General features: G+C 34.2%; 63 protein-coding genes and 1 pseudogene (1 of these 64 cut by a window edge). 19 read left to right on the forward strand and 45 right to left on the reverse strand.

Going from position 1 to position 57,430, the window contains the following annotated elements:
- Positions 1 to 295 precede the first annotated feature (295 nt).
- Genes C6H18_RS04960 through C6H18_RS04970 form a run of 3 tightly spaced genes read left to right on the forward strand, consistent with a single transcriptional unit; the run spans position 296 to position 2,033 of the window.
- Positions 296 to 610, forward strand: coding sequence for a hypothetical protein (locus C6H18_RS04960; RefSeq protein ID WP_104722006.1), 315 nt, complete (start codon positions 296 to 298; stop codon positions 608 to 610).
- The gene (locus C6H18_RS04965; RefSeq protein ID WP_104722007.1) at positions 607 to 1,146 is read left to right on the forward strand and encodes a hypothetical protein; all 540 of its coding nucleotides are present in this window, start codon (positions 607 to 609) and stop codon (positions 1,144 to 1,146) included. Before C6H18_RS04960 ends, C6H18_RS04965 begins: the two co-directional genes overlap by 4 nt.
- Entirely contained in the window at positions 1,143 to 2,033 is an 891-nt protein-coding gene (locus C6H18_RS04970) for a DNA-methyltransferase (RefSeq protein ID WP_104722008.1), read from the forward strand. Before C6H18_RS04965 ends, C6H18_RS04970 begins: the two co-directional genes overlap by 4 nt.
- A 284-nt stretch (positions 2,034 to 2,317) precedes the next feature.
- On the opposite strand, the gene C6H18_RS04975 is transcribed toward C6H18_RS04970, so the two are convergent.
- The 6 genes from C6H18_RS04975 to C6H18_RS04995 all read right to left on the reverse strand — a co-directional run bounded on the left by C6H18_RS04975 (position 2,318) and on the right by C6H18_RS04995 (position 5,234).
- The gene (locus C6H18_RS04975; RefSeq protein ID WP_104722009.1) at positions 2,318 to 2,512 is read right to left on the reverse strand and encodes a hypothetical protein; all 195 of its coding nucleotides are present in this window, start codon (positions 2,510 to 2,512) and stop codon (positions 2,318 to 2,320) included.
- Between the two features lie 144 nt (positions 2,513 to 2,656).
- Positions 2,657 to 2,932, reverse strand: a complete 276-nt coding sequence (locus C6H18_RS09430; RefSeq protein WP_158654871.1) for a LeoA/HP0731 family dynamin-like GTPase — start codon at positions 2,930 to 2,932, stop codon at positions 2,657 to 2,659.
- Positions 2,890 to 4,035, reverse strand: a complete 1,146-nt coding sequence (locus tag C6H18_RS04980) for a LeoA/HP0731 family dynamin-like GTPase (protein WP_104722010.1) — start codon at positions 4,033 to 4,035, stop codon at positions 2,890 to 2,892. The genes C6H18_RS09430 and C6H18_RS04980 overlap by 43 nt, the downstream gene beginning before the upstream one ends.
- Before the next feature lie 141 nt (positions 4,036 to 4,176).
- Positions 4,177 to 4,590, reverse strand: a complete 414-nt coding sequence (locus tag C6H18_RS04985) for a hypothetical protein (protein WP_104722011.1) — start codon at positions 4,588 to 4,590, stop codon at positions 4,177 to 4,179.
- Complete coding sequence (locus tag C6H18_RS04990) at positions 4,527 to 4,859, reverse strand: hypothetical protein (protein ID WP_104722012.1); 333 nt, start codon at positions 4,857 to 4,859, stop codon at positions 4,527 to 4,529. The genes C6H18_RS04985 and C6H18_RS04990 overlap by 64 nt, the downstream gene beginning before the upstream one ends.
- 102 nt (positions 4,860 to 4,961) lie before the next feature.
- Positions 4,962 to 5,234: a hypothetical protein gene (locus tag C6H18_RS04995; RefSeq protein ID WP_104722013.1), complete on the reverse strand. Its 273-nt coding sequence runs from the start codon at positions 5,232 to 5,234 to the stop codon at positions 4,962 to 4,964.
- 212 nt (positions 5,235 to 5,446) lie between these two features.
- On the opposite strand from C6H18_RS04995, the gene C6H18_RS05000 reads away from it, so the two are divergent.
- Both C6H18_RS05000 and C6H18_RS05005 read left to right on the forward strand, forming a co-directional pair.
- Positions 5,447 to 6,082 (forward strand): HAD family hydrolase, encoded by a 636-nt coding sequence (locus C6H18_RS05000; RefSeq protein WP_104722014.1) that lies wholly within the window; start codon positions 5,447 to 5,449, stop codon positions 6,080 to 6,082.
- Positions 6,083 to 6,165: 83 nt separating this feature from the next.
- Entirely contained in the window at positions 6,166 to 7,671 is a 1,506-nt protein-coding gene (locus C6H18_RS05005) for a peptide MFS transporter (protein ID WP_104722015.1), read from the forward strand.
- 85 nt (positions 7,672 to 7,756) lie between these two features.
- On the opposite strand, the gene C6H18_RS05010 is transcribed toward C6H18_RS05005, so the two are convergent.
- Positions 7,757 to 9,688 (reverse strand): heavy metal translocating P-type ATPase, encoded by a 1,932-nt coding sequence (locus tag C6H18_RS05010; protein ID WP_233704067.1) that lies wholly within the window; start codon positions 9,686 to 9,688, stop codon positions 7,757 to 7,759.
- A gap of 8 nt (positions 9,689 to 9,696) precedes the next feature.
- Positions 9,697 to 10,041, reverse strand: a complete 345-nt coding sequence (locus C6H18_RS05015) for an ArsR/SmtB family transcription factor (protein ID WP_104722016.1) — start codon at positions 10,039 to 10,041, stop codon at positions 9,697 to 9,699.
- A 232-nt stretch (positions 10,042 to 10,273) separates the two neighbouring features.
- On the opposite strand from C6H18_RS05015, the gene C6H18_RS05020 reads away from it, so the two are divergent.
- From C6H18_RS05020 to C6H18_RS05035, 4 genes are all read left to right on the forward strand, one after another.
- Complete coding sequence (locus C6H18_RS05020; protein ID WP_104722017.1) at positions 10,274 to 10,708, forward strand: DUF302 domain-containing protein; 435 nt, start codon at positions 10,274 to 10,276, stop codon at positions 10,706 to 10,708.
- Positions 10,709 to 10,908: 200 nt separating this feature from the next.
- Positions 10,909 to 12,102 carry a potassium/proton antiporter gene (locus tag C6H18_RS05025; protein WP_233704068.1) on the forward strand — a complete coding sequence of 398 codons (1,194 nt, stop codon included), beginning with the start codon at positions 10,909 to 10,911 and terminating at the stop codon, positions 12,100 to 12,102.
- A gap of 50 nt (positions 12,103 to 12,152) precedes the next feature.
- Positions 12,153 to 12,827 (forward strand): DUF1934 domain-containing protein, encoded by a 675-nt coding sequence (locus C6H18_RS05030; protein ID WP_104722019.1) that lies wholly within the window; start codon positions 12,153 to 12,155, stop codon positions 12,825 to 12,827.
- A gap of 2 nt (positions 12,828 to 12,829) precedes the next feature.
- Positions 12,830 to 13,591 carry a TIGR02757 family protein gene (locus tag C6H18_RS05035; protein ID WP_104722020.1) on the forward strand — a complete coding sequence of 254 codons (762 nt, stop codon included), beginning with the start codon at positions 12,830 to 12,832 and terminating at the stop codon, positions 13,589 to 13,591.
- Here the strand turns inward: C6H18_RS05035 and flgK are convergent.
- The 28 genes from flgK to bamA all read right to left on the reverse strand — a co-directional run bounded on the left by flgK (position 13,581) and on the right by bamA (position 40,813).
- A complete protein-coding gene (flgK, locus tag C6H18_RS05040; RefSeq protein ID WP_104722021.1) occupies positions 13,581 to 15,413 on the reverse strand; it encodes a flagellar hook-associated protein FlgK in 1,833 nt (610 codons plus the stop codon). The two genes, C6H18_RS05035 and flgK, sit on opposite strands and share 11 nt — an antisense overlap.
- Before the next feature lie 15 nt (positions 15,414 to 15,428).
- Positions 15,429 to 15,884 (reverse strand): hypothetical protein, encoded by a 456-nt coding sequence (locus tag C6H18_RS05045; RefSeq protein WP_199770134.1) that lies wholly within the window; start codon positions 15,882 to 15,884, stop codon positions 15,429 to 15,431.
- A 29-nt stretch (positions 15,885 to 15,913) separates the two neighbouring features.
- A complete protein-coding gene (locus C6H18_RS05050) occupies positions 15,914 to 16,153 on the reverse strand; it encodes a flagellar biosynthesis anti-sigma factor FlgM (RefSeq protein ID WP_104722022.1) in 240 nt (79 codons plus the stop codon).
- 57 nt (positions 16,154 to 16,210) lie between these two features.
- Positions 16,211 to 16,405 carry a hypothetical protein gene (locus C6H18_RS05055; protein ID WP_104722023.1) on the reverse strand — a complete coding sequence of 65 codons (195 nt, stop codon included), beginning with the start codon at positions 16,403 to 16,405 and terminating at the stop codon, positions 16,211 to 16,213.
- Positions 16,406 to 16,451: 46 nt separating this feature from the next.
- The gene (locus tag C6H18_RS05060; protein WP_104722024.1) at positions 16,452 to 17,006 is read right to left on the reverse strand and encodes a thiamine phosphate synthase; all 555 of its coding nucleotides are present in this window, start codon (positions 17,004 to 17,006) and stop codon (positions 16,452 to 16,454) included.
- Entirely contained in the window at positions 17,002 to 17,685 is a 684-nt protein-coding gene (locus C6H18_RS05065; RefSeq protein ID WP_104722025.1) for a F0F1 ATP synthase subunit A, read from the reverse strand. The genes C6H18_RS05060 and C6H18_RS05065 overlap by 5 nt, the downstream gene beginning before the upstream one ends.
- 56 nt (positions 17,686 to 17,741) lie before the next feature.
- On the reverse strand, positions 17,742 to 18,233 hold the full coding sequence (locus tag C6H18_RS05070) for an RDD family protein (RefSeq protein ID WP_104722026.1): 492 nt from the start codon (positions 18,231 to 18,233) through the stop codon (positions 17,742 to 17,744).
- Positions 18,234 to 18,845 carry an orotate phosphoribosyltransferase gene (gene pyrE / locus C6H18_RS05075; RefSeq protein ID WP_104722027.1) on the reverse strand — a complete coding sequence of 204 codons (612 nt, stop codon included), beginning with the start codon at positions 18,843 to 18,845 and terminating at the stop codon, positions 18,234 to 18,236. It abuts the gene before it with no gap.
- A 305-nt stretch (positions 18,846 to 19,150) separates the two neighbouring features.
- Entirely contained in the window at positions 19,151 to 19,711 is a 561-nt protein-coding gene (gene frr, locus C6H18_RS05080) for a ribosome recycling factor (protein ID WP_104722028.1), read from the reverse strand.
- An 18-nt stretch (positions 19,712 to 19,729) separates the two neighbouring features.
- Positions 19,730 to 20,053, reverse strand: coding sequence for a preprotein translocase subunit SecG (secG, locus tag C6H18_RS05085; protein WP_104722029.1), 324 nt, complete (start codon positions 20,051 to 20,053; stop codon positions 19,730 to 19,732).
- Positions 20,054 to 20,115: 62 nt separating this feature from the next.
- Positions 20,116 to 20,655 carry a cytochrome b family protein gene (locus C6H18_RS05090; protein WP_104722030.1) on the reverse strand — a complete coding sequence of 180 codons (540 nt, stop codon included), beginning with the start codon at positions 20,653 to 20,655 and terminating at the stop codon, positions 20,116 to 20,118.
- An 8-nt stretch (positions 20,656 to 20,663) separates the two neighbouring features.
- Positions 20,664 to 21,665 carry a protein-methionine-sulfoxide reductase catalytic subunit MsrP gene (msrP, locus tag C6H18_RS05095; protein ID WP_104722031.1) on the reverse strand — a complete coding sequence of 334 codons (1,002 nt, stop codon included), beginning with the start codon at positions 21,663 to 21,665 and terminating at the stop codon, positions 20,664 to 20,666.
- A 29-nt stretch (positions 21,666 to 21,694) separates the two neighbouring features.
- Positions 21,695 to 23,356 (reverse strand): protein hydE, encoded by a 1,662-nt coding sequence (locus tag C6H18_RS05100; RefSeq protein WP_104722032.1) that lies wholly within the window; start codon positions 23,354 to 23,356, stop codon positions 21,695 to 21,697.
- A 1-nt stretch (position 23,357) separates the two neighbouring features.
- On the reverse strand, positions 23,358 to 23,894 hold the full coding sequence (locus tag C6H18_RS05105) for a HyaD/HybD family hydrogenase maturation endopeptidase (protein ID WP_104722033.1): 537 nt from the start codon (positions 23,892 to 23,894) through the stop codon (positions 23,358 to 23,360).
- Positions 23,895 to 23,902: 8 nt separating this feature from the next.
- Positions 23,903 to 24,580 (reverse strand): Ni/Fe-hydrogenase, b-type cytochrome subunit, encoded by a 678-nt coding sequence (gene cybH / locus C6H18_RS05110; RefSeq protein WP_104722034.1) that lies wholly within the window; start codon positions 24,578 to 24,580, stop codon positions 23,903 to 23,905.
- 13 nt (positions 24,581 to 24,593) lie between these two features.
- Complete coding sequence (locus tag C6H18_RS05115; protein WP_104722035.1) at positions 24,594 to 26,330, reverse strand: nickel-dependent hydrogenase large subunit; 1,737 nt, start codon at positions 26,328 to 26,330, stop codon at positions 24,594 to 24,596.
- 12 nt (positions 26,331 to 26,342) lie between these two features.
- Positions 26,343 to 27,494: a hydrogenase small subunit gene (locus tag C6H18_RS05120; RefSeq protein ID WP_104722075.1), complete on the reverse strand. Its 1,152-nt coding sequence runs from the start codon at positions 27,492 to 27,494 to the stop codon at positions 26,343 to 26,345.
- A 134-nt stretch (positions 27,495 to 27,628) separates the two neighbouring features.
- Positions 27,629 to 28,423, reverse strand: a complete 795-nt coding sequence (locus C6H18_RS05125) for a rod shape-determining protein MreC (RefSeq protein WP_104722036.1) — start codon at positions 28,421 to 28,423, stop codon at positions 27,629 to 27,631.
- Between the two features lie 3 nt (positions 28,424 to 28,426).
- The gene (locus C6H18_RS05130) at positions 28,427 to 29,461 is read right to left on the reverse strand and encodes a rod shape-determining protein (RefSeq protein ID WP_104722037.1); all 1,035 of its coding nucleotides are present in this window, start codon (positions 29,459 to 29,461) and stop codon (positions 28,427 to 28,429) included.
- A 22-nt stretch (positions 29,462 to 29,483) separates the two neighbouring features.
- Positions 29,484 to 30,734: an ATP-dependent Clp protease ATP-binding subunit ClpX gene (clpX, locus tag C6H18_RS05135; protein ID WP_104722038.1), complete on the reverse strand. Its 1,251-nt coding sequence runs from the start codon at positions 30,732 to 30,734 to the stop codon at positions 29,484 to 29,486.
- Positions 30,727 to 31,530, reverse strand: a complete 804-nt coding sequence (lpxA, locus tag C6H18_RS05140; protein ID WP_104722039.1) for an acyl-ACP--UDP-N-acetylglucosamine O-acyltransferase — start codon at positions 31,528 to 31,530, stop codon at positions 30,727 to 30,729. The genes clpX and lpxA overlap by 8 nt, the downstream gene beginning before the upstream one ends.
- Positions 31,527 to 32,009: a 3-hydroxyacyl-ACP dehydratase FabZ gene (gene fabZ / locus C6H18_RS05145; protein WP_104722040.1), complete on the reverse strand. Its 483-nt coding sequence runs from the start codon at positions 32,007 to 32,009 to the stop codon at positions 31,527 to 31,529. Before fabZ ends, lpxA begins: the two co-directional genes overlap by 4 nt.
- Positions 32,010 to 32,053: 44 nt before the next feature.
- Positions 32,054 to 33,433 carry a glycolate oxidase subunit GlcD gene (gene glcD / locus C6H18_RS05150; RefSeq protein WP_104722041.1) on the reverse strand — a complete coding sequence of 460 codons (1,380 nt, stop codon included), beginning with the start codon at positions 33,431 to 33,433 and terminating at the stop codon, positions 32,054 to 32,056.
- Between the two features lie 8 nt (positions 33,434 to 33,441).
- Positions 33,442 to 34,257 carry a plasminogen-binding N-terminal domain-containing protein gene (locus C6H18_RS05155; RefSeq protein WP_104722042.1) on the reverse strand — a complete coding sequence of 272 codons (816 nt, stop codon included), beginning with the start codon at positions 34,255 to 34,257 and terminating at the stop codon, positions 33,442 to 33,444.
- 141 nt (positions 34,258 to 34,398) lie between these two features.
- The gene (gene recG / locus C6H18_RS05160; protein ID WP_104722043.1) at positions 34,399 to 36,201 is read right to left on the reverse strand and encodes an ATP-dependent DNA helicase RecG; all 1,803 of its coding nucleotides are present in this window, start codon (positions 36,199 to 36,201) and stop codon (positions 34,399 to 34,401) included.
- A complete protein-coding gene (locus C6H18_RS05165; protein WP_104722044.1) occupies positions 36,202 to 37,443 on the reverse strand; it encodes a M16 family metallopeptidase in 1,242 nt (413 codons plus the stop codon). It lies immediately after the preceding gene.
- 50 nt (positions 37,444 to 37,493) lie between these two features.
- Positions 37,494 to 38,579 carry a dehypoxanthine futalosine cyclase gene (locus C6H18_RS05170; RefSeq protein ID WP_104722045.1) on the reverse strand — a complete coding sequence of 362 codons (1,086 nt, stop codon included), beginning with the start codon at positions 38,577 to 38,579 and terminating at the stop codon, positions 37,494 to 37,496.
- A gap of 2 nt (positions 38,580 to 38,581) precedes the next feature.
- Complete coding sequence (bamA, locus tag C6H18_RS05175) at positions 38,582 to 40,813, reverse strand: outer membrane protein assembly factor BamA (protein WP_104722046.1); 2,232 nt, start codon at positions 40,811 to 40,813, stop codon at positions 38,582 to 38,584.
- A gap of 135 nt (positions 40,814 to 40,948) precedes the next feature.
- Between bamA and C6H18_RS05180 the strand changes: the two genes are divergently transcribed.
- A complete protein-coding gene (locus tag C6H18_RS05180) occupies positions 40,949 to 41,776 on the forward strand; it encodes a prephenate dehydrogenase (protein WP_104722047.1) in 828 nt (275 codons plus the stop codon).
- Here the strand turns inward: C6H18_RS05180 and ribD are convergent.
- Genes ribD through mqnP form a run of 9 tightly spaced genes read right to left on the reverse strand, consistent with a single transcriptional unit; the run spans position 41,773 to position 49,341 of the window.
- A complete protein-coding gene (ribD, locus tag C6H18_RS05185; RefSeq protein WP_104722048.1) occupies positions 41,773 to 42,810 on the reverse strand; it encodes a bifunctional diaminohydroxyphosphoribosylaminopyrimidine deaminase/5-amino-6-(5-phosphoribosylamino)uracil reductase RibD in 1,038 nt (345 codons plus the stop codon). The genes C6H18_RS05180 and ribD overlap by 4 nt on opposite strands.
- Positions 42,804 to 43,232, reverse strand: coding sequence for a ribosome maturation factor RimP (gene rimP, locus C6H18_RS05190; RefSeq protein WP_233704069.1), 429 nt, complete (start codon positions 43,230 to 43,232; stop codon positions 42,804 to 42,806). Before rimP ends, ribD begins: the two co-directional genes overlap by 7 nt.
- Positions 43,232 to 43,615, reverse strand: coding sequence for a 30S ribosome-binding factor RbfA (gene rbfA, locus C6H18_RS05195; protein ID WP_104722050.1), 384 nt, complete (start codon positions 43,613 to 43,615; stop codon positions 43,232 to 43,234). The genes rimP and rbfA overlap by 1 nt, the downstream gene beginning before the upstream one ends.
- Positions 43,616 to 46,219 carry a translation initiation factor IF-2 gene (gene infB, locus C6H18_RS05200; protein WP_104722076.1) on the reverse strand — a complete coding sequence of 868 codons (2,604 nt, stop codon included), beginning with the start codon at positions 46,217 to 46,219 and terminating at the stop codon, positions 43,616 to 43,618. It abuts the gene before it with no gap.
- Positions 46,212 to 46,469, reverse strand: a complete 258-nt coding sequence (locus C6H18_RS05205) for a YlxR family protein (RefSeq protein WP_104722051.1) — start codon at positions 46,467 to 46,469, stop codon at positions 46,212 to 46,214. Before C6H18_RS05205 ends, infB begins: the two co-directional genes overlap by 8 nt.
- A gap of 22 nt (positions 46,470 to 46,491) precedes the next feature.
- Positions 46,492 to 47,385: a homoserine kinase gene (thrB, locus tag C6H18_RS05210; RefSeq protein ID WP_104722052.1), complete on the reverse strand. Its 894-nt coding sequence runs from the start codon at positions 47,383 to 47,385 to the stop codon at positions 46,492 to 46,494.
- 9 nt (positions 47,386 to 47,394) lie between these two features.
- Positions 47,395 to 47,940: a hypothetical protein gene (locus C6H18_RS05215; protein WP_199770135.1), complete on the reverse strand. Its 546-nt coding sequence runs from the start codon at positions 47,938 to 47,940 to the stop codon at positions 47,395 to 47,397.
- Positions 47,930 to 48,469, reverse strand: a complete 540-nt coding sequence (locus C6H18_RS05220; protein ID WP_104722053.1) for a hypothetical protein — start codon at positions 48,467 to 48,469, stop codon at positions 47,930 to 47,932. Before C6H18_RS05220 ends, C6H18_RS05215 begins: the two co-directional genes overlap by 11 nt.
- A gap of 5 nt (positions 48,470 to 48,474) precedes the next feature.
- Positions 48,475 to 49,341 carry a menaquinone biosynthesis prenyltransferase MqnP gene (mqnP, locus tag C6H18_RS05225; protein ID WP_267891868.1) on the reverse strand — a complete coding sequence of 289 codons (867 nt, stop codon included), beginning with the start codon at positions 49,339 to 49,341 and terminating at the stop codon, positions 48,475 to 48,477.
- 246 nt (positions 49,342 to 49,587) lie between these two features.
- Between mqnP and aroQ the strand changes: the two genes are divergently transcribed.
- From aroQ to C6H18_RS05270, 9 genes and pseudogenes are all read left to right on the forward strand, one after another.
- Positions 49,588 to 50,079, forward strand: coding sequence for a type II 3-dehydroquinate dehydratase (gene aroQ, locus C6H18_RS05230; RefSeq protein ID WP_104722054.1), 492 nt, complete (start codon positions 49,588 to 49,590; stop codon positions 50,077 to 50,079).
- 68 nt (positions 50,080 to 50,147) lie between these two features.
- Complete coding sequence (gene folK / locus C6H18_RS05235) at positions 50,148 to 50,765, forward strand: 2-amino-4-hydroxy-6-hydroxymethyldihydropteridine diphosphokinase (protein ID WP_104722055.1); 618 nt, start codon at positions 50,148 to 50,150, stop codon at positions 50,763 to 50,765.
- Positions 50,762 to 52,138, forward strand: coding sequence for a flagellar biosynthesis protein FlhF (flhF, locus tag C6H18_RS05240; protein WP_104722056.1), 1,377 nt, complete (start codon positions 50,762 to 50,764; stop codon positions 52,136 to 52,138). The genes folK and flhF overlap by 4 nt, the downstream gene beginning before the upstream one ends.
- A gap of 1 nt (position 52,139) precedes the next feature.
- Positions 52,140 to 52,997: a P-loop NTPase gene (locus C6H18_RS05245; RefSeq protein ID WP_104722057.1), complete on the forward strand. Its 858-nt coding sequence runs from the start codon at positions 52,140 to 52,142 to the stop codon at positions 52,995 to 52,997.
- Positions 52,998 to 53,013: 16 nt separating this feature from the next.
- Positions 53,014 to 53,400, forward strand: a complete 387-nt coding sequence (locus C6H18_RS05250; protein ID WP_104722058.1) for a hypothetical protein — start codon at positions 53,014 to 53,016, stop codon at positions 53,398 to 53,400.
- Entirely contained in the window at positions 53,384 to 54,091 is a 708-nt protein-coding gene (gene fliA, locus C6H18_RS05255; protein ID WP_104722059.1) for an RNA polymerase sigma factor FliA, read from the forward strand. Before C6H18_RS05250 ends, fliA begins: the two co-directional genes overlap by 17 nt.
- Positions 54,084 to 55,145, forward strand: a complete 1,062-nt coding sequence (gene fliM, locus C6H18_RS05260; RefSeq protein WP_104722060.1) for a flagellar motor switch protein FliM — start codon at positions 54,084 to 54,086, stop codon at positions 55,143 to 55,145. The genes fliA and fliM overlap by 8 nt, the downstream gene beginning before the upstream one ends.
- 12 nt (positions 55,146 to 55,157) lie before the next feature.
- Positions 55,158 to 55,991: a flagellar motor switch protein FliY gene (gene fliY / locus C6H18_RS05265; protein ID WP_104722061.1), complete on the forward strand. Its 834-nt coding sequence runs from the start codon at positions 55,158 to 55,160 to the stop codon at positions 55,989 to 55,991.
- A 9-nt stretch (positions 55,992 to 56,000) separates the two neighbouring features.
- Positions 56,001 to 57,430, forward strand: a pseudogene (locus C6H18_RS05270) (MBOAT family O-acyltransferase); it runs 45 nt beyond the window's last position.

Genomic DNA, 57,430 nt, shown 5'->3' on the forward strand with positions numbered 1-57,430 from the left:
AGGCAAACTCAATATGACAAGTCTTGTCATTCTGAACCCGCTTTAGCAGGTGAAGAATCTCATGAGATGTTTCGCTTCGCCCAACATGACAAGGGGGGACTCAATGACAAGAGGAGATTCGACATGACAAAATAGAATTATCATGTCGTAGCCTTTGGGGATACAGAATCTTTTAAATCTTATATTATCATTATATTTTTCTTGCCCCTCAACAAGCCCTGCCAATGCTGGATATAGCATGGAATATTAAGCTATAAGGGGTTATTTGATATAATCACATGTGTAAGGATAGATAATGTGGGAAATAAAAGATGAATTAAATTTTTTTAGAAATGCATTAAGTGGTGGTTTTGCTACAAAAAAAGATTTATTCTATAACATTAACAATAAATATTTAGCTTATATACCTAAAGCAATAAAACAAAATATTCCAACCTTGCAAAGTAGGAACTCCCTTATTGGTAGCTATACAGAAACTTGGTGTCAAAGATTATTAGAGCCAATAGCTAAGAAATTTAATCTTTTTGCCCTTAATGGTGTCATTTGTGATGAATTAGGCTTAATTAAAGTTCTAGGGCTGATTTGGCTTTTTGCTCCACAAACGAAATGAATCAGCAAGCAAAAAATATTAAGCTCATTTTTGAAATTAAAATGAGTATCGTTAATAATTATGAACTTAATGGTAATCTCGTTTCTCTCATAGGAGATTATAAGACACATAAAGCACAGCCATCTTTGATGAGAAACGATAGTATGCTAAAGGCTATTGGTAAGGCTATTAACATTAGGGTAAGCTCAGAATCTGCTAGAAGTATTCCTATCATTATCTTAGGTAATACACATATTAGCGATAACTATTTAGGTAAAGTCGATCATTTGGGACAATACGGTGTTTTGCAAAAAATTATTTCCTTAAACCCGTCTCTTCGTTCTATTAAAAACTCTCCTTTAGGCTATTTTCAAACTCCACAAAACCCTAAGGAATTAGAAAATATTTTAGAAAATGTTTTAAAACAAGATTTTTGTTATTTTTCTGCGATGTTAGATAAAAATAAATTAGGAGAGATTATCCAAAAATCAGTTGTTTCTGAAGACAAAATACAAATTGCAGAACATTTTTTGGCAATATTAAAGGAAATAAGATGACCAAACATACCAAAACCTCTTCTTTTGGTGTAAGTGCTAGAATTGGACATGATTCTTCAGAGTTCTATCATTCAAAGCTTTATGGTAATTTACAAACAAAAAAAGAAAAAGCACAAAACGAAAATGAAATTTTGCCACAAAATTTAAATACAATTTTTAACCACAGTAGCGAAAATATGCCAGAGCTCCCCGATAATAGTGTGCATTTAATGGTAACCTCGCCTCCTTATAATGTGAGAAAAGATTATGATGATGACTTAAGCCTAGAGGAATATTTACAGCTTTTAAAAAATGTCCTTGCAGAAACCTATAGAGTTTTAGTCAATGGTGGTAGGGCTTGTATTAATATCGCGAATATTGGTAGAAAACCCTATATCCCCCTTACAATGTATATTAATCAAATAATGCTAGAGCTTGGTTTTTTAATGCGAGGTGAAATTATTTGGGATAAAAGCGCAAGCAGTGGAGTTAGCCTTGCTTGGGGGAGCTTTAAGAGCGCTAGTAATCCTGTGCTAAGAGATACACACGAATATATTTTAGTTTTTTCCAAAGGCGATTTTAAACGCGAGAAAAAGAAAAACGATAAACAAGATTCCATTTCCAAAGAAAATTTTATGGAATGGAGCAAGTCTATTTGGCGGTTTCCAGCTGTTAGCGCAAAAAAAATCGGGCATCCAGCCCCTTTTCCGCTGGAATTGCCCAAAAGGCTAATAGAATTTTATAGTTTTGAACAGGATATTATCCTAGACCCTTTTATGGGGAGTGGCACAAGCGCACTTGCTGCTTTGGAGCTCAAAAGAAATTTTGTGGGCTATGAAGTTAGCAAGGAATACATAGAGCTTGCAAACCATAGAATAAAAAGAGAAGCAACAAGACTCATTTATTGATTCCTTTGCAAAAGACTGCCCCTATGTTTTTGGCTTGTTTTTGAGTGCTTCCTTGATTTTTGCTATCGGATTTTTGCTATCGCTCAATATAGCAAAAAAATCCTTGTCATTCTAAAGAATCCTCCTATCGTCATTCTGAGGTAGCGAAGAATCTCTTAAAGATTCTAAGAGAGATTCTCCACCTTGCAAACAAAGTTAAAATAACAAGAAAAAGCCCAATACAATAAGAAAGATTCCAATAAGATATTTAGATTGCCCCAAAACATAGCAAAATAGCTAACGATCTATTTGGGGTAAAAAGTGCGAAAAATATCAAACCAGAATTTTTTATACTTTGATAAGGGTTGCCTTTCCATAGGCTTCTTGCATTTTGGGCATTTAGCAAAGATATCCTCGTGTTGTAGCGCATCACTTTTTGGCTGATGGATTTTGCTAAAACCACAGATGCAAGTAAATTGTATAGGGTTAGGTCGTATCATATTACTCCTTTTGTTGGCAAATTGACTTAGAATCCTGTATCCAATGAGTATCTCCTTTTAGTCTATGGGTTTTTGCCCTATAAGTAATTGTTGAAATTGTGATTCAATCATCTTAGATTCATTTTCCCATTGCTCAAATGCTTGTTACTTGGATTTGATAGCCACCATTTCATCATTTGTCCTTACATATATATCCTTTAGCTCTAGGTATTGTGGAAAAAATGTTTCTATAAAGCTTTCACTATTGATAAGCCCTAAGATTTCTTTTCTCTGCCCCTCAAAATTCTCTTTCATCGTATTTTTTGCCTTTTGGAATTCTTGTTCTTTTTCATATTGTTTGTAGCTATCCCACAGCTCAAACGCTACTCCTGCTACGGCTACGGCGACTTCACTCCTTTGGCAAGCTTGATAGCCCCCCAAGGTTTGAATTTTAGCACTAAATCCACACCTATCATTTTCCCAGCAGCAACAAGCCCATCTCTTGCTAATTTTATATTATTAGCATTGATGACTCCTGACTTTTGCAGATAGCCTAGCCCTTCCTTTCCGACGCTGTTTAAAGTTGTAGAAAATAGGTCGATTTCGGATTCAAAATGCGCAGTGATTTTTTGAATCTCAAGTTTCGCATATCCGGTTTGTTTGTCAAATTCATTTTTAATTTTTGCATCAAGGTTAATCCCCTCGCTTCCTATTTCTCGCTCAAAAAATTCTCCGAAATTCTCTAAGCTTACGCCTTGTAGTTGCAAAATCAAGTCTGTAAAATAGTTTGTTACAAAATTGCGCAGGTTTTGCCTTGCTTCTTTTATGCTTGTCTCTAGCCTATTCATATCATTTTGGATAGATTGTGTGCCACTCCTAAACTTCTCCATTGCTTCATTGAGTTCTATATTTTCTTGCCTAATGATGGATAATTGTTTGTCTAACACATCTGCGACTACGCTTTTTGTGCTTTCACGGACAATACACTCAAAACCGCCATTGGTTTTAATTTTGTCTTGAGTGGCATTTTGTAGGCTTTCTATATGCGAGAGGGTTTTGAATTTTTCAAGATTTTGCCGCCAATGCTCAAACCCCATATCAAAAGGATTTGCCGCAACAGCAACGATAGAAATATCTTGGCTCTCTGCTTCATTTAGCTCTATCAAATCGCCCAATCTCTTGAGGACATTATCTTTTTTGATTTTTAAATCATCTTGGTAAGAATCTTGCTCCTCAACATCTGTAACTTCATCAAATTTACTTAAGACAAAAATGGTTCTTGGCAATAGTTTGAGTGTCCTAAAGAGCCAATTTAAATCGCCCCTATGGCTTTCTTTGATTGGACTTGCTGAATTCATAATGTAAAGAATTAAATGCGCTTGGCTAATGTATTTGCGCGTGAAGTCTTTGTATTTTTCAGCATTTGCTGTGCCGCCATACTTTTCTTTGAAACCAAATAACCCGGGGGTATCAATGAGTTCAATATCATCCTCTAATTCATAGGTTTTTACCTCATCTGAAGATTCTTCGTGGCTAATTTTCATACTCAAATCAAGTCTTTCAAGCCAAGCTGCTGCAATGGAGGTTTTGAATCACGCGTGATATAAAACACACAATGCGCCTTTTTGGTTACCGAATCTATGCTTGTCATCACTTGCGATTCATCACCCTCAATACCGGGAATATCAAGGATTTGGCAGTCTTGGTTGTTGATATAAGGTATAGGAAGTTATTTCGCGTGTAAAGTCCGAGCGTCCATCGCCAATGGTTTTGCCATCACTCAAACTTAATAACTTATTGCTATCTTGATTGTTTAAAAATGTTTGTAGAGATTCTTTTGCTTGATTATGGATTAATTCCTTATCTTGAAGCTCTTTTTTAAGATTTTTAATCTCTCTTGCTAAAGAATTGAGATGAAAAAATACAAGAATGCGATACCAAAGCGAGTTTTTCTTTTGCTTCTCTAAGGCTTCTTGCTCTGCAATATGGTTTGATAATCTCTCAATATCCTCATATTGTTTAAGGATATTTTGCTCTAAACTTTCTTTTTGTTTTGTGTAGGATTCATAGATATTTTTAAACTCACTCCAAGAATCCATTTTGGTTTTTTCTTTAAAGCAAATCCGCAAGGCTTCAATGAGGGTGGATTTACCCGCATTTGTTTCGCCATAAAACGCAATGGTGAGTGTATCCCATTCGGCATTTTATGTAGAGAATCTAGCTTAGAATCAATGTCTTTTTGAATATGCTCTAAAATCCGAATCTCTTTTTGCGAATCTCCCCTTTCTTGGTTAAGATGTGTAACAATTTCATTAAGCTTTGTTTGGATTGTATGGTAGATTTGATTAAGGTTTTGCGCCTTTAGCATACGCATCCTCCTTTTTGCTTAGAGGATGCGACCTTATCTAAATCTTTTTTAAAGGAGGGGATTCCAAGCATTGCTTGGGAGTATTGAATTTGCCCATCACAATCAATTAAATAGGCAATTTGCCCCCCCCCCGATATTTGCTGCTGCACTTAGGATTTGCTGGAAGTCAAGGAGGTTTTTGTCGCTACAATCGCGTTCGCGTTCATAAGAGAGGTGTGAAATTTGGATAAAGTCAAAGTCGCCTGAATCAACGCTTTGCATTTCAGAAAGTGGAAAACTCTCTTGGTTTCTGCGCTCTAAAAAGGCAAGCATTGCTTGTTCGAGTTTTATAGGTGGTTGTGATTGCTCAAATTGTGATACTGCTTTATCTTGCATTGATACCCTCCTACTATTTAAAGTCTGAAGTATAGTGAAAAAAAATATAAATTTATTTTTAACCAAACTGCTATTCTTTTTAACATAGCCATTACAAATTAGAAGCATTTAGACGCAAAGATAAATTAATAGCTTAATGGATAAGAATAGCAGTCTCTAAGCCTATTCTTACTCAATCTAACTTATAATTTTGCACCCACAAAGGAGGATAAATGATAAATGTAATTTTTGATATGGATGGGACTTTGCTTGATAGTGAAGATTCTATTTGTGCTGCAGTCGCTGAAATTCGCCAAGATAGACAACTTCCAGAGATTCCAAAATCCATCATACAACATGCTATACACACGCCCGGCATTGATTGTGCGAAGGTTTTTTATGGTATTGATAATTTTCCACATAGGAGTTACAAAGTAGGTTTTGAATCCTATTTTACCAAACATTACGAACAAAGTGCAGTGCTATTTGAAGGAGTGGATGAAATGCTACAAACCTGCAAAGCAAAAAAATATTTTCTAGCCCTTGCTTCTAATGCACCCCAAGAGAAGCTAGAGCCGATTTTACAAAGGCATAATATCGCAGAGTATTTTGATATTATCATTGGTACAAATCCCAATATAGAATCCAAACCTAGCCCGATGATGATTTATTATGTCTTGCAAAATGCCCCTTTTACACAAAGTGTTTTTGTAGGGAATTGTCGTAAAGATGAGGAGGCAGCAGCTAATGCAAAAATTCCCTATCTCCAAGCTAAATGGGGAGTAAATGATAAAAAGCAGATTCTTCAAGCCAATGAATTTTGCACAAAAGATGAGCTTTTAGCAATACTACAAAGATATGAAGCATAATGGCAAAAGCCTATATTTTAATAAAACTATGCTATACTAAAAGGATTAATTCCATAATGCTATTTTTCACATAAGGAGGACTTATGCGTAAGATTGATATAGATAGTGCCTTTATAGGGCATCCCAAACCCTTGCTTAATCTAGCTTTGACAGAAATGTGGGAGAGGTTCTCCTTTTATGGTATCCGCTCCTTGCTTATATTATTTATGATAGCTACCATTAATGAAGGTGGTTTAAATCTTGATAGACCAACTGCTAGTGCTATTGTTGGGATATTTGCTGGAAGTTTATACCTTGCTACATTACCAGGGGGTTATTTAGCGGATAATTGGCTGGGGCAAAAAAATGCCACATTAATTGGTGCATTACTTATTGCATTGGGTCATTTAAGTATAGCTTTATCCATATTTTCTCCCTTTATGTTTTTTCTAGGACTTATTTTTATCGTTTTAGGCACAGGTTTATTTAAAACCTGTTCCTCTGTAATGGTTGGCTTACTCTATAAACAAAAAGACAAAAGAAGAGACTCTGGCTTTACCATATTTTATATGGGTATTAATCTAGGTGCATTTATAGCTCCTATTATTTGCGGACTTGTAGCCAAAGAATATGGTTGGCATTTAGGTTTAGGGGTTGGCGGAGTTGGTATGCTAATATCATTAGTTATTTTTTATTTTAAAACCATTCCTGATTTTAAAGAATTTGAAGAAAAAGTAGGCATTGACTCTACTTGGGCTAAACCTACTAGATACAAGAAAAATATAGCCATTTATACTTTTATTGCCTTAGGCTTATTGTCAGTCTTTGTCTTATTGTGTGGAATTGGCATAATACAACTTAATGCGGTGAATATTTCTAAAAATATGATAGCAATTATTAGTATAGCTGCTCTACTTTATTTTGGGTATTTATTCTTTTTTGCTGGACTTCAATCTGATGAGAGAAAAAACCTCATAGTCTTTCTTGTTTTGTTTATAACAGCAACCTTTTTTTGGTCTACTTTTGAACAACAACCCACCTCTTTTAATCTATTCGCACAAGATTATACCGATAGAATAATCTTTGGCTGGGAGATTCCCACCGCTTGGTTCCAATCCATTAACTCCTTATTTGTTATCACACTAGCCCCTATTATGAGTGCAATATGGATAGCCTTATCAAAAAGAAATAAAGAAGTTAGCAGTATTGCCAAATTTAATTTAGGTATTATTTTTACCGCTATATCTTTTGCTGTTATGATGTTTGCCTCTTATGCTGTATTAAGTAACGAGGGGTTGCAAGTCTCACCTCTATGGCTTATTGTAAGCTATTTCTTCTTAACTATTGGAGAACTTGCCTTAAGTCCTATTGGTCTATCCCTAATGACTAGTATTGCACCAAAAATGATTAGAGGACAAGTTATGGGACTTTGGTTTATTTCAATATCACTTGGAAGTGTAGTAGCAGGGCTTATTGGTGGAGAGGTTGAAGCTGATAAATTAGAATCTTTACCAAATCTTTTTGGAAATGCTGTTGTATGCTTATTGATTATAGCAGTTATCCTTTTTTTCTTAAAAAATCCTCTCAAAAAAATGTTAAAAACAGATTGAAAAATAATTTCGCCACTATAGTGGCTATAAATATTAGCCATTACTAAAAAATGGGCGATTTTTCTTATAGCATTTTATGCTTTTACTAACGAATTGCCCTTGTGGCATTTAATAATGCTAGTAATGCAACACCTACATCGCCAAATAACGCTATCCACAAATTCGCAAATCCAAAAGCAGCAAAAACTATAATAGCAGCTTTTACCCCCAAGGCAAGAATAATGTTTTGCCATAAAATTTTACGCGTTTTTTGGGCGATACTGAAACTTTGGGGTATCTTTCTTAAATCATCATTAAGTATTACAACATCTGCCCCTTCTAAGGCTAAATCACTTCCCATTTTGCCCATAGCAATACCAACATCACAAAGTATCAAAGAAGGAGCATCATTGATTCCATCTCCGACGAAAGCGACTTTGTTTTTACCTCTTTTTTGTAAAATCTTTTTTAAAAACTCTACCTTACCAGCAGGAAGTAAATTAGCAACAAAAGCATTAATCCCAACTTGCTTCGCAACTTCTTTTACAACAGATTCTTTGTCTCCGCTTAAAATATGAAGTTTATAGCCTTGATTTTTTAACCAAGTAATAGCTTCTTGTGCTTCCTCCTTAATATAATCTTCTAAAAGAATACTTCCAATAACTTCATTTTCTAAGGCAAGAAAAACTTGGCACTTACTTGTTGTATCATCTTTAATGAATTGTTGCGTAAGATTCCCTATAAATCGTCCATTACCTAATGCGACTTTTTTACCCTCCCATATAGCACTAATTCCCCCTCCAGCACTCTCTTGTAGATTTTCAACCTCCAAAATCTCTCCATTAAGCTTTGCAATAGCCTTAGCAATAGGATGATTAGAATGGGATTCCAAAGTTTTTGCCAAGGAAATAATCCACTGCTTATCATAGGGAGCATAGTTTTGTATTTCTTTAACGATTAATACCCCCTTAGTAAGTGTGCCTGTTTTATCAAAGATAATGGTTTTGGTATCAAAGAGTGTTTCAAGGTAGCTTGAACCTTTGATTAAAATCCCCTCTTTAGAAGCTCTACCAAGTGAAGCAAAGAAAGTAAGCGGTATAGAAATAACCAAAGCACAAGGACAAGAAACTACCAAAAAAACAATTCCTCGATACAACCAAGTATAGAAAGTCTCACTAAATCCCTCTATAAAACCATTGGGAGCAATAATGCCAAAGTAAAGAGGGGGAAATACACTAATGCTAATTGCCAATAAAGCAACAATTGGGGTATAAAACCTCGCAAATTTAGTAATAAACTCCTCACTCCTGCTTTTTTGCGCATTACCCTCTTCTATGAGTTTAATAATTTTACTAAAAGCAGAATTTTCATAATTTTGTGTAGCTTGTATATGCAAAACACCATAAAGGTTAATCCCTCCAGAGAGAAGACTATCCCCAACACCTACATTCTGCGGAATAGATTCTCCACTTAAGCTAGAATTATCAATACTGCTCTCTCCTTGAATAATAATTCCATCAACAGGAATCCTATCTCCTGCTAAAAGCACTAAAATATCGCCTTTTTGAATGTTTTTTGGATCAATGCTCACAACTTTATCATCTTGTAAAATCCTCGCATTCTCCACTTTGATAGAAGCAAGTGTTTGGATAGATTTTTTAGATTTCTCCACGACAAGACTTTCTAAAAATTCTCCCACCCTATAAAACAATAAAATCGCTACGGCTTCAGCCCCATCCCCTATAATCCAAGCCCCAATAGAGGCAAAAGCCATAAGGGTATTTTCATTAAAAAATTTCTTTTTTAAAAATCCTTTGAATGCCTCTTTTAAAATCCCATAACCTAAGACAAAATAACAAAACACATAAAGAAAAAATAAAAAGGTTTTATCAATAGAGTAAGCGAATATTTGAACTTCAAAAATCAATCCAACAAGATAAAGCAACCCACTAAAAATTAAAAGCATTTTTGCAAAATTATTCTTTAATCCATAGGTGTCTTTAGAGCAAAAATTACAGCAACAGAGCATATTTTCCATTTTTGTCCTTAATTTATTTCACTAATATGCTCTAAACCTTGTTCAAATATTTTCTGAATATGATCATCATCAAGCTCATAAAAGACTTCCTTTCCTTGCTTTTGATAGCGAACAAGTCTAGCGTGTCTTAGGATTCTTAGCTGGTGGGATACAGCAGATTGCGAAAGATTGAGTGTAGAAGCAATCTCATTAACACAAAGCTTTTCGCGCTGTAAAAGCGATAAAATACGAATGCGTGAAGAATCCCCAAATATCTTAAAAAGTTCAGCAAGTTCATAGAGTAATTCTTCTTGCGGTAGAGTATCAACTATTTTCTGTAAAATCTTTTGTCTATCTGCGCTAATCTCTGGCATAACTTTTGTCCTTTTATATATGATTATATATTCATATATTATTTAAGTGTGGAAGTGTAAAGTTATTTTTATAAAAATACTCTTAAGCCCTAGCTCTTTGCTAACAATGCGTATTTAAGGCAAATATTAAACTAAATTTTTAAAAAATCTCTCAATACCCTTTAAGCATAAAATCCAATTTAAAAAGATATACTAGCGACTTAAATTTTGATATTTAAGGAGAAAACACAAGATGAAAATCACGAAAGTATTACTTTCTTTTTTTATACTTGCTAGTTTAGTGAAGGCAATGGAACCCATCAAAAGCAAATATGATTTTAACACCACTTATGAGAATACTAAAAAACTTCTAACGCAAAAGAATATACCCATTTTTGCAGAATTTGATCATAGTAAAAACGCTAAAGATGTTGGATTAGAACTCAATGCCACAAAAGTAATAGTCTTTGGCAATCCAAAAGTTGGCACATTTTTAATGCAAGAAAATCCAAAAATCTCTATGGAATTACCACTTAGAATCTCTATTTGGGAAGATACTCAACACAATACTTATATAGCCTATACCGATATTAAAGAGCTTGCCAAAAAATATGCTATTAAAAACAATCAAATCGTTGAAAATATCCATAAACTCTTAGAAGAAATTATCAAAACCTCTGCAAAATAAATTATCTTCTGTTTCTTAGGATGTGGAATAACTCCGCATCATCTCTTAGGGTTAAGTTTTAGAAATAAAGCTTAGTGCAAAAGCTATTTTTATACTTGAACGCATTCTATTTTCTTTTATTCTTAATATTAAAGTGAAATATGGTATCTTAAAGGCAATAAAATATTAGATTATAGATTATGAGGTTATAGATTTAAATTATGGAAATCATTAATAATATAAATTTCACTATCATTGTGGTAGGAATTATTCTTTTTATAAGTGTTTATGCAAGCAAGCTTTCAGAAAAAATAGGAATCCCCTTGTTGCTAGTCTTTTTAGGCATTGGTATGCTACTTGGAAGTGAAGGAATTGTAGGAATTGAATTTGACAATGTCTTCTTGGCGCAAATAATTGGTATGATAGCACTTATTTTTATTCTCTATAGTGGAGGACTTGACACTTTTTGGGAAGAAATTAAACCTGTAATGATAAGCGGAGTAATCCTTGCAACACTTGGTGTTCTATTAACTGCCCTCATTATGGCGTGCTTTATCTATTTAGTGTTGGATTTTACTTTCTTAGAATCTATGCTTTTAGGTTCCATCATCTCCTCTACCGATGCCGCAGCAGTATTTATGATATTGCGCTCACAAAAAATAAAACTTAAAAACAATATAGGACCTCTTTTAGAGCTTGAATCGGGAAGCAATGATCCTATGGCGATTTTCTTAACAATTACCATTTTACAACTTATTTTTATGCCCCAAACACATTCCATAGGAGAGTGGATTTTACAATTTATTGCTCAATTTGCCGTTGGGGGAGTTTTAGGCATATTATGTGGTTATCTCTTTCCTAAAATCTGCCAACACATCAATATTTCACAAGCGGGTTTATACCCACTTATTAGTGTAGCTTGGCTTTTTATGATCTTTGGAGTTTCATCATTTTTAAATGGGAATGGCTATTTAAGTATTTATTTAGCTGGTATCATTACTAATAAATACGCTTTTCCCAACAAATCCAATATTATTGCTTTTCACGATGCCATTGCTTGGATGATGCAAATTGTCGTTTTCTTAGTATTGGGATTGCTTGTATTCCCTTCTCAATTACCTGATGTTGCCATTCAAGCTTTTGTTTTAGCTTTTATTTTAATCTTCTTGGCGCGCCCTCTTAGTGTATTTATCTCACTTTATAAAAGTAAATATAACAAAAAAGAAAAAATCTATATTTCTTGGGTAGGTTTAAGAGGGGCTGTTCCTATCATCCTTGCAACCTATCCTTATGTTTATAAATTTGAATCTTCTTCAACAATCTTTAATATTGTCTTTTTTATGGTTATCATTTCCGTGCTTCTACAAGGAGTAACTATAAGTTTTATGGCGAAAAAACTAGATCTTATAGAATAGTGGAATCTTTTTTGCTTTAGGATTCTATAATCCACAAGAAAGGTTTCCCTATGAGACTCTTGCTTTTATTTGTTTTTCTATCAGGCTTTACACTAAGCTATCAAAGCTATCAATCCTCTAATACAATTTCTCCGCAAGCTTCTTATCATCCTTTATATGAACAAAGGCGCAATCGCTTGCTTGGTATTTATGGAATGAATAATAGGGTAAATTCTGATGCAACTTTAAGCATTGCAGGGAATCCTCAAGACCATAGCCTTAGCGAAAAACTCTCTGGAATTGGACTTACTACTGGATATTTACTAAATCCAAACCATAGAATCTTATTAAACTTTGAAAGCTTTTTTAAGAAAAATGGCTTTTCTTACCAAACTTTTGCCCTAAACTATGCTTTTACTCCACAAATCCCAAATACTATAAATTGGCGTTTATTATTAAGCGCAAATGCAGGAATAGCATTCGCTCAATTCAATGAAGGTAGCTTTGTAATTAATGATAGTGCTATGGGAAAACTTAAATATACAGGATTTACCTATGGAGCAAAAACAGGAGTTATTTATCAAATCCCCTATGGAGAATTAGAATTGGGTATCCAAACAAGGCGACTAAACTTTGGTTCAGAAAGTAGTAGTGTCTTTATAAATAATGCCCCTGCTGCTACTGCCCTTGATTTAAGCCAAACTTCAAGCACAGGATTATTCTTAGGCTATAATTTTCTCTTTTAAGAATGCCTACTATATCTTCCCTTAAAATCCCTAAAAAACCTTCTAAAAAATTTATTGCTAATCTTTTAGAAGAACATTATCATCTTTTTAACACTTCTTATAGTATTTCAGAATCCCTGCCTGATCCCTTAGGGATAGCAAGAGATTTTAGGGATGATAAAGTAGCCCTTTTTTGTGCATTATTTTCTTATGGTAATGTAAAGGCGATTATTAATTTTTTACAATCTTGCAATCTACACTCCCTAAAAAGCTCTCAAATTGCACAATGCACAATGAAATCTTACCGCTTTCAAACAAACCAAGAGATTCAAGATTTTTTTGAATCCCTTATAAATTGTAATAATCTCTACCGCACTTTCTATAAAAATTATAAAAATGGTTCCATAATTGAAGGTATTTATTCCCTACAACATCTCCTTTATGAAAAACTATCGCTTAACACACAGGGCTTAAGATTTTTAATCGGTAACCCCCATTGTAGCTCTCCAATGAAGCGATGGAATATGTTTTTACGTTGGATGGTAAGAGAGGATTGTTTAGATTTAGGCTTATGGGGAGATATTAAAAAAAGTGATTTAATCCTTCCATTGGATACCCATACTTTTAGAGTCTCCCAAAGACTTGGAATCTTGAAACGAAAAACTTACGATTTACAAGCTGCACTAGAAGTAAGCAATTTCTTGAAAACCCTTGATAAACACGATCCTATTAAATATGATTTTGCACTTTATAGAATCGGGCAATTAAAGCTTATTAATTCTTAATCCCCAAAAGTGTAGTTATCATTTCATCAATAGTTGAAACCACTTTAGCATTAGCACTATATCCACTTTGAAATCGTATAAGATTTACTAGTTCATCATCCACAGAAACTTCTGAAGACTTTTTATACTCTTGTTTAATAGCTATATAAACAGCCTCTTTAGTGTCTTGTGTAGTTTTCGTTGCTTCTGTTTGAGAGGCGACTTTACTGGCAATAAGACGAAAGTATTCACTTATAGTTTCAGAATGCTTATTTCCCTCATAATCTGTAAAAGTAATTTTGTCATATTGGAGTTGCTGCATCATATTAGCCACTTCAAAATTCCCAGATACCGGCTCACGATAAGCACGAATCAAAGTAGGATCCTCTCTGTATTCAAGAGCCAATCTCATATCCCTTGCATTACTGCCTTCAAAAAATCTATTTACTCCAAATGCTCCTGCGAAATTTGTCCCATTATCTTGTATGGAAATATAAATCTCTTCAGAAGGATTCTTAGGAGTGATAGCAAAAGTTCTATTATCATTCGTAAAAGTTGCTGTAAATCTGTCATCAAAGTCATCACTAGCATTATTATTGCTATTGTCATCGGCATTAGCATTAAGTTGTTGTAATATACTTTGCATATTCGTAAGATTATCAATAGTTATCGTTCTTTTCCCTAATGTCTTACCTTGTTTATCATACATTATCACATCAAAACTTCCTTCATTAATGTTATATCCACTTGTTGTAAGAGCATCTTGAAAATTAATCCTTAAAACATCACTAGAAACATTTAGTCTAGCACTTTGTGTATATAAATTATTAGTAGTTTCTATAATTCCATTAGCAAGACTATCTAAATCATTAATATAAACCTGAAGCTTTCCTATTCCTCCTGTGCTACCATCCTCTAGCATATCTTCTGTGCGAATTAAATCTAATATCGCCCCAACTTTACCTTGATTTAAAGAATTAGAAAGATTATATTCTTTATGATCCGTCCTTAGATATTTAATTGTATAAAGTCCATCAGGATTATCAAAGTTATCTAAAGTTAAAGGTTGAAAAGAAGCACCATCAACAATGACTCTTCCACCAATATTTAGTGTATATCTCTCTTCAAAATCAGCAATATCTTTATTTACAATAGCACTTCCTTGTAAGCCATTTTTAAAAACATCTGCACCAATAAGATTATTAATTTCAAACTCATATTGATCCCTTAAATCCCTTAAATCATTAGCTTTTTTATTGAGATGTTTGCTTTCATATTCTCCGATTTGTTTATTCAAAATAGCAATCTGCTTCCCTAAACGATTCACTTCTTCAACCGCAGTTTTTAACTCTTGATTAAGGCTTTTTTGGAGATTTACCAAACGTTCTCTTGTTGTTGTAATATTATTAATAAGTGTTTGGGATTGTTCTGCTAAAGAGACTTTTTGGGCAGAATCTCCAGCCTTAATGGATAAATTCTTCCAGGCATCAAAATATTTTTGCAAATCATTATAAATTCCAACCTTATCCACTTCTGGATAATAAGAGGAGGCTTCCTTAAGTCCTTTAAAACTAGTATCATAAAAAGTTTTTTCCGAACTTGCTCTTTTATAACGAGAAAAGGTATATTCATCATGCACTCTCTCGATGCTTAAAACAGAAAGCCCTTGCCCTAAAGCATAGTTTTGTCTCCAAAGTGGAATTTCAGCCGCTGTTCGAACAACTTGTCTGGAGTAAAATTCATTATTAGCATTAGCAATATTATTTCCCACAGTATCCACCATTACTTGGTGACCTATTAGTCCTGTATAAGGAGTGTTAAGAGATGAAAGTATCCCACCCATAAGAATCCTCCTCTCTTATATTTCAGCTTTTAAAAATGTAGAGTTACCTAAAGTGCTTTTCTTATATCCTCCATCTTCGACAGGAAGAATATTTTTAAGAAGTGAATTATAAAATTCAGAAACCGCTAAAGACATCTTTCCAAAATGAGAGTTCAGCTCTTTGAGCTTTTCAAGATTATCGTGAAGTTCCGCAGTAACTTCATTGGCACCCTCACCTAATAATTTTTGTTTATCTTCATAAGTCAAATCAGTAATTGTGGCATTGGGATAATTTTCCTTAAGTTTAGCTTCTATTCCTTGAGCATAAGCTTCTTTCTTTTTGATAAATGAAGCTATCAATTCTTCTTTTTGTGAAACTCTAGCAAAGATTGCATCATTTTTAGCAATTTTAATATCAATAATATCCTGCTCTGTAATAGCTATTAAAGCTTTTACATCCTCTAAAGCATCTTTTAAAAATTGCAACGACATAAGATAACTCCTAAATATAGACTTATCTTCTATCTAAGCAACTCTTGTGCCATTTTTTCGGCACTACTCCTTAAATCAATTTTATAATTACCATCTAAGATTGCTTGTTTAATGGTTTCTACACGCGAAGTAGAAGCTTTTGTGTTTTGTGTTTTGTGTTTATCATCAACAGATTCATTTCTAGCATTATTCACAGGCGAAGCATTTTTATTATTCACCTGATTAATCGCATTAGAAAAATTAGAGTTATTCATCAAATGATTAATCATTCTTCCTCCTTTTAAAATTATCTCAACCTATAACTAAATCGGTTTTTTTCAAAAAAACTAAAATGAATTTTTTATACTTTTTGAAACATCCTGCAAAAACTTTTCTGTATCGGTCTTTGGAGGGACAATAATCTGTTGCGAATCAAATAAAGGCACATTCGCTCCACCAATCTTAATAGCATAAAGTATCACAAATAACATAAAATAAATAAACATTCCAAAACCAATAGAAGGTATAAACCAATCTTTCATTTCAATCCTTTGCCTTTAATATAGCAAGTTTTTACAAAATATTTTATTAATTAAGAAAATATCGGATTGAGGCAAAAGCTTTTATAGAAGTTGTCGCAATTTTAAGGAGAGCTTGTGAATCTATAATACCTCCCAAAGCAAAAATTTCCGCCCTATAATCTTCTAAATGCAAATTATTTAAAAACTCTAACCCAAGAGGCTCTCCTTTATTGGGGATTGCAAAGATAGGGCTAATAGTAATTCCATTGACACCTAATAAATCCACTTTTTGCAAAATTTCTTCTGTGTGTGCGCTAAAAAAAACCAGAGAAAATTTTCTTTTCGCTTCTAAAATTAAATCCATTTGTGAAGCATTGCAATGCAATCCATCAAAGCCAAATTCTATCCCTAATTCAAAATTTGAATTAATAAGACTTGGAATTTTATATAATTGATTAAGTTCTAAAAAGATTTCTAAAAGCTTAGGATTAAAAGCTAATGTTTTATCGCGATAACAAGCAAAGTGGATTTTGTGGGTATCAAGAATCCTCCTATAAAAGTCACAAAATTCTAAAGGAGTCGTGGGATAAAGAGTTGGAGAAGTAATGAGGTAAGCTTTAATGCGCTTCCTCGCTTACCAAAACAGCTCCTGCTAAAAAGACATAAGTTAAAATCATAAAGATAAATGCTTGTAAAAATGCCATAAAAGTGAGGATTAAAAATGCAGGGAGAGGTGCTACCCAAGGTGCTAACATAAGCATAACAAGTAAAAACATATCATCGCCTTTAATATTTCCAAAAAGACGAAATGACAAAGAGACTAAACGAGAGCAATGAGAAATAATCTCAATAGGAAACATTAAGGGTGCTAGTAAGGGTACAGGACCTGCAAAATGAGAAAAATATTTGACTATCCCAAAAGTCCTCATTCCTTCGAAATTATAATAAATAAACACAATCAAAGCTAAAGTAAGTGTAAAACTAAGACTTGAAGAAGGGGCTTCAAAACCGGGAATAATACCAATAGCATTGGCTAAAAAAACAAAAAGTGCAATCGTTGCAGTAAGGGGCAAATACTTTCTAGCTTTTTCTTCCCCTATAACATCTTTTGCCATAAAAATAATACCACCTAAAAAAACCTCAAAAACATTCTGAATAGCACCAGGCACTATTTGCATCCTTGAAGTTGCAAGTTTCGCTAAAACAATAGCAATGATGGCGATTAAAATTGTATGAAATGCGATAATAAAATCGTGATTATGGCTAATTAATCCCGCAAATGTAAAAAGTCTCCCATCCATATTTAGCTCCCAAAATAAAAATTTCTTAATTATGCCAAAAAAATTTTAATATTAAATTAACTTTTACTAACAACTGAAGTCTTAAGGATTAAATCATACATTGTCTTTTTATCTTTTCTCCACAAAGGAGACAATACACCAATAATTATAGAACTAGAAATAAGAAACAAAATAAACCTAACAAAAGCAAAGAAGAAAGTTACTTTTTTACCATCATCCCGAATAAGCAATAAATCATAAGCCTTTTTACCGGGAGTTTGAGACTTAAACTTTAAAAACAAAGAAACAATCACACCATAGAGTAAGACCCCCACTAAAGGACCCCATATAGATTCACGAAAATCTTTTGCATTCCCTATAACAACATAAGTAAGCAGATATAAAATAGGAATATAAATCATAAAAATATCAACAATTTGAGCCTTTAGCCTTTGAATAAAACTAGCTGAAGCAATCTCGTAATTCTTAGAATTTTCATATAATGTTTGATTTAAATTTTCTTGAGGATTTTGTTTAAACCTCCTCCAATGTTTTGCGTTTTTACCCATTTAATTCCCGCGACTACCGGGCTTAATAGCAACACTACCTTGCTTACATAAAGGACAATTTGTAGCCTCATAGGTATCAAAAATAAAATCTCCTAAAGCAAATAAAGGTAGAGAGGAATCTAACTTACATTCTGTGGTATCACTAGTCTTAAGAGCGTTAAATCTCTTACAAATTCCACGATTAGCTAAAGCTGCATAGGCAACAACTTTTCCCCCTAGAGATTCTACGATTTTAGCGCATTCCATAGCAGAACCTCCGGTGGTAATAATATCCTCACAAACTAAAACCTTCTCAGACTTATGTATCTCAAAACCCCTTCTTAGAGTCATTTCTCCATTAACGCGTTCTGTAAAGATAAATCTCACACCAAGGCATCTTGCAAGCTCATAACCCGCCAAAATACCTCCTAATGCAGGAGAGCAAACACATTCCACTTGTATTTTAGATTCTTGAATAAGTTTTGCTAAAGATTGTGCCAATTCATAAGCTACTTTTGGATTTTCCAAAACTTTGGCAGATTGTAGATAAAAGGGGGAATGTTTTCCACTACTTAACAAGAAATGCCCCTCTAAAAGCGCATTTGCCTCCTTATAAATCTGCATAATATCCATAAACTCTCCTTATTTAGACTAAAACTTCCTCTGAAAGCTATCAAATTAAAGCATTTAGCACATGGCAATCATACCAATACTTCTCACTTATTCCACTTAAATACAATGTTGTTTTAAATTTTAAAATACAAACTCCTCTCCACTACCTTTGACATTATCTCCCAAGCCAAATAAAGCCTTTTTGAGTATGATTTCAAGATTTTCATTTTCTAATTTTTATTTAAATACCCTTTGAAAATATCTTATTTAACAATATAAGAATATCTCCAATTGCTACAAGGTAATTATAAAACTTCTATTCTCAACTAAATTTTTAATAGTTCTTCTTCTTTATGTTTGACTAACTCATCAATTTTTTTGACCGCATTATCGGTAAATTTTTGAATCTCATCTTGACCTTTTTTGGATTCATCTTCACTAATTGCCTTATCTTTTTCTAGCTTTTTAACCTTATCATTAGAATCTTTGCGAATGTTCCTAATGGCTATTTTTGCTTTCTCACCAATATTCTTAGCTTCTTTAGCAATCTCCTTTCTTTGCTCACTCGTCATTGGAGGAAAAAAGAGTTTAATGCACTCACCATCATTATTTGGATTGACACCAATATTAGCCTCTTGTATTGCTCTTTCAATATCTTTTAAAAGGCTTTTTTCCCAAGGTGTTATAGCAATAGTATTTGCATCTTGAACAATAACAGAACCCACTTGATTAAGGGGAGTTGGGGTATCATAATAATCAACACAAATAGGTTCGACAATCGAAACAGAGACCTTTCCACTCCTTAAAGTTCCAAATTCTTTTTTCATAGATTCAATACTTTTATTCATTATCTCTTGTGTGTGTCTGTAAATATCTTGCAAACTCATTTTCTTCCTTTAGAATCTTTACTTCTCTTGTGGTAACACTGGAATATTTGGTGCAGCTGGGGCTTGATTGTCAATTTTAGGGGAAACACTTACATTATCTAAAATAGAACTTTTAGAATCTTGTAAATAGAGATAGCCTAAGGCAATAGTATTAAGAACAAACAAAAACCCTAACCCAAAAGTCAATTTTGCTAAAAATCCAGCAGGTCCCTTTGCGCCAAACAAACTCTCATTGCTCCCACTATAAGCTCCAAGTCCTATGCTTGAGCTTTTCTGCAACATTACAATAATTGTAACAAGAATCGCCAAAACAAATTGCAACACCAATAAAATTCCACTCATAATTTGCCTCGAAAATAAAATTCTTGAGATTCTACTAAAACTTAACTAATACAAGCATAAAATCAACCCTTTTTAAAAGCCATCACGACTTTAAAAGAAAGGATTAGTAAAATCACAAAAGCACTTAAGAGATAGCTAAGGGATAGGATTTTTTGAATTAACAAAAGATGGATAAGCGCAAAAACAATCGCTACATAAACCGCATAATAGAGCTTCAAGCGATAGAAATATCCTCCAAATAAAAAACAAATCCATAATAAAACAAAGCTTAAAAACCCAAAATACAGATAATATTTACTTTTTAACTCCTCTACAATCAAGAGAAAGTTCCAATCAAAATCTATCGCAAAAAAGATTCCACTATGCACAAGTGCGCTAACTAAGGCTAATAATCCAAAGCTTTTTTTAATAGCTTTAAAAACAACCAAAGAAGCCACCAAAAAGCCAATACTTACCCATCCGCTAAAAAAATATAAACTTGCTAAGGGGTCAGCAAAATTGCCAATTTGATAGCTTTCCACACCTAATACAATCTGCCATAAAAGGAGAAAAATTCCAACCATTAAGAGGATTTCTAAAAAGATTCTATAACTCTTTTTCACCTCTGTCCTTAATAAAGTTTTTTTCTATCAAGCCCTGCGTAAAGATGCTCAACCTCTTTGGCATAACCATTCAAATATAAAGTCGGAATTCTCCCTCTTTGTCCAATTACGCGCTCACTGCTTTGAGACCACCTGGGGTGTGAAACTTCAGGATCGACATTGCCATAAAAGCCATATTCTCTAGGATTTTCTTTCTCCCAAGTTGAAATAGGCTGCTCTTTTAAAAATTCGATTTTATTAATAGATTTAATCATCTTATAGCCATATTTCCAAGGAACTACTAATCTAATGGGCGCACCATTTTGTGGCAATAATCTCTTTTTATACATTCCAACAGCAAGCATAGATAGAGGATTCATTGCTTCATCAAGCCTTAAACCTTCTTTATAAGGAAAATCAAGGAAGCTTGTCCCCATACCAATTCCAAGCCCTAAAAATCCTCCTTGCATTCGGAATTGCTTAGGATCATAAAGAGTAGTAAAGCGAATATATTTTGCCGCTTTGGTAGGTTTAGCAAAATTAATGAATTCTCTTAACTCAAACCCAATCCAAGGAATCACCATACTCCAAGCCTCTACACATCGAAACCGATAAACTCTCTCTACTAGAGTCATTTTCGCAATCAGCTCTTCAACATCAATTGCAAAAGGTTTCTGCACCTCCCCTTCTATACTAATGCTCCAAGGTGAGGTTTTTAGAGAGCCTGCATTATTTTTTGGATCACTCTTAGAATATCCAAATTCATAAAAATTATTATAACTTGTTGCCAATTCTTCTGGAGTTGGGAATATAACATTTCTATTAATTTTTAACATTTCTTTGTCGCTCATTGGGCGATAATGCAAATTAGCCGTTTTAGCAATATCCGCTAAAAGATTTTCCGCGCTCAACGCAGCGACCAAACTACCAGCCCCAAGCTTTAGAAACTTTCTTCTTTGCTCAAAAAAACCTTCAGGGGTTACCTTTTGATATTCTTTAGCAGTAACTGATTGATATTTAAATTTTTTCATATAAAATTCCTTAAACTAAAAGTGGGATCTTACAATAAAAAATCTATAATTTCGGTAGAAAACATCTCGGAATTTTTAGGTAAATAATGGATAAATTGATCCAAAAATTGCTTATTTAAAAATATCTCACCGCAAACGATAATACCCTTAGTGTTATAGCTCTCTTCCATATCTCGACTAAAATTGGCAAAAAACTCAGCAAAAGAATCTACAATCCCAAAACATAATAACTCTTTTTCCACCCCCGCTAGTTTAAAACTCATCACAGAGCGCAAAGTTTTTAAAGTATCAAGATAAACTTTTCCCTCATCATTGCGTTCTAATTTAAAATCAATACGCGGTCCTTTTTGCCCCACAAAATTTGATGCGCATTCTAAAACTTGGTAGGCAAGGGACATTAAATCCATAGAATCTACTTTAAAATCCAATAAAATCCCACACATTCCTATTAATTCCAAAAGATTGGAGGATATTTTTGATTCTTTAGGATAGGTTTCTAACTCACTTATTAAATCTTGGTTTTCTCTAGTGAAGTTTTTCAACAAAGATTGCGTGGTTTTATTAAACACCTTTAATTCTTCAATCCTCAAAGCAATATTCGATTCAAAAATAAATTCTAAGGGTTCTTTAAAGCTCTGATTAAAATAAAGCATAAAACGGGTTTGCCCTCTACCTAAATAAAGTAAATTTACCTTTTCTAATTTGTCTCTTAAAATAATGTTTTCAAATTCTTTCATAACAGAATGAGAAATATCTTGTGTTGTTGCAAAATGATGCTGAAGAATTAAAGAATTCTTACCCACACTAACAAAAGTTGGGGAAGACTCTTGAGCAATAAAATAACAAAGCCCAAGCTCTATTTTTTCTTCTTTTAAAGGCAATAAATATAAACCGCTATACTCTTCTAAAAATTTTGTCAAAAGAACCAAAAGTGGCTCATAGGGCAAAACACACGACACAAAAGATTGGGAGAAAAATTCCATAAAAATGGATTTTGGCTTTAACTTTATAAGGGGCTTTTCTAAAGTTGCTAAAGCTTGAAGTTCTTCTTGAGAGGTTTTAAAAAATATTTGGGCATTATTCAAACAAAAAGGCATAAACCAATAATCACCCTCTATTTTTGCAGGATTCTTTTCATCTAGTAAAACTAGTTCCCTCTTCCCATAAATAGTCTTTAAAAAAACTCTCTGCTTTTTCTTCAAAGCTTGGGATAAATGCTCCAAAGAATCTTCTAATAAAGCCTTTGAATCTATGAGCTTTTTACCCTCACTACTAAAAAAACTCAAAGGAGTTTGAGTAAAATTAATAAAATCTCCCCATAAATTACAAAAGTTTTCATTGTTCTTATCCGTGATTACCTGCAACTCTAAAGCACTAAGATAAGAGGAAAAACTAGGATGGCAAATTTCTAAAGGAGGCTCGTTAGAGACTTCATCTTCTCCTAATATTTTCATCTCTTTAAAACCCCACTGCAAAGAGAGCGGAATAACTTTAGATAAGTAATTGGTAAATTCTAAAACAACAGATTCCTCACCAAAGACTTGGAGAGAAAACTCCTTATCATCGCCATAAAATTGACCTTCTAGGGAATATCGCTGAAGCGAATTGTCTAAAATTTTTACAATAAAATTCTTAACATTTTGCGAACTTTGGAACTCTTCAATAAAGCCAAAAACAAGAGAAATTTTCACTCTAATAGCCCTTATAAGAAAAACGTGCAACTTCTTGCAAGGGTTGATTATCTCTTTTGCAGACTTTTATAGCTAAGGATTCCAAATACTCAATAGCTTGTGTTTCCATAATTTTTGCCGCTTGTAAAATTTCTTTGGATAATTCAAAGGTTGGGTCTGTGTCAATAACAAAGGGCTTCACGCCTAAAATCTTTGTAGGGGGCAGGTCCCCTAACATCTCAATCATTCTTAAAGTCTGGAGCATTTCAACTTCGTGCGCACTTCCAGCCCAAGTAATATTATTAGGAACAGCACTAAAATCAAAAAAATAAACATCACCCACTTTGGCATCATTAGCATCTATACAATCTAAAATTAACACGTTATCATATTGTGTAATAAGGGGAATCAAATGTTGAGCCATAGTCCCACCATCGACAATATCAACACTATTCTCTCCGCTAAAAGTATAATTTACTTTAAGGAGATTTGAAAGATGAACTCCAATTCCCTCATCTCCAAATAAAATATTGCCTATCCCTAGAACTAAAATCCTCAAAATTATCCCTAATGTTGTCCATCTTTTTCGAATTTATAGCCACCAACAATAGTATCAACACCTGCTCCAGGGTATCTTATAGAATTCCAAACAGCCATATAAATATGCACAGGGAGAAAAATAATAAATGCCCAAGTTAAAATATGATGAATCCCCCTAACATTTGCAATCCCTCCAAATAACACCTCTAAAGGTCTAAGAAAAGACAAGAACCCACCAAGTCCTTCGTGAAATACATGTGCATATAAGATTAATCCCGTAAGGGAAATAGCAAAAATTAAAAACATTACACCTATATAGGTTGCAAGCTGAATAGGATTATAAGCCCCTTTTATACGAGGATGTGATGCTATAAACAAATAAGTTCCTATGATCTTAACCCACACAATAGGATTAACGAGATCCAAAAATGAACGTCTCTCTATGTGGCATTCTTTAGAAAAAAGAAAAATATAAACTCTAAAAATTGAAACTGCTATCAACAAAAACCCAAAAATCAAATGCCAACTACGCATTAAAGCATACAAAAATCCTACTGGTTCGCCGGTAAAATTATTGGGTGCTAAAAAGGGATAAGCGATATAAAAACCTGTTGCCATTAATGCAAAGATAGAAAAGGCTCTTATCCAATGGAATATTCTTGTGAGCCTTGAAAACTCATAAATGGACTTATATTTTGTCTCCATAATCTCCTCCTTTTTAGCATTTAAGATTCATCGCAATAGGATCAATTTTGTATTGCCCCATTTCATTTCCTTTTGTATCCATTAAATGCACAGAACAAGCAATACAAGGATCAAAAGAGTGGATATGGCGGATAATCTCCAAAGGTTGCGTAATATCTTGAATCTTTGTCCCAATTAAAGAGTGTTCATAAGGACCCATTTGCTCTTTAGAATCTTTTGGTCCAGCATTCCAAGTGCTAGGAACAACACATTGATAATTAGATACAACCCCATTTTTGATTCTAATCCAATGGCTAAGTGTCCCTCTAGGAACATTACCAATATAACGACCTTTATATTCTTTATTGTTATCAATCTTATACGGAGCGCAAGTGCTATGATCGCCAGTTTTTAGATTTTCAACCAAAGAATTAAAAGCTTCGATTCCATAATTTGCAGACAACTTACACTCTAATGCTCTAGCCGCTGTCCTACCGAGTGTAGAAAATAATGCTTCTACTGGCAAACCTGTATCCTTTAAAAATTGTGTGGCAATTTGAGTAATTCTAGGATTCTTGGCTGCTAACCCAACCACAATAGCGGCTAAAGGTCCTACTTCCATAGCATCTCCTTCATAGCGAGGAGATTTTATCCAGCTGTATTTTCCTTTAATATCTAATGCTTTTGTGTGAATGGGTGTGCCATCAGGACCAATAGTGTCAGCATCGACAAAACCTGTATAATTAGCTTCTGTCTCGCCATCATAAGGATGAAGTGGTTGATTATTTTTATACCAAGAATGCGTGGCTTCTTCTGTAATTAACTCCTCATTTAAATCAAAAAGCTTTGAAATATCACCATTTCTGACAATACCTGTGCTATATAAAGTCTCTTTTCTATTAACAGGTATCTCCGCGTGACAGAGGAAATTCCTTACTCCACAGCCTTTTAAAACACTTGGTTCATTTTTATACACTTCAGCTGCCATTACAATGTCTGCATAATAACCACGATTTACAAAATCCGCTACTTCCTTATATTTTGTTAGCCAATCTGCCAATCTTGTAGGATCTAAAATATCTACTACGCAAGTAACTCCACCAACTGTTAGGCTTTGAGGATGGGGTTGTTTAGCTCCAAAAATTGCCATAAGCTGGGCAGCGACCCTTTGAATCTCAAGGGCTTTAAGATAGTGTGAAAGAACGATAAGGTTTTGCTCTGGAGAGAACTTATAAGTCTTATGCCCCCAATAAGCATTAGCAAAAGGTCCAAGCCCTTCTTTAGCACTTGCAAATTTCTTCACCCTCTCTTGTATTGCTTTTAGCTCATCTGCTCCTGTGCCAATAGGATTATCGACATATTTAAAAGCAAGTTCAGAAGCTTTTTTAGGATCTGCTTTAAGGGCTGAAGTAATATCACACCAATCAAGCCCATGTAGATGATAAAAATGCACCAAATGATCGTGCAAGACTAAAGAAACATTCATCAAAGAACGAACCATTTCTGCATTAAAAGGAACTTGAATCCCTAAAGCATCTTCCACTGCTGAAATCCCTGCTTTATAATGAGAAAATGTGCAAACCCCGCAAATTCTTTGCACCATAAATCCAACATCTCTAGGATCTCTATTTTTCACAATTACTTCAATACCTCTCCACAAAGTAGAGCTAGAATACGCATCTGTAATCACATTATTATCATCAACAATCACTTCAATTCTTAAATGCCCTTCAATTCTAGTAATAGGATCAACGATAATTCTTTTTGACATAAGCCCCTCCTTTTATTGGTTATCTTTTTTGATATTTGACAATACAGCGTGAGCGGCTATACCAATTGCAGCAGCACCAAGCAAAGTAATCCCAATGTTATCAGCGGTTCTATCCGCTCCACCAAAAAATGGCGTATTATACAGCTTGTTAGCCATAGGCTCTTCAAAAGGACCCATATTATCCCAGAAATTTGGCTCACTACAGCCTATACAGCCATGCCCTGCTTGAATAGGCCAACTTGTATGAGAATTAAAACGCAATTTCGAACAATTATTAAAAGTATAAGGTCCTTTGCAACCCATCTTATAGAGGCAGTAACTATCTTTTGCACCCTCATCACCAAAGGCTTGCACAAATTCTCCTGCATCAAAATGTCCTCTTCTCTCGCAAAGATCGTGGATTCTAAGTCCATAAGCCCATTTAGGACGATTAAAGGCATCCACGCTTGGTAGAGTTCCAAAAAGAATAAAATGTATCACATTTCCTACGATATTTTTTTCACTTGGTGGACAACCAGGAACATTAATTACGGGTTTATTGATAACCTCTGAAAGAGGTTTTGCGGCGGTTGGATTTGGATTAGCTGCTTGAATCCCACCAAAGCTAGAACAAGTCCCAATGGCAAAAATAGCTGCGGCATGCTCACTTGCTTCTATGGCATTTTGCCAACCTGTTTTCCCGTGTGCGCCTATGGTTAAATATTGACCCTCTAATCCCGTAGGAATCCCACCTTCAACCATTAATACATAACGTCCTTTATACTTTTCAATAGCAGATTCTAAATTATGTTCTGCTTGAAATCCTGAAGCTGCCATAAGTGTTTCGTGGTATTCTAAAGAGATATAATCAAAAATCAAACTATCAATGCCCGGACCATCACTCCTAAGCAAACTCTCGCTACAGCCTGTGCATTCCGCCATATGTAACCAAATAACGGGTAATCTATCCGCAACTTCTGCAGCTTTTGCTGTAAGAGGAACAAAGCTAGCAGGAAGCGAAAGCATAGTCGTCATTGCTCCTGCCCATTTCATAAAATCCCTTCTTGAGATTCCATTTTTTCTTAAAGCTTTAGTAATACTATCTCCCTTTTTGAGAGCAGGAATTTTACAAATCTCTTCCAATCGCTCTTGAGCCTTTTCAAGAAGAGCTTGTTCTCTTTGCATTTCCATTATTATCTCCTTAATGCTATGAATTTTTTGGTAAAATTAAATTTATCCCTTTTATGCTTAAAAAATACTAAGTTATAAAAAATTATGATAATAACTTGGAGTTACAAAGGTCATATTTTCACTATTAGTTAGCGTTCATTCTCAATCTCTATGCCATCATTTTTAATATCTATAAGCCAATAAAACCGCACAACTTTATCTAAAGCAGGTTTAACAACTGCAATCTGATAACCGTGTCTATACTCTACGCTCTGCACTTCCCCTACTAAAATTTCGGGATAAAAAATATTATCATAGCCACTTGTATAGACAATATCCCCTATTTGAACAGGAGGAAAAAGAGGAATATAATCCACAATAAAGCCTTTATTGGCATCATATTTTGCAATACCGGGTATTTTATTCTCACCAATTACCGTGCTATAACTGCATTTCTCATCACCATTTAAATAACCTATCAAGCGATGATTTTCAAATTTAGCAATTCCCGCCACAGAATTATTATGTATAAGCCCAAATATAAGCTTATCATCAGGTCTCCTATCAAAATCAGATTGCAACCAAATCTTTACATAATTATTCATATCCACATACGAAATATTACGAACAAGATGAATATTTGGCAATTCTAATGATAACTTTGAGGAAACTGATTCTAAAAGCTGTTTATGTTCTACATTTAAGGCATTAAAAAAATATTCGATCTGTTGTTTATCTCTTAATTCATTATTTAAATGCTTGATTTGTTCAGCCTGTCGAAAATGACGAGTAATGATATTAATAATATTATTGTTAATATTTAAGATTCCTATTTTAATAGCATTACCAAGGTATAAAACTTCTGAATGAATTTCTTTAGATACTTTTGTAGAAACAAAAAGTATAGTAGCAATAAATACAATCCAAAGAAAAACTTTTTTCATTCATTACTCATAGGATAATTGTTGAAGGACATCAATTTCCTCTAAAGCCTTTCCTGTTCCTTTTGCGACACATAATAATGGCTCATCACCAACATAAACAGGCAATTTTACAATATCAGAAAGGTATTTATCCAAACCTCTAATCAAAGCTCCACCACCTGTTAAAACAATGCCATTTTCAACAATATCTCCAGCTAAATCTGGAGGCATTTGTTCTAGCACATCTTTTAGAGCATTAGAAATCTCTTTAAGAGGTTCCCTCATAGCTTCTCTTACATCTTCACTCGTTAATTCTATAGTATTTAACAATCCACTTACTTGATCCCTTCCTTTTACTTGCATATTAAGAGGTTTATCAAGACTAATAGCTGAACCAATCTGTATCTTTATCTCTTCTCCTGTCCTATCCCCAATAAGCAAACTATATTTACGACGCACATAATCCACAACAGCACCATCTAATTTATCTCCTGCTGTTCTTAGAGATTTTGAAATGACTAATCCACCAAGTGAGATAACACCAATTTCTGTCGTTCCTCCACCAATATCGACAACCAAGCTCCCTTTAGGCTCTTTTACGGGTAATCCCGCTCCAATAGCAGCTGCCATAGGCTCTTCTATTAAAAACACTTCCCTAGCCCCTGCACTAATAGCCGATTCTCTTACAGCTTTTCTCTCAACACCGGTTAGACCATAAGGCACACACACGATGATTCTAGGACGCATAAGAGCCTTTCTCTTATGGGCTTTTTCGATAAAATAACGAAGCATCTTTTCTGTCATATCAAAATCTGCAATCACGCCATCTTTCATAGGGCGAACTGCTAGAATGCTCCCTGGTGTTTTGCCAACCATCTCCTTAGCCTCATGCCCAACTGCTAAAACTTTATTTTTACCATAACGATCATTTTGCACAGCTACCACAGAAGGTTCATTAATAATAACGCCTTGACCTTTAATAAGCACAATGGTATTTGCTGTCCCAAGATCTATAGAAATATCGTGCGAAAACCAACCAATTATTTTATCTATCAACATATTCTCTCTCTTTTAAATAAATTTAAGCACTTTTTTTATTTGTTTTTTTGTGTTTAATCAATATAGGTTTTGCTGTCTTTAAGATTACCTCTTTGGTAATTACTACCTCATATTCTTTTAATTCAGGTAATTCATACATAATATCAAGCATCACATCTTCCATAATAGCACGCAAACCTCTAGCACCTGTTTTACGCTCTATTGCAAGATTAGCAATTTCTTCTAAAGATTCTGGCTTAAAAGTTAATTGAACATCATCTAAAGCAAAAAGTTTTTGGTATTGCTTCACTAAAGCATTTTTTGGTTTTTGCAAAATATTTATCATTGCTTCCTTGTCAATGTCTTGCAAAGTAGCTACCATATGTAAGCGACCAATAAGTTCAGGAATCAATCCAAAACTTACTAAATCATCAGGCTCTACATATTCTAAGATATTTCCATTTTGTTGTGTAAAGTTTGCGTGATTATTAAACCCTAAGGTATTACCACCTCTTCTTTTTTCTATAATATCTTTTAATCCATCAAAAGCGCCTGCGCAAATAAACAAAATATCTCTTGTATCAATTTGGATAAAATCTTGATTTGGGTGTTTCCTACCACCTTTGGGAGGAACATTCACAACGCTTCCTTCAATGATTTTTAAAAGGGCTTGTTGCACTCCCTCACCAGAGACATCGCGCGTAATGGAGCGGTTTTCAGAAAGACGCGAGATTTTGTCAATCTCATCAATAAAAACAATCCCTTTTTGTGCCTTTTTTACATCTCCATTAGCTTCTTGAAGCAATCTTGTTAAGATATTTTCAACATCCTCCCCGACATATCCTGCCTCTGTTAGACTTGTCGCATCACAAATTGCAATAGGGATGTTAAGAAATCTTGCTAAAGTCTGCGCCATCAAAGTTTTACCACTCCCTGTTGGACCAATTAACAAAATATTAGACTTAGCAATCTCTGTATCATCATCTTTAATATCCTGCATAACCCTTTTATAATGATTATAAACCGCAACACTAAAGACTTTTTTGGCTTTTTCTTGCCCAATTACATATTCATCTAAAATATTTTTTAACTCTTTTGGGGGAAGTAAAGCCGTAATTTCTTCAAACTCCTTTACTTTTTCAGCATCTTGATAAGGATTAAAATCACTTTCGCCAAAGAGTATTTTATAAGAAGCAATTACACAATTTTTACAAATGCAAACATTATTACCTGAAATAACAGGATTCTTATGCGTCTCCTCAGATTTACAAAAATCACAAATTCTTTCACTCATAACTTTTCCTTATAAAAGGGATTCCCCTTGTAGATTGGATAATAAACTCACACATTTTTACACTATTTTCATCACTCTCTTCTGCTAAAATTGTCTTAGCAATCTCTTTGATAGGATCATTGCCAAAAAACAAACGTTTATAAGTGTTATGAATCCTATCTACTTGATGATGTTCAAAGTTTTTCCTTAAGCGGTGCAAATTTAATCCTCGAATCACTGCGCGATTCCCCTCTGCTAGACAAAAAGGTGGAATGTCTTGAGAGAGCGCACTTGCCCCAGCTACCATCGCATAATCTCCAATCTTACAAAATTGATGAATAGGGGTTAATCCGCCAATATTAATGTGATTCCCCATAACAATATGCCCCCCTAAGGTAACACCATTTGCCAAAATACAAGAATCTCCAATAATACAATCGTGAGCAATATGCACATAAGCCATCAAAAGATTATTGCTCCCAATAATCGTTTGACTTCCTCCGCCCTCTGTTCCCGGATTGATCATCGTAAATTCACGAATCTTATTATTATCGCCAAAAATAAGCGCATTAGGCTCATTGTGGTATTTAAGATCTTGAGGTTTTGTCCCTAAAACTGCACAAGGAAAAACCTCATTATTTTTCCCTAAAGTAGTATTTCCTACTATGGTTACTTGGTTGTAGATTTTTGTATAATCACCTATTTTTACTTCTTTTCCTATCACGCAATAAGGTCCTATCTCCACCCCCTCTCCTATAATAGCACCCTCTTCTATAACCGCACTTGGAGAAATAATAGCAGTTTTTGCTATGCTCATTTATTTTTTCCTTGTGATTGGGATTCTTGATTCTTATCTACAATCATTGCTTTAAGCTCTGCTTCTGCGACCAATTTATCCTCCACATAAGCATAACCTTGCAAAACCCAAATCCCACCCTTTTGCTTCACGACCTCAAGCTTATAAACAAGTTTATCGCCAGGGCTTACGGGATTTCTAAATTTTGCTTTATCGATACTCATAAAATAAACAATTTTATCGCCTCTATTATTAGAATCCTCACCAAACATACTCACAAAAGCCAAAACACCCCCAGCTTGTGCCATACCTTCGATAATATAAACCCCCGGATAAATGGGTTGAATGGGAAAATGTCCATTAAAAACCTCTTCATTGATAGTTATATTTTTATAAGCTTCAATGCTCTTATTGGGCGTTAATGCAATGATTCTATCAACTAATAACAACGGATAGCGATGAGGCAGAATCTCTTTAATTTTTTGCACATCATAAAGCATTCTTTAAAATCCTTAATAAAAAATAAAGTGATATTATATCCATATTATAAAGCCATTTTTCCGGGGTTTAAAATATTATTAGGATCAAAGGCTTTTTTGATAGCTCGGAATAAATTCATCTCCTCTTGACTAAAAGCTAGATTCATAAAAGGAGCCTTTGAAAGCCCAATCCCGTGCTCTCCGCTTAAAGTCCCACCAAGCTCAACTGTAATCTTAAAAATCTCCTCAATCGCCTCGTATCCCTTTTTTAACTCTTCTTCTTTACTGCCATCAACCATTACATTAGTATGCACATTGCCATCCCCTGTATGTCCAAAACAAGGAATCACGACATCATATTTTTTAGAAACTTCAGAAATCCTCTCCAAAAGTTCTGGAAGTTTAGAGCGAGGGACTGTGATATCTTCATTGAGTTTTTTGCTCCCATAAATGGTTATGCTAGGGCTTGCGTTTTTTCGTGCAAACCAAAGATTTGCAGCCTCTTCTTGATTGCTAGAGACAATAAACTCACTCGCACCATTTTCATAAAATTTCTCTTGCACCTTTTGGATTTGATAAGCAATCTCCTCTTCTAAATTACCATCCACTTCGGTAATCAAAATCGCTCCAGCTTCCTTTGGCAAACCCTTGTGAAACTTTTCCTCAACAGCACGAATGGTTAGATTATCCAAAAACTCCATAGCCACAGGCGTAACACCACTTGCCATAGTTTTATACACCGCATTCATCGCAGATTGAATACTTGGAAATACGCCCATAGCACTTTTGGTATATTTTGGCTTACTAAGGAGCTTTAAAGTAATCTCTGTAATCACTCCTAAAGTCCCTTCACTAGCAATCAAAATCCCAGCGATATTATACCCAGCGACATCCTTGATAGTCTTTTTACCTGCTCTTATAATATCCCCATTAGGCAAAACTGCGCGTAAAGCCATCACAAAATCCTTTGTGATTCCATATTTTGCCGCTCTCATACCTCCAGCATTTTCGCTAACATTACCCCCCAAAGTAGAATAATGCTCACTTGCAGGATCGGGTGGATAAAAAAGCCCCACTGCTTCTACCGCCTTTTGAAGCTGCATATTAACAACGCCGGGTTGAACCCTTGCTACCATATTTTCCATATCAATCTCTAGGATTTGATTCATATGTTTTTCTAAAGCCAAAACAACCCCACCATTAACCGCCAAAGCCCCTCCTGTAAATCCACTTCCAGCTCCTCTTGGCACAATGGGTATCTTATGGGTGTTGCAATATTGCAAGATTCTACTTACCTCTTCTTCATTATGGGGAAACACGACACATTCGGGATATTTTCTCTCTTTGGTTGCATCATAGCAATAAGCACTTAAATGCGCTTTATCTTCAAAGCAATCCTCTTCTCCAACAATAACTCTTAAGTCTTTAATCTGCCCTTGTGTCATTTTTAGCCTTAAAAGATACTTTTAATACTTTGGGTAAAATAATTAGCAATGCGTCCAAAAAAAGTTGCATCCTCATCTCTAATCTCACCCTTTAAAAGTGCTTCAAAATACACATAATAATCTTGCGTTTTTACATCATTAATGATGTAAGAAAACCAGCTTTGATTAGCATTTCCAATGCGTGAATAAAAGGGAAGCATTCTCTCTTCAATAGATGCTCTTCCAGTAATATAATCTTTCTTTAACACGCTAAAAGTTTGGCAGTCTAAAACCTGCCCTTCATTAAGATTAACCAAATAAATTACACCTGTGGCATATTGCAAACATACTTGTCTAAAATCTGCTTTAACAGGTGCAGTATGCCCAACATCCATTAAATAGGCAGCAAACAAATCAGGATGAAGCCAAGTTACATCTGGATAGGCTGCTTTAATCTTTTCATAAATTTCTTGAGTTGGAGCAATTAAAAATGCCCTATCATTGAAAGCCCTAAAAATCACTTCATCACCATTTTTAGGGGTTAAAAAGGGTATAGGAAATGCCTTTTGCTCAAAACCCTTAAAAGATTCAAAAGCAATTTTTGCCTTATTATCTTTAATTTCTATAACGGCAGCTTTAGCTACAATTCCGGAACGATCCTTACTAAGCCAACGAATAATCTCCCCACTCTCTCCTACTTTTAAATCAAGCGCTGGAACATAGGCATAATGTTGAGAATCTTCGTCCATTTCAACAATTGGGACAATGAGTTTATTACCAAAAGGGGAAGCAAAAGCAAAAATATTAAAAAATAGAGAGATTATTAAAAATCTAAAATATCTCATAGGTTAAGCCCCAAATATTAGAATCTTTAGTGTTTTTATTATAATAAATTTTTTCTTTAAAGAATGTAAATTTTACGAATATGCACAATAAAACAAAACAAATATTCTAATAAACCAAAACCTAATATAAGCCCTTAATTGCTACCTATCTAAGCTCTCTTTGGCTGTTTTAATAATCCCTTCATCAGAACCTAAACTTACCCAAACAAATTGCTTTCCACTTTGTTGCTCACCACTTAATAAATCCCCACTATTTCTATATTGCAAATCTAATTTGGCGATTTCAAACCCATTTTGTATTTGACAAAACTTCTCTAAACGTTCAACCTTATCTTTATTAGTGTATAAAAAACAATAACCTTTTAATCCATTGCGACTAACCCTTCCCCTTAATTGGTGCAAGGTTGCCAACCCTAAACGTTCCGCACCTACAATTACAATAGTTGAAAGTTTCGGCAAAGAAATTCCCACTTCTACAAGTGTTGTTGCTAGTAAAATCTTTCCTTTATCCCTAAATTCTTCCAACACTAATTCTTTAGTTTTGTCCTTACCATAGGTAACATATACTCCTTGAAAATGCTTTTTCCAAAATATTTCGCCTTCCTTTAGAGGAACATAATTTCCATCTTTTCCCTCTTCTACAATAGGATATACAATAATAATCTGATACCCTTTAATAATTTCGTTATGGATATGCGCTAAAAGTTTTTTAAAATCCTGCTTATGAATAACCTCTGAATCAATATCCTTTTTATAAGGTAAATCTTCTATAAAACTAAAATCTAAAAAATTAGATTCAACCATTGCTAAAGTTCTAGGAATAGGAGTTGCAGAAAATTGTAAAATATGGGGACGCTTTAAGTCTTGCTCAAATTTTCTCTCCAAAGTATTACGTTGTGCAGTCCCAAAACGATGCTGTTCATCAATCATCACCAAAGAATAATCTTGTAATTCTTGGTATAAGAGTGCGTGGCTACCAATAAGAAAATCACTAGTATGCAAATTACCCTCTTTAGCACTTTGAGTAAATAGGGCAACCTTAACAAAGGAAGGTAGAAACTTTTGAGACTCTTCATAGATTTGTCTAGCCAATATAGAAGTTGGAACCATTAATAAGCTTTTATTAGGATATGCCATTATCACTGAAGCAAAAATAACTAAAGTTTTTCCACACCCAACATCCCCTATAATAACCCTCCTTGCAGCCTTGCTACTAGCAAGGGATTGTTTGATTTCATAAATAGCTTTCATCTGACCTAAAGTTAATTGAAAGGGCAAAGAATCTATCCAACTCTCAATCTCTCCCTCCAAAGGCTTCAAGCTTTGAAATTCTCTTTTTTTGGTTTTTAATTTTCGCATATATTCATAAATCTCTACAAACTTTAAAGAATCCAAAAAATCTCCGAAAAAACCTTTTTGTTTTTGAAAAGATTCAAAAAAATAAAAATTGGGTTGATAAATAACCAATAAAGCTTTTAAATATTTTAAAGGAATGCTTGGATAAGAGCTTTGGAGAGACTGCAAAGAAAGACTTTTAGCATAATTACATAGCAAAGTTTCTTTAGCCCCTTTTGTGCCAAAGGTTGGAAGAATCCCTTCTGAAGATTTTAAGACTTTTGGTTGAATGAGAGTATAATATGCGCCATTTTTTTGTATTTTGCCACTAACTATTAAAGACTTACCCACAACAAATATATTTTTGTGATAAGGTTTTGGGTTAAAAATAACAAGTTCTATTTCTCTATCAAACAAAGGAGCATAGCAAAGCACCTTCGCTGCTTTATAAGACAAATATTTTAATATCTCTACTTTTAAAACAGCTTGAGTATCTACCTCTAAAGTTTGTGATAAATTGCTATTAATATAACCTTTAGGAGTGAAGCTAAGCACAAATTCAAAAAAGGTTTGAATGCCTAGCTTTTTAATGCTCTCTGGAATCTCCAATTAATCTGCACTCACCACAGAAAAGGTTAATTGAGAAATCTCTTGATGATTTTTAATATAAGCATTCACATCTTCAAGCTTAAGGTTTTCAATTTCTTTTAGAATCTTGTTATTAAAATCAAGAGGCAAACCTCTATAATAATTAGCAAAAGCCGTATTTAATCGTTGTGAAAGCGTTTCATTGCGCAGTGGCTCACTGCCTAAGAGGTATTGCTTAGCCTCTTGTAGTTCTTGTTTTGTAATTCCCTTTGCTATAAATTCTTTCACCACTTCTTTAACAATATCCTTTGCTTCTGCTTCATTACTAATGCTTGTTTGCAAATAGCCTTGCGCATAAGAAATGGTTTGGTCTGCATTTAAACGCATAACCGCAGAATAAGCCAATCCGCGTTTAACCCGAATCTCCTCCATCATACGGCTACCAAAACCACTTCCCCCTAAGACAAAAGAGGCAACTTTAACCATCGCACTCTCTTTTTGGATATCCCAAATCTCCAAAGGAGAGCCAAAATAAATATAAGCTTGTTGGGTATCTTTAATCTGCCTTTTATATGTTTCATCGTTATGAACTTTAATGGGTTTAATTTCAACCGCTTTGCCTTCAGGCAAACCTCCTAAAATATCATTTAAAGCTTGAGTAATGGCTAAAAAATCAATATCTCCCCCTGCAACAACTATTACAGATTTTAAATTAATGAAAGTTTGGTAAAAATCTTGAATATTTTTTAAAGTAATTTTTCGGATAGATTCCTTTGTTCCGCTTAATGGATATTCTAAAACAGAATCCTTAAAAATCATAGCATTTAAAGCACGATTAGCCTGATAGTCAAAATCATTTTCTTTCTCCAAAAGAGATGCTAAAGAGATTTCTTTTACTTTATCTAAAGCAGCTTGTGTAAAATTTGGCTCTTGAACTAAAGCCTTTAGAAGTTTAAATCCAGCTTGACTCTCCTTTTTCATACCGCTTAATGTGAAGCTCATAGTTTCAAATCTACTCTCGACATCCAAAGAAAGAGCCTTTTCCTCTAATTTTTGAGAAAACTTTGTAACCCCTAAGGATTTAGTCCCCTCATTTAAAATATCACCCACTAAATCCGATAATCCATAAAGCCCTCCATTGCTAATCCCTCCTGCACCCTTAAAAATAATTTGCATATAAAACAAAGGAAGTTGGGCATTTTGCTCATAAATAATGGGAATATCTACACCCTTTATTTCAATATTTTTCAATTCAGCTGCCATTAAAAGTCCTTTTATTCCAAATAAAAATAAGAAATATGCAAGAAAAATTCTCACGAAAAACACTCCAAAATATCATAAGCCGTATTCCGTTTTGCAGGAATCTCTCCAATATCCTTAATTAAACTTATCATTTCATTTTGATTCATAGAATTTCTAGCCCCTGCTGCAGCAACTACATTTTCTTCCATCATCGTGCTACCTAAATCATTTGCTCCAAATAACAAAGCTAACTGCCCAATATAAGAACCTTGTGTAACCCAACTACTTTGGATATTAGCAAAATTATCTAAAAAAATCCTACTACAAGCCAAAAGCCTTAAATACCGATTGGAAGAAGCTTTATGTAAATGAGGAAGTTCTTTTTGCAAAGGAGTAAAGGCTGGTTGAAAACTCCATAAAATAAAGGCTCTAAATCCATTAGTTTCATCTTGCAAGTCTCTAATCCTCTGCCAATGCTCTACAATATCCTCATCTTCCTCTACACTTCCAAACATCATTGTAGCAGTGCTTTTCATACCAATTTGATGTGCTTGTCTATGAACCTCTATCCATTCATCAGAATCCAACTTTTTAGGCGCAATAATATCACGCACTTTATCACTTAATATTTCTGCTCCAGCTCCGGGGATAGAAGCAAGCCCACATTTTTGCAAACGTTTTAAAACTTCAGAAATAGAAATCCTTGAAATTTTTGCAATATAATTAATCTCAATAGCAGAAAAACCATGCACGGTGATTTGAGGGTATTTTTGAGTAATATGCAAAAGCAAATCTTCATACCATTCTATTTTTAAGCTTGGATGAACTCCACCTTGAAATAATATTTGTGTTCCTCCAATAGCAAGTAATTCATCGATCTTTTTATCAATTTCTTCAAAACTCAAAATATAAATGTCTTCTTCATTAATCCTACGTTTAAACGCGCAAAATTTACAATCTACCCAACAAATATTTGTATAGTTAATATTCCTATCTACAATAAAACTTGTAATATTATCAGGATGTAATTGTTTTTTAATGGCAAAAGCTCTTTCTCCTAATTCTTTTAAAGAGGCATTTTGCATCCAATCTAAAATCTCTTTACCGCTAACTCTAGGAAGTTTTATCTTTACACTATCTCTGTTTTTTAGCTGCATAATTAAAATCTCTGTCCCATTGTAAATTCAAAAGATGAAATATTATCTCCGGGCTTATTATCAATTGCCTTAGGGATAATAAAAGTAATTGCACCAATTGGTGAAATCCATTCTAAGGCAACACCTGCAGAACTTCTTCGTATTTGAGTAATATCGTTTTTTCCGAGCATACCATAATCATAAAATGCACTCAAACGCATAGGCACTGTTTCAAATAATCCATAACTAAGCTCCACTGAACTATAAGAAGTCTTATTGCCACCAATCCTTGTGCCAAATTCATCCCTTGGACTAATAGAATTTGTTTGATAACCCCTAAGCGAATTTATCCCCCCTAAATAGAATCTCTCATTTAAAGGCACATAACCTGCATCTTCAATATACCCTAACTTAGAGCGCAATCGAAAAGTCAAATCCAAATCTATCCAATCTTCTAAACTTTTGAAGAAATACAAAGTCCCAAAATACTTCAAAAATTCTGCATCACCACCAACTCCTGCATACTCTAAACTCGCATTAGCTTTCCAACCATTTTTAGGAAAAAAATACGAATCTGTACTATCATAATATACACCGGGTATTATTGAAGATTTCGTATATTTTCCACGATAATACCTTAAATAAAAGGGATTAACAAAGCTTGAGAGTTCAGATTGTTGATACATATAGCCCAAAGTTGTCTCTAAAGTATCAGTAATCCTTCTTCCACCAACAAAACTAAAACCCCTTGTTTTCTCCTGATAATCAAAATTATCATATTGACTTTGATAAATATCTGTTGAGAGACTATAATTACTATCTAAGACTGCGGGATTATAAATATTTAAGCGATAAGAAGTAGAAATTTGACTTTTATCAAGATAAACACCAGCTGTTAAGCCTGTCCCAAAAATATTTCTATCCTTAATAGAAGCATTCCCCATAATACCATCATAACTACCATAACCCACACCAAAGCTAAACTCCCCTGTTTTAGCCTCTTTGACTTTAACAAGTAAGTCAATACTCTCTTCATCAATGCGTCTCTCTTGAATCTCAATATCATCAAAGCCTCCTGAACGCATAATAGAATTTTTAGAACGTGTAATTTTTGTCATATTGTATTCATCACCTGGTGCTAAGAGGATATTTCTACGTATTACCCTATCCAAAGTTTTAGAATTACCAGAAATAATTACATCATTCACTGTTACCTTTTTTCCTGGTTGGATATAATAGACAATACGAACTTGAGACTTTTCTGCATCTTTATCCAAATCAGGAGTAACACGGACAAAAGCATACCCTAAATCACCAATTTTATATCTCAAGGCTTCAGCATCTTTACGCATTGTAGAGATATTAAAAACTCTTTTTTGTTTAGTTTTAATGACATCATAAAGCTCTTTATCATCAATCACCATTTCTTCTTGCACAATATCAATGCCAGAAACCTTATAAGGTTTTCCCTCTTCAATATAATAATCTAACTCTGCATTATAGGTTGTAAAATCTGTTCTTAAAAAAGGTGGGCTAACTTTAGCATCCAAATAACCCTTTTGCAGGTAAAGGTCTTGAATCCTAAGAGAATCTGTTTCAATCTCATTAATCTGTAACTTACCACTATTAAATCCCCACATCCAGCCTAAAAATTCCCGCTCTTTATTAGCCGTTAAAGCTTCAATACGAGATACCTTAAGATTCTCTCTCCCATAATAGTTAGCTTTACGAATAATAATTTCCTCGCCCTGATTAATCTCAAGTGTTACTTTTAGAGCATTTTGACTAATTTCTTCGACTTTTGATTCTACTACAGTATCATAGCGACCTTGTTTTTCAAGGATTTCAATAATGCGTTTCTTTGTAGCATTAATTTTAATCTCATCATAAACATCACCCTTTTTTAACCCTATTTCTTTATTGATAACCGCTTGTTCTTTACCTGCTCCATAACCGCTAATCACCAAACTTGCAATAACAGGCTTCTCTACAAAATGAAAGACCAAAACCCCTTCTTCTTCGGTAGTCCAAATATCTTTAAAATATCCTTGCTTATAAAAATCAAGAATAGATTGATTAATCCTTTGAATATCAAGCATTTTGCCAATTTGCACATTAGCAATTTCATTAGCAATCAAAGGAGAAATATAATTTAGCCCCTCATAACGAACTTCTTTAATAATAGGTAATTCAGCACCAACAGCCAAAGTATAAGAACCAACTAATCCCAATAAGAATAATCTAAGAGCTTTCATTAACGATAAAACCTTACAACATTTAAATAGCAAAATGATTAATATTTTAACCAATGCGAATTATACCTTATTTTGCAATTAAACCTACCAAAAGTAAATAAATATATAATTTTCAAAAAACTTTAAAGAGGGCAGATGCAAGCAGGAATTATTGGTTTAGGCTTAATTGGAGGTTCTTTGGGATTAGCACTAAAAGAGAGCGCAATGTTTAAAAGGATTGTAGGATTAGACAATAATGAAATTCATTTACAACAAGCTTTATCTTTAGGGTTAATTGATGAGGGTGTTGAATTAGAAAAAATCAAGCAATGCGATGTTATCTTTCTTGCAACACCTGTGGAGGCTATCGTAGAAATCCTCCCTCAACTCGTTGGGATACCTCCACATACCACAATTATTGACTTAGGTAGCACAAAATATTTAATATCCCAAAACATACCTCCAAGTATTCGCAAAAATTTTGTCTGCGCGCACCCTATGAGTGGGACAGAGAATTTTGGACCAAAGGCAGCTTTTAAAGAGCTTCTACCTCACCATATCGTAGTTTTAACAGATTTGGAGCAAAGTGGGGAATTCCAAATTTCAATGGCAAAAGAAATATTTATTACCTTAAAGATGAATATTATCAAAATGGATTCAAAATCCCACGATAATCACGCCGCTTTCATTAGCCATTTACCCCATATTATTAGTTACGCCCTAGCCAATACCGTCTTATCCCAACAAAACCCAAAAGATATACTCACACTAGCAGGTGGGGGGTTTAAAAGTATGGTGCGAATCGCTAAGAGTTCTCCTAAAATGTGGAGTGATATTTCCAAACAAAATCGTGAAGAAATTTTAAAATCTTTAGAATACTTCCAAAAAGAAATTGACTTTGCAAAAAAGCTAATTAACGACCAAAAATGGGAAGAATTGGAGGATTGGATGAGACAAGCAAATTCCCTCTATAAGATTTTTTAATCCCTTAAAGGTTGAAGCCATAGTATTAAATCATCCCCAATTTTTTGCGAATGCAAAATTTTAAAATTAGCTTGAAGTTGCATATGAAGTTGAAAATTACTTTGCATAGAAGGATTTAGAAAAAACAATACCATATCAATTTGGGGTATCAAAGTTTTAAATAACCCTGCTCCCCCCTCACACATTACGAAACCTTCAAATTTTTCGATTTTATGGATGATTCTCACCTCTCTATTAGGGACATAAAATAAAGGGGCATTTTTAGGAAACTCTCTTGAATGCGTCAAAATTGTTACACAAGGCGATCTTTTATTCTTTAAAGTTGCATACCTACAATCAAGTGTTGGGTTATCTAAACGCACACTTTTACCAGAAATTAATAGAGTATCTACCTTTGTCCTTAAATTGTGCATAAAGCTTTGTGCGGCTTTAGAGCTAATTTGTCCCCCATCAATACTCCCATCTAGCCTACTTGCGTATTTAAAAAGCACAAAACTACCCTTACTTTGCATACTGCCAAAAGGTATTAATAATGCCTTGGAATCCTCAAAAGTTTGCACTAATTCTTTTTCTTCCCAAGCCTTTATAACTTTAATCCCACAAGATTGAAGAGCATTCGCTCCCCCCTTAGCTTCTTTATTGCAATCTTTTGCCCCAATAACTATCTTTTTAATCCCTAGTAATCGCAAAAGTTCTGCACAAGATGGGGTTTTTCCACTATGCATACAAGGCTCTAAAGTAACATAAAGGGTTACATCTTTGAAATAATCCTTAGCATTCTCTAAAAGAAAATGATGAATTTCTTGAGATTGAAAAAGGCTTAAAATTGAAGAATCTCCACTTAAACAATAATAAGCTTCTTGCAAAGCCAAAACCTCAGCGTGTGGCTCACCTGCAATTTTATGTGCTTGGATACTTAAAATCGCTCCAAATTTATCTAAAACAACAGCCCCAACAGCAGGATTTGGCAAGGTTTGGCATTGATATTCCCACGCTTTTTTAATTGCTAAATCAAGATAAAAAGAATCTACCATAAAAAATAAGTCTGTGCCTTTTTAATAGCGTCTATGGAGATATTTTTCCCATTTTCAAGTTTTATAGAATCCTCATAAACCTCTACCAATCTACCTTTAAATTCACTTTTATCTATTGTCTTAACCCTAACAAGCTCCCCAATAGCACCTTGAAAATGTGCCAATGTCTTTAGATTACGTTCAATGCCCGGTGAGCTAACTTCCAAAAAATAGTTTTCAAAATTTGGCATTTCTACATCTAAAAGGGGTGAAAGCGCAAGACTAATTTCTTGACAATCCTCAAGACTAACAGAGGGTTTTTTTGCAATATAAATGCGTAAAACTTTATGGGTGTTTTCCTTAATGATATTAATATCATAAAGCTCACAACCAAAACTTTGGACCAAAGTAAAAATTTTTCCCTCTAAATCAGGAGTTATCATTATTCTAATTCTCCTGCTTTTTGTTTATTCTTTATTTTTCTTTCTTCTTGTAGAGCCTGAAATATCTTATCAAGACGTATCTCTTGCTCTAAAGAATCATCAAAAACAAATTCAAAATCTGGGCAACGAAACCAACCACTCTCTTCTAAGCAATAAGTCTTGATAATATTTCTTGCTTTTTTTAGTTGATGAAGAATTGCTTTTTTGTCTTCTGGTGTGATAAAAGAAGGATCAAGAAAGACTTGTGCAAAATATTTTCCCCTAGAACATTTCACCCCCAAAATGCTAAGATTTTTTAATCTTGTATCCTCTAAATTTGCTAAAGCAGAAGGAATAAGCTCTTTTAATAAAGACTGAATCCGCTCTAATTTAATATTTTTCATTTATAATGTCCTTTGTTTTTGCACTTCCTTATAAGTCTCAAAAACATCTCCTACTTGCACATCATTATAATTTTCTAAAACAATCCCACATTCAAAACCTTTAGCCACCTCTTTTACATCATCTTTAAACCGCTTAAGAGAAAGGATATTGCCATTATGTATTACCACTCCATTACGAATTAATCGCACTTTGATACCTTTTTGGATAACACCATCTGTTACAAAACAACCCGCAATGGTCCCAACTTTTGCAATATTAAAAGTCTCTCTAACTTCAGCTTCTCCGGTATTTTCTTCTTCAAACACAGGAGAGAGAAGCCCTCCTAATAATGCTTTAATATCATCAATAAGTGCATAAATAATAGAATAGGTTTTAATCTCAACATCTAGCTCCTTTGCTTTATTTTTTACACTTCCTGTTGGTCGGACATTGAATCCCAAAATAATGGAATTAGTGCTAGCAGCAGCCAAAGTTACATCACTCTCTGTAATTCCTCCTACGCCTTTATGAATAACATTGACTTTAACTTCTTCATTTTGAAGCTTCTCTAAACTCCCTTTAATAGCTTCTAAACTCCCTTGTGTATCAGCTTTAATAATAACAGGAAGGCTTTTTAATTGACCAAGTGCCACCATAGTACTTAATTCATCAAAAGAGACTTTTGTTGAATGGGAAAGTTCTTTTTGTCGCAAATGCGCTAAACGTTTTTGCGCATATTCTCTTGCAATATTATCATTAGCCACAACAAGCAAAACAGAACCAGCTGGAGGGACTTCATTTAATCCTGTAATAACCCCAACCCCTGAAGGTAGAAGATTCGTAACATTCTTACCATTATCATCACTAATAGCCCTTACTCTCCCAAATGCAGTATCTGCAATAATACTATCGCCAACCTTTAAGGTTCCATTTTGGATAATTAAAGTTGCCACAGGACCCTTACCCTTTTCTAAACTACTTTCAATCACTACTGCACGAGCTGGTCTATGGGGGTTAGCTTTTAAATCCAAAATCTCTGCTTGTAATAAAATAATCTCTAATAAATCATCAATACCCTCTCCGCTCTTAGCTGAAATATGCACAAACTCATACTCACCCCCCCATTCAAGTGGAGTAAATCCTAATTCTGCTGCCTCTGCTTTAACCTTATCAGGATTAGAATCAGGTTTATCAATTTTGTTAATGGCAATAATAATGCAAGCATTTGCGGCTTTTGCGTGATTAAGTGCTTCAATAGTCTGTGGTTTTACCCCATCATCTGCGGCAATAACAATAATAGCAATATCTGTAATCTGCGCTCCGCGAGAACGCATTTCACTAAAGGCTTCGTGTCCGGGAGTATCAATAAAAGTAATTTGCTTACCCCCCTTTATAATTGTATAAGCACCAATATGTTGCGTAATACCACCTGCCTCACCAGAAACCACTTTTGTATTCCTAATAGTATCCAATAAAGAAGTTTTTCCGTGATCAACATGCCCCATAATAGTAACCACAGGAGCCCTAAGCTCTAAATGCTCTTCCTTATCTTCATCATCGTGGAGTTGCGTATAATCTAACTCATCGGCTGTATTGATAATCTCAATTTCGACACCAAACTCTTCGGCTAAAATCTCAATCGCATCTTTTTCTAAAAAATCATTTTTGGTAATCATCATTCCAAGATTAAAAAGCACTTTAATCACTTCACCCGTAGAACGTTTAATCTTCTCTGCAAACTCATAGGCTCTAATCTCTTCTGAAATTCTAACTACACCGCTAATGGATTCTTCTACTTTTTGGGGTTTTGGAGTTTTTTTGCGACTTGCGCGTCTTGTTGTGCCTTGTTCCATAAAAGGATTATGCCTTTGGACCTTAATCCTATCAGCCGTTACCTTTTTTTCATTTTCTTCTTCATCAATATCTACTTCATCCTGCACACTTAAATCAAATAAAATAATCCCCTCATCTTCCTCATCATCGCTGGAAGTATGAAATTCTCTATTATCCAATAAATCCATTTTTTGCTGGTTTTTTTTCATAACAAGAGGCTTGTCTTTTTTCTTTTTCTTTTCTTTTTTAGAAAAGCTCTCATCCAAATTCCCAAGCAAATCTTGCAAAGTTTTGCCCGTTACTTCCTTTTTTTTCTCTATTTTTGGGGTTTCTTCTTTAAAGTCTCGTTTTTTAACAATCCTTAATCCTGTGCGCTTAATAGCCGGATTATCTTGAGTAAGTTCTGGATGTAATTCTTCAACAACATTATTAGAGCTATCAGACTTGTCTTTATCTTCTTTTATAGATGATTGAGCAATTTGCGCTTTCTTCTCTTTGAGCTTTTTTGTAGAGTTTTTACTCTCTTTACCCTCTGTAATCTCTATGGTAGGAGTTTCTTTTAAAGAGCTACTTTTTTTAGCTGTCTCTTTAATCTCTTTTTTAGCCTCCTTTTGAGGTTTTTCAACACTTTTTCCTGATAAGATGTAATTATATAATTCTTCAGCCTGTGTAGCTGTTACAGCACTAGAAGCAGTTTTTACTTCAAAGCCCAGCTCTTGGGCTTTTTGGATTATCTCTTTGCTTGTTTTTCCAATTTCTTTGGCAATCTGACTAATACGGATTTTATCCATATACAAAAATCTCCTTTAATGATTGTTTTAAATTTTCTTTAAGTCCTTTGTCAATCTTACAAGTTTTTATAATGCAATCAACAATTTTATTATTATCTACTTTATTATCTACACAATCTCTACACACATAAAAACTCCTTCCTACGCCACTAAATTTGATGAGTTTTTCCTCTTTATATTGCAAACATATTAATTGGGATTTTAAAAATCTACCCCTACAAACAATACACATTCTCACTGGATTAGACATAAGATTCTCACATTATAACAAGCTAGAGCTTAAATTCATCATCAAAAACCATACCAAAATTATCAAATTCAAGACTTAAAACTCTTAACTTATGGAATTTAGAAGATAAAGCCTCATATAAATGCTTAGAATCTTCTGCATAACAAAGATTAAAAAAAGTCGAACCACTCCCTGATAAAGTACTCATAAGCGCACCATTAGCAAGTGCAGTTTTCTGCACATCAAACAAAATAGGGATTTGTCGCATACGATAATATTGATGCAATCTGTCCATACTTGCTTCCTTTAGTAATTCCCACTTTTCTTCAAAAAAAGCCACACTTAAAAATGCAGAATGTGAGAGATTAAAAAGGGTGTCTTTTTGGGAATACTTTTTTGGTAACGCTTGACGCGATAAATGCGTAGAAATAGATTGGTTAGGAATAACCACAACAGCAGAAATATAGTTTGGCAATTTTTTATTTAAAAAACGCACTTCCTTATTATGAATCATACAGGTATTAAATCCCCCCATACAAGCTGGAGTAATATTATCAGGGTGTAATTCGTAATGCAAAGCGGTATTTAAAATCTTCTGCTTATCAAAAGAAACACCTGCTACTTTAAAAGCAGCACTAAGCGCACCAATAATCACGGCAGAGGAGCTACCCAAACCCCTTGAAATAGGAATAGAATTACTAAAAACAAATTTAAAAGGCAATATCTCACCTATGAGCTTTTTAAGTTGCTCATTAAAAATCCTAACAAAAGCATTATCTACACGCAATTTTGGATTCTTTGAACCCTCACCTAAAATCTGTATAGAAGTAAATTTGGAAGGTTTTAAACTAAAATAATTATAAAGCTTTAAAGCAAGTCCTAAACTATCAAAACCCGGACCTAAATTAGCACTCGTTGCTGGAACACGCAATTGCATTGAATACCCTTAACCCAAATTTGCAAATTTTAAAGTAAATTCCACTTCACCTTTACCAATACGCAATTCTTTGGCTATAGAATCTACACTCCAACCATCTTTAAACATAGAAATAATGCGTCCCTCATCAATATTTGTAGGATTAGTTGGAGTATATGCAAATTCTTTAATCCTATCTTCTAGCATAAAAACCTTTCCCTCTACTTCCTCTTTATAATGCTTATATTCCTCACCTAGTCTTTCTATTTGGCTTTTTAGAGGTATCACTTGAGAGTGTAAATTCATATCAATAAGATTCTTCATTTCTAAGCGCGTATCTTGATAAATTTGTTGCTTGAAGCTCTGCTTGAAACTTTCTAAATCACTCTCATAAGTTTTAAGCTTTTTTTGCAATCGATAAATCTCCTTATTGAGTTCCTCAATAGACTTCTCATAACGTTTATATCTTTTAGTATTATCCGCATCCTTTAGATAAAAATAAACCATTAACAAAACAAAAACTAAGCCAACCCCTGCGCCAACCCATAACAAAATATACTCATTATCAATTATCATTAACATTAACCTTTTTATTAGACTTCATAAAGCGAATAAGCGCCCTCTCTTTAGAAGCTACATAACTATCCCATTCCATTTCATCTCTTGAGTGAATCTTCTCAATCCAAGCAAGATTATCACGCAATACGAAATAAATAGGAACAATCCGTATAGGAAAAGTTGGAAGTTCAATCCTGCCATAATACAAAATATTCTCTGAAATTTTTGAATCTTTTAGTGCAAAACAACTATGCCCTATGGTTGTTACTAAATCAGAGTTTGCTAAGGAAAGATAAGTCTTTTTATTCCCCTCTATCCTTTGTTCTAAAGATTCTATTTTTCTATAAATCTCAACTAGTAATTCTAAAATGATGGTATTCTCTCCCTCTAAATTTCCCTTTTTAGCACGCATTAAACGCAACCATTCTCCAATGGGATCTTCATCACTTTGTGTAAGTTTATTAAACTCCATTACAAAAGATTCTGAATTATGATGCACTTCCTCATACTCAATCTTTAATAAAGTATCAATTAAACGACTTTTCATAACTCCTACCCTCTTATCACTAAATCTAAAATACAAAACCCAAAAAACATTACGCCCAAATAACCATTAACATTAAAAAACGCTCTTGGGATATTATGAAAATTTTTTGCCACGAGATATTGTTCATAAGTAAGTGCCAAAGCAGCAATTACAAGCCCAACCCACATAGAAACTCCAAGTTTAGCCCATTGAATAAATAAAGCCCAAAAAACAACAGCCAATAGGTGAAAAAATCTGGATAAATACAAGGTTTTTTCAATCCCTAAAAAACTTGGAATAGAATGCAATCCCTCTTTCTTATCGTGTTGAATATCTTGCAAAGAATACAATAAATCAAATCCAGCCACCCAGAATAAAACTCCAATACATAATGGCAAAGACCATAATAAAACCTCCCCACTTACCGCTACTACCCCTGCAATAGGTGCTAAACCCAAACATAATCCAAGCACCAAATGCGCTAAAGATGAAATGCGTTTTACTAAAGAATACCCCGCTAAAATCCCTAAAATAGGAAAAGAAAGATAAAAACAAAGAGGATTGATAACAAAACTCACAGAGACGAAAATTAAAGCATTAATCCCAATAAAAACAATCATCGCATTTACAGAAATTCTACCATCGACGCTGGGACGATTTTTAGTGCGGGGATTTGTTTTGTCAAACCTCCTATCAACACAACGATTAAAAGCCATTGCAAAATTCCGACAGGTTATGGTTGCAATCGCTCCAAAGATTAATAATTCCCAGCCAAACCATCCATTAGCAGCAACACACATCCCAATAAAAATAAAAGGCATAGAAAAAATACTATGCTCAAACATTACAAGCTCGCTAAAATCTTTAATCTTTATCCTAAAAGTCTTAAGCACCGCTAAATCTCCACCCAATTAATCTAAAATAATACTTAAATTACCAAATAACTTGAAATTTGTATGAAAAATCTTGCATTATTAAGTATTTTCAAGAATCAATAAATCTATAATCCCTCAATACAAAGAGCCTGAAATTCTAACGAATTTTTTTAAAAAACTCCATTAAAGATAAAGAGTATTTGGGATTCTTTTTAGGATATTTTGTTATAATCCTTATTATTTTAAAACGCAAAGGTTGTATCAATGAAAATTATGATCATTCAAGGTCCAAATCTCAATATGTTAGGCATTAGGGATCCAAGAATTTATGGCAACATAAAACTTGAAACCATTCATCAAAACATCCAAAAACACGCCGAGCAAATGAATATTGAAGTGGATTTCTTCCAAAGCAATTTTGAAGGAGAAATTGTCGATAAGATTCAAGAATGTCTTGGTCAATATGATGGCATCATCATTAATCCCGCAGCATATTCACATACTTCCATTGCTATTCGTGATGCTATTAGCGCAGTTAATCTACCCACTATTGAAGTGCATATAAGTAATATCCACGCTAGAGAAGATTTTAGACACAAAAGCATTACAGCAGCTGTATGTGCTGGAGTCATTGCTGGTTTTGGTCCTATAGGCTATCATCTAGCATTACAAGGACTCTCACAAATCTTAGGGGAGATTCAAGCTATCCAACAAGCACAAAGACAAGCCCAAGAACAAACTATGCAACAAAATTAGTCCTTTAAAGCACCCATATTGCTTCATTTAGGTATCAAATTTTAGATTAATTAGGATAATAGGACAAAATGGAACAAAAATCTTTACGCAAAAAGATACTTACCAAAAAATCATATTATGCAACAAAAACCTATAACATCATAGAGTATAAACCAAATTTCTCCTATATCATCCCAACCCTCTTTAAGCCAAAATATCTTTTTAAAATCCGCAAAAAATTCTCAAAATTTCTCATCCAAACCTCAAACCCTTATCATCTTTTTACCCGCCAATCTTTTAAGTCTTTAAGATCTTATGCTATCTTAGGAATTGGAGGCAATAAAGGCAATGTTTTGGAGACTTTTTGGAGACTTTTTAACAAGCTAAAAAATAGAAATACTATAATCTGCCATTCGCCTTTTTTAAAGAATCCTGCCTTTGGATACACCCAACAAGCAAATTTTTATAATGGAATAATTTGGATAAAAACCAATCTTTGCCCTATTGATTTTTTTAGCTATTGTATGTATTTAGAGAGAATCTTCAAACGAGAGAGAAAAAGAGCCTTTAAAAATGCTCCAAGAACCCTAGATATAGATATTTTAGGCTTTAAAAATAAGAAAATCACTTTACATCAATTACGCATTCCACACAAAGAATGGTCAAAACGAGAAAGCGTTTTAATTCCACTAAAAGGGCTTCAATGAAATTATTTACCTATAACGCAGAAACTTCCGCACTTGCAATTACTCAAGCCAAAAAAGAATTAGGTGATGAATTTTCTATTATCTCACAAAAAAAACTAGCCAATGGAAATTATGAAATCTCTGTTGCTATTAGCGAAGAAGATTTTAACAAAAACAAAGACAATCAAGAAAACAAACAACCCCTTGCTAAAACTAATAATATCGCCCAACGTCTCGAACTTATCGCACAAAGAGAACTAGAAAGAAAACGTTCTTTACAAAATACACAAAATTCTCTCCCTGAAGAGGTTTCTTTACAGCTCTCTGATGCGGTGCGCCAAATCTCTCAAATCACTGGTGTTGCAACCAAAATGCCTCCCGCAAAATCCCCCTATCCACAAGAAGATAAACCCAAACCCAATCAAGAAGAAATCCCAGCAAAAGAACACAAAAAAAGCAAAGAATACCAACAACATTTAGGGGAGTTAAAAATTATCCAAAACGAAATCAACCGCTTAAATGACAAAATAAAGCTTATACAAAATATGTTTTGGGAAGAAAGAGGTCCCAAAAAGGAAGGATTAATCATTCCTCACGAATTTGCTGAAATTTATAGAATCACCAAAACAAGCGGAATGTCAAAAGAACATTTAGAAAAAATTATGCAGCTAACCCTAGAATTAATGCCTATTAAAATGCGTGAAAACTCTGTGCTTATTAAACGATATTTTAGAGAAGTTTTGCGTAAAATGGTCTATGCAAGGGCAGAAAACCTAAGCAGTAATGCCAAAAACATTATGATGCTAGTTGGTCCAACAGGAGTGGGAAAAACAACCACTCTGGCAAAACTTGCAGCGCGCTATTCAAGGCTGTTAAACAAAAATTACAAAGTAGGAATCATCACCCTAGATACCTACCGCATAGGAGCAGTGGATCAATTAATGTTTTATGCTAAAAAAATGAAATTAAGCATTGACACGGTGGTGGATACAGAAGAGTTTATTAATGCTTTAGATTCCTTAAAATATTGCGATTATATTCTCATTGATACCGTAGGAAGCTCACAACACGATAGAGCCAAGTTAGAATCCCTAAAAAGCTTTGTTAATGCCGATAGCAATGCCAAAATTGATGTCAGTCTCGTAATGAGCGCAACAACAAAATATGAAGACTTAAAAGATATTTACCACACTTTCTCAACTTTGGGGATTGATACCCTAATCTTTACCAAACTTGATGAAACCAATAGCTATGGAAACATCTTTTCTCTAAGCTATGAAACCAAAAAACCCATTAGCTATTTTTCTGTTGGGCAAGAAGTCCCTAATGATTTAAATGTAGCAAGTAGCGATTTTTTAATTGATTGCTTACTAGATGGTTTTATCAAGGCATAAAATGAAAAACCAAGCTGCAATCCTAGAAGATTTAGTATCTAAAGAAAAAAAATCCCATACAAAATTTGTTGCTATTACAAGCGGCAAAGGCGGGGTTGGTAAATCCACTTTTAGCGCAAATCTAGCTTATAAGCTTTGGCAATTAGGGTTTAAAGTAGGGATTTTTGATGCAGATATTGGGTTAGCAAATTTGGACATTATCTTTGGGGTGCGGTGTGAAAAAAACCTCTTACATGTGCTAAAAAACCAAGCAAAACTCAAAGACATCATCATCCCCATAGAGCATAATTTGTATCTCATCCCCGGAGATTCTGGCACAGATATTTTTCGTTACAAAAGTGAATTTATGTTTGACACTTTCATTGAAGATTCTGCGCTTTTAGACCACTTAGATTTTGTCCTTATCGACACAGGAGCAGGCATTGGAGAATATACCCAAACTTTTTTAAGCAATAGTGATGATATTATTGTCTTAACCATTCCAGATCCTGCTGCTATTACAGATGCTTATGCCACCATTAAACTAGCAGCTAACTTCCAAAAAAGAATCTTTTTATTAATTAATATGGCAAAAAATCAAGAAGAATCTTTGACTATTTTTGAAAAAATTCAAAAAATCGCTAAAAATAATATTCAAAATATCCATTTAGAACTCCTTGGCAAAATTACCAAAAATACACTCATCAACCATTATAGTAAAAATCGTGGAATCTTTGTAAAAGAAGAGCCAAGTTGTAATCCCTCCTTAGAAATTGAAGAGATTGCAAGAACCCTTGCACAAAAATTGGAACGAAATGTGCTAGTGCAAGAAGATAAAAGATTTGGCAAATTCTTCAAAAGAATTTTAGGACACTTTTAACAAGGAGAAAATACCAATGATACTAAGAATGGACAATTTTCTAAGCTTTGCCATTGTCTCTGGATTTTTCATTGGACTTTTATTATCTTTTTTGAAATTTGACGAACCAGAGATGATTGTAGCGGGAACTTTAATCTCTACCATCGGTTTTTATCTCATTGCCCTTTTAAGTGCATCTTTATGTGTGCAATTCTTCAACCAAGACCCAAAGATTGCCCAAAGACCTTCTTACAATCGCATTTTAGAAGAATATATTGAAGAGTTTGACAAACGAGAGAAAACCACTAATAGAATACGTGGTTTCTTAAGAACAATGGAAAAAACCTTAAAAGAGGAAGAAGAAGAAAATCTTGATAATACCCCAAAATCTAAGCAAAAGAATACCCATGTTGAAGACTTCTAATGGCTACCAAAGCACCATTAAACAAAATCAAGATAATTTAGCATTAGATTACCTCCCAGCCCTTAAGGCACTTGCTTTTCGATTAAAAGAGCGTTTGCCCGCAAGTGTGGAATTCTCCGATCTTATATCAATAGGCACTGAAGAGCTTGTAAAACTTGCAAGAAAATATGATAAAAACATTAATGATTCCTTTTGGGGTTATGCAAGACCTAGAGTTTATGGGGCAATGCTTGATTATTTAAGAAGTCTTGATTGTGTAGGAAGATATACAAGAAGCTTGATACGAAAAATCGATAAAGAAATAGCAAAATACTACAATGACTATCAAGAAGAACCCGATAATGCTTACCTAAGTAAAATCTTAGGCGAGGAAGAAGAAAAAATCAAAGAAGCAAGAAATGCTAGTGAGATTTATGGGGTTTTGCCCCTTGATGACCAATTAAGCATACAACAAGACGATAGAACTTATAATAAAATCGAAAAAGAGGAGCTTATAGAAATTATCCAAGAAGTTTTAGAAAAAACCTCTAAGCAAGAACAACTCTTAATCCAACTCTATTACTATGAAGAACTAAACTTTAAAGAGATTAGCGAAATTTTAGAGCTTAGTGAATCTAGAATCTCCCAAATCCATAAATCCATAGTTAGGAAGATTCGCCAATATCTTGAACAAAGGGGGATAGATGGCTGATATATTAAGTCAAGAAGAAATTGATGCCCTTTTAGAAGTCGTTGATGATGAGGGTGATGAAGCAGAAGAAACGATAGAGAAACCAGCAGTCGTCCAACAAAGACAAATCACCCTTTATGACTTCAAGCGTCCCAATCGTGTAAGCAAAGAACAACTAAGAGCCTTTAGAGGAATTCACGATAAAATGGCAAGAGCACTCTCTAGCCAAATCTCTGCGATTATGCGCTCTATTGTTGAGATTCAACTCCATAGCGTCGATCAAATGACTTATGGCGAGTTTTTGATGAGTTTGCCAAGCCCAACAAGTTTTAATGTTTTTTCTATGAAGCCTCTTGATGGGACAGGGGTTTTAGAGATAAATCCTAGCATTGCATTTTCTATGATTGATAGACTTTTAGGGGGTAAAGGAGACCCTTATGAATCCACGCGTGAATTTAGTGATATTGAGCTAAACTTGCTAGATACTATTTTGCGCCAAATGATGCAGACCCTAAAAGACGCTTGGGGACCCGTAACAGAGATTTTTCCAAGCGTTGATGTCAAAGAATCAAGTCCAAATGTCGTCCAAATCGTTGCACAAAACGAAATTGTTATTATGGTGGTAATGGAAATAATCATCGGACATAGTAGCGGAATGATGAATCTATGCTATCCTGTAATCTCCTTAGAATCCATCCTCTCGCGTCTTGCAAGTCGGGATATTATGCTAAGTGAGACAAATTCCAAAAAATCTCGAAACAAAGAACTTCAAGCACTCCTTGGAGGGGCTAAAGTAAATGTTACAGCAATGCTAGGAGAGACGAAGCTTATGATGAGAGAAATTTTGGAATTAGAAGTCAATGATATTATCAGGCTTGATAGACCAGCAGATGATACAGTAATTGTCAATGTCGATGGTAGAGAGAAATTCCTAGCAAGTATTGGCTTACATCGTTACCGCAAAACTATCGAAGTGAAAGAAATGATTAAAACAGAAAAAGATCAAGTTAAAGAAATTCTTGAAATGCTCGAAATACAACGCAAATCAAGAGTTCATGAAATTGAAGATGACTAAAAGGAGGGGGTTATGCTAAATGACTTTTTAAAACTCATTATTCAAGAAAGTGTTTCCACGATTGAAGGATTACTAGGACAGGCTCCCGATATTAGTCATATAGAAGCACAAGATGGTAAAAAAGATAATTTTAATCCCCCTTTAGCAAAAATTGATATTCAAGCAGATGGAGCACCTTTAGCTCTATTTATATCTGCCAAAACAGGAACTGCCTTAGCAGATATGATGCTAGGAGGAGAGGGAGAATCCAAAGAAACAATGGAGAGTGATGATTTAGATGCCACAAAAGAAATTGCCTCCAATATCTTTGGGGCAATTTCTACTGCATTAGGCGGACAAAAAGAACTCCCCAAATTAAGCTTTACCATTAATAGCATAGAGTTTATTGAGGGGGATTTAGGACTTGATAATTACCAAGGATTCTATACCTTTGCGTTTAATGTGGGAAATATCCAAGATTATTTATATTTTGCGCTATCCCCTGCTTTTGAAAAACTCTTTAGCCCCAATGAGGAATCTACTCCACAAGCTGCTTCTAATGATAATGCCAACAATAGTGCTTCTGTTGTTTTAAACAATACCGAAATGAAAAATATCAATATGCTTCTTGATATAAGGTTGCAAATAAAAATCCGCATCGGGAAGAAAAGAATGCTCTTAAAAGATGTGATTGCGATGGATATAGGGAGTGTGGTAGAGCTAAACCAACTAGCCAATGACCCTCTTGAAGTGCTTGTTGATGATAAAGTAATTGCCAAAGGAGAGGTAGTCATTGTCGATGGAAACTTTGGGATTCAAATCACAGAAATTGCCCCCCAAAAAGACAGAATCGAACAACTACTATAAGGAAATCCTATGATTTTTAGCTCTTATATTTTTATCTTTGCCTTTTTGCCTCTTGTTTTGCTAGGTTTTTATGTTTTAAAGCTTTTTAATCCCCTAAAAGCCAAAATTTTTTTAATCCTAAGCTCCTTGTTTTTTTATGGTTTTTGGAACATTCTTTATCTTCCACTCCTTTTAATCTCTATCCTAACTAACTACACCCTTGCACATTTAATATCAAGAAATAGTGGGGGGGGCAACTCTACTTTTATAGCGGAATCTTTTTCAATCTTGGTTTATTAGGATTTTTTAAATACACAGATTTTTTCTTAAGCACTCTTAATACCATCTTTGAAGCCTCACACGCAAACTTAGAGATTCCATTACCCCATATTTTACTCCCTTTAGCGATTTCTTTTTTCACTTTTCAACAAATCGCCTTTTTGGTAGATTGTTACAAAGCCCGACATACACTTCCAAAGATAAAAATTAACTTTTTAGACTATTGTCTTTTTATTGCTTTCTTTCCACAGCTTATCGCCGGTCCTATCGTGCATCATAAAGAAATGCTACCGCAATTTGCTAGATTATTTTCCGCTCAAGCTTACATTACCCTAGAGTGTATCTCCAAAGGTGTCTTTATCTTTTCGCTAGGATTGTTTAAAAAAGTTTTTATCGCCGATAGTTTTGCTAAGTGGGCAAATGCTGGATTCAAAGTCGTAGAAAATGGAGGCTTTTTAAATTTCTTTGAATCTTGGGCGACTTCGCTTTCTTATACCTTCCAACTCTATTTTGACTTTAGTGGCTATTGCGATATGGCAATAGGTTTAGCCCTGCTTTTTGGGATAAAGCTTCCTATAAACTTCAATTCTCCCTATAAATCTTTAAACATCAGTGATTTTTGGAGAAGATGGCATATTACGCTTGGGAGATTCTTCAAAAACTATCTATATATCCCACTAGGTGGGAACAAAAGAGGAGTAGCCCTCACTATTGGCAATCTTTTTATCGTGGCTTTTTTAAGCGGATTATGGCACGGGGCTGGATTTGGCTTTATTATTTGGGGGATTTTGCACGGGATAGCCTTAAGTCTCCATAAACTCTATAACTTATATTGCCCACTATCAAACTCTCAAAACCTTTTTTACAAAATAGCCTGTTGGTTGGTAACTTTTAATTTCGTAAATATCTCGTGGATATTTTTTAGAGCCCAAAACCTACAAGCTGCTAGTAATTTGCTTCAAGGAATGTTTGGACTACTCTGGATAGATTTGCCACAAAAACTTAGAATCCCCAAAATCTTAGAAAACATAGAAGGCAGGAATGATACTTTGATTTTTTTAGTCTTGGGATTTGTCCTTATTTTTTGCTTCCAAAACAGCACCAAAGCTTTAGAATCCTTTACCCCCAACACCAAAAACGCTCTGCTTACTGGGGCATTGCTCTATACAGCCCTACTTTCA

The sequence above is a fragment of the Helicobacter mesocricetorum genome, assembly GCF_900198605.1.
Lineage (GTDB): Bacteria > Campylobacterota > Campylobacteria > Campylobacterales > Helicobacteraceae > Helicobacter_D > Helicobacter_D mesocricetorum.

Bases quoted from the DNA above. Each gene is read 5' to 3' on its own strand.
- C6H18_RS05005 (WP_104722015.1), top strand. From the start codon at position 6,166: ATGCGTAAGATTGATATAGATAGTGCCTTTATAGGGCATCCCAAACCC.
- C6H18_RS05155 (WP_104722042.1), bottom strand. From the start codon at position 34,257: ATGAGATATTTTAGATTTTTAATAATCTCTCTATTTTTTAATATTTTT.
- fliY (WP_104722061.1), top strand. From the start codon at position 55,158: ATGCTAAATGACTTTTTAAAACTCATTATTCAAGAAAGTGTTTCCACG.
- folK (WP_104722055.1), top strand. From the start codon at position 50,148: ATGGAACAAAAATCTTTACGCAAAAAGATACTTACCAAAAAATCATAT.
- rbfA (WP_104722050.1), bottom strand. From the start codon at position 43,615: ATGAAAAATATTAAATTAGAGCGGATTCAGTCTTTATTAAAAGAGCTT.
- secG (WP_104722029.1), bottom strand. From the start codon at position 20,053: ATGAGTGGAATTTTATTGGTGTTGCAATTTGTTTTGGCGATTCTTGTT.
- C6H18_RS05055 (WP_104722023.1), bottom strand. From the start codon at position 16,405: ATGAAAGATTGGTTTATACCTTCTATTGGTTTTGGAATGTTTATTTAT.
- C6H18_RS05045 (WP_199770134.1), bottom strand. From the start codon at position 15,884: ATGTCGTTGCAATTTTTAAAAGATGCTTTAGAGGATGTAAAAGCTTTA.
- C6H18_RS05180 (WP_104722047.1), top strand. From the start codon at position 40,949: ATGCAAGCAGGAATTATTGGTTTAGGCTTAATTGGAGGTTCTTTGGGA.
- pyrE (WP_104722027.1), bottom strand. From the start codon at position 18,845: ATGGATATTATGCAGATTTATAAGGAGGCAAATGCGCTTTTAGAGGGG.
- C6H18_RS05165 (WP_104722044.1), bottom strand. From the start codon at position 37,443: ATGGCAGCTGAATTGAAAAATATTGAAATAAAGGGTGTAGATATTCCC.
- aroQ (WP_104722054.1), top strand. From the start codon at position 49,588: ATGAAAATTATGATCATTCAAGGTCCAAATCTCAATATGTTAGGCATT.
- fabZ (WP_104722040.1), bottom strand. From the start codon at position 32,009: ATGCTTTATGATGTGCAAAAAATTAAAGAGATTCTGCCTCATCGCTAT.
- fliM (WP_104722060.1), top strand. From the start codon at position 54,084: ATGGCTGATATATTAAGTCAAGAAGAAATTGATGCCCTTTTAGAAGTC.
- C6H18_RS04980 (WP_104722010.1), bottom strand. From the start codon at position 4,035: ATGAAAATTAGCCACGAAGAATCTTCAGATGAGGTAAAAACCTATGAA.
- C6H18_RS04965 (WP_104722007.1), top strand. From the start codon at position 607: ATGAATCAGCAAGCAAAAAATATTAAGCTCATTTTTGAAATTAAAATG.
- fliA (WP_104722059.1), top strand. From the start codon at position 53,384: ATGTTGAAGACTTCTAATGGCTACCAAAGCACCATTAAACAAAATCAA.
- thrB (WP_104722052.1), bottom strand. From the start codon at position 47,385: ATGCAATTGCGTGTTCCAGCAACGAGTGCTAATTTAGGTCCGGGTTTT.
- C6H18_RS04995 (WP_104722013.1), bottom strand. From the start codon at position 5,234: ATGCAAGATAAAGCAGTATCACAATTTGAGCAATCACAACCACCTATA.
- C6H18_RS04970 (WP_104722008.1), top strand. From the start codon at position 1,143: ATGACCAAACATACCAAAACCTCTTCTTTTGGTGTAAGTGCTAGAATT.
- C6H18_RS05030 (WP_104722019.1), top strand. From the start codon at position 12,153: ATGAGACTCTTGCTTTTATTTGTTTTTCTATCAGGCTTTACACTAAGC.
- clpX (WP_104722038.1), bottom strand. From the start codon at position 30,734: ATGAGTGAAAGAATTTGTGATTTTTGTAAATCTGAGGAGACGCATAAG.
- C6H18_RS05115 (WP_104722035.1), bottom strand. From the start codon at position 26,330: ATGTCAAAAAGAATTATCGTTGATCCTATTACTAGAATTGAAGGGCAT.
- C6H18_RS05215 (WP_199770135.1), bottom strand. From the start codon at position 47,940: ATGATAATTGATAATGAGTATATTTTGTTATGGGTTGGCGCAGGGGTT.
- C6H18_RS05220 (WP_104722053.1), bottom strand. From the start codon at position 48,469: ATGAAAAGTCGTTTAATTGATACTTTATTAAAGATTGAGTATGAGGAA.
- C6H18_RS05245 (WP_104722057.1), top strand. From the start codon at position 52,140: ATGAAAAACCAAGCTGCAATCCTAGAAGATTTAGTATCTAAAGAAAAA.
- C6H18_RS05170 (WP_104722045.1), bottom strand. From the start codon at position 38,579: ATGCAGCTAAAAAACAGAGATAGTGTAAAGATAAAACTTCCTAGAGTT.
- C6H18_RS05010 (WP_233704067.1), bottom strand. From the start codon at position 9,688: ATGGAAAATATGCTCTGTTGCTGTAATTTTTGCTCTAAAGACACCTAT.
- C6H18_RS05020 (WP_104722017.1), top strand. From the start codon at position 10,274: ATGAAAATCACGAAAGTATTACTTTCTTTTTTTATACTTGCTAGTTTA.
- glcD (WP_104722041.1), bottom strand. From the start codon at position 33,433: ATGACACAAGGGCAGATTAAAGACTTAAGAGTTATTGTTGGAGAAGAG.
- C6H18_RS05050 (WP_104722022.1), bottom strand. From the start codon at position 16,153: ATGATTAATCATTTGATGAATAACTCTAATTTTTCTAATGCGATTAAT.
- lpxA (WP_104722039.1), bottom strand. From the start codon at position 31,530: ATGAGCATAGCAAAAACTGCTATTATTTCTCCAAGTGCGGTTATAGAA.
- flhF (WP_104722056.1), top strand. From the start codon at position 50,762: ATGAAATTATTTACCTATAACGCAGAAACTTCCGCACTTGCAATTACT.
- C6H18_RS04975 (WP_104722009.1), bottom strand. From the start codon at position 2,512: ATGATACGACCTAACCCTATACAATTTACTTGCATCTGTGGTTTTAGC.
- C6H18_RS05025 (WP_233704068.1), top strand. From the start codon at position 10,909: ATGGAAATCATTAATAATATAAATTTCACTATCATTGTGGTAGGAATT.
- C6H18_RS04990 (WP_104722012.1), bottom strand. From the start codon at position 4,859: ATGCTAAAGGCGCAAAACCTTAATCAAATCTACCATACAATCCAAACA.
- C6H18_RS05000 (WP_104722014.1), top strand. From the start codon at position 5,447: ATGATAAATGTAATTTTTGATATGGATGGGACTTTGCTTGATAGTGAA.
- flgK (WP_104722021.1), bottom strand. From the start codon at position 15,413: ATGGGTGGGATACTTTCATCTCTTAACACTCCTTATACAGGACTAATA.
- C6H18_RS05125 (WP_104722036.1), bottom strand. From the start codon at position 28,423: ATGAAAAAAGTTTTTCTTTGGATTGTATTTATTGCTACTATACTTTTT.
- C6H18_RS05015 (WP_104722016.1), bottom strand. From the start codon at position 10,041: ATGCCAGAGATTAGCGCAGATAGACAAAAGATTTTACAGAAAATAGTT.
- infB (WP_104722076.1), bottom strand. From the start codon at position 46,219: ATGGATAAAATCCGTATTAGTCAGATTGCCAAAGAAATTGGAAAAACA.
- frr (WP_104722028.1), bottom strand. From the start codon at position 19,711: ATGAGTTTGCAAGATATTTACAGACACACACAAGAGATAATGAATAAA.
- cybH (WP_104722034.1), bottom strand. From the start codon at position 24,580: ATGGAGACAAAATATAAGTCCATTTATGAGTTTTCAAGGCTCACAAGA.
- C6H18_RS04960 (WP_104722006.1), top strand. From the start codon at position 296: ATGTGGGAAATAAAAGATGAATTAAATTTTTTTAGAAATGCATTAAGT.
- C6H18_RS05065 (WP_104722025.1), bottom strand. From the start codon at position 17,685: ATGGATGGGAGACTTTTTACATTTGCGGGATTAATTAGCCATAATCAC.
- C6H18_RS05070 (WP_104722026.1), bottom strand. From the start codon at position 18,233: ATGGGTAAAAACGCAAAACATTGGAGGAGGTTTAAACAAAATCCTCAA.
- C6H18_RS05120 (WP_104722075.1), bottom strand. From the start codon at position 27,494: ATGCAAAGAGAACAAGCTCTTCTTGAAAAGGCTCAAGAGCGATTGGAA.
- bamA (WP_104722046.1), bottom strand. From the start codon at position 40,813: ATGAAAGCTCTTAGATTATTCTTATTGGGATTAGTTGGTTCTTATACT.
- C6H18_RS05250 (WP_104722058.1), top strand. From the start codon at position 53,014: ATGATACTAAGAATGGACAATTTTCTAAGCTTTGCCATTGTCTCTGGA.
- ribD (WP_104722048.1), bottom strand. From the start codon at position 42,810: ATGGTAGATTCTTTTTATCTTGATTTAGCAATTAAAAAAGCGTGGGAA.
- msrP (WP_104722031.1), bottom strand. From the start codon at position 21,665: ATGAAAAAATTTAAATATCAATCAGTTACTGCTAAAGAATATCAAAAG.
- C6H18_RS05035 (WP_104722020.1), top strand. From the start codon at position 12,830: ATGCCTACTATATCTTCCCTTAAAATCCCTAAAAAACCTTCTAAAAAA.
- rimP (WP_233704069.1), bottom strand. From the start codon at position 43,232: ATGATAACTCCTGATTTAGAGGGAAAAATTTTTACTTTGGTCCAAAGT.
- C6H18_RS05130 (WP_104722037.1), bottom strand. From the start codon at position 29,461: ATGTTGATAGATAAAATAATTGGTTGGTTTTCGCACGATATTTCTATA.
- C6H18_RS04985 (WP_104722011.1), bottom strand. From the start codon at position 4,590: ATGGATTCTTGGAGTGAGTTTAAAAATATCTATGAATCCTACACAAAA.
- C6H18_RS05205 (WP_104722051.1), bottom strand. From the start codon at position 46,469: ATGTCTAATCCAGTGAGAATGTGTATTGTTTGTAGGGGTAGATTTTTA.